At 47.4% G+C, this 57,671-nt stretch carries 54 protein-coding genes (1 of these 54 only partly in view); 48 read left to right on the top strand and 6 right to left on the bottom strand.

From position 1 onward, the window contains the following. The 9 genes in view from KIU71_RS00835 to KIU71_RS00795 are tightly spaced (at most 55 nt apart) and all read left to right on the top strand, a layout consistent with a single transcriptional unit that may run on beyond the window. Positions 1-637 carry the 3' portion of an acyl-CoA reductase gene (locus KIU71_RS00835; protein ID WP_214129207.1) on the top strand. The gene continues 581 nt to the left of window position 1, outside the view, so only the last 637 of its 1,218 coding nucleotides appear in the window; its start codon lies beyond the left edge, outside the window; its stop codon occupies positions 635-637. After that, a complete protein-coding gene (locus tag KIU71_RS00830) occupies positions 621-1,529 on the top strand; it encodes a nucleoside-diphosphate sugar epimerase/dehydratase (RefSeq protein WP_214129206.1) in 909 nt (302 codons plus the stop codon). The genes KIU71_RS00835 and KIU71_RS00830 overlap by 17 nt, the downstream gene beginning before the upstream one ends. 22 nt (positions 1,530-1,551) lie before the next feature. Next, positions 1,552-2,523 (top strand): NAD-dependent epimerase/dehydratase family protein, encoded by a 972-nt coding sequence (locus KIU71_RS00825; protein WP_214129205.1) that lies wholly within the window; start codon positions 1,552-1,554, stop codon positions 2,521-2,523. Next, the gene (locus KIU71_RS00820; RefSeq protein WP_214129204.1) at positions 2,513-3,658 is read left to right on the top strand and encodes a DegT/DnrJ/EryC1/StrS family aminotransferase; all 1,146 of its coding nucleotides are present in this window, start codon (positions 2,513-2,515) and stop codon (positions 3,656-3,658) included. The genes KIU71_RS00825 and KIU71_RS00820 overlap by 11 nt, the downstream gene beginning before the upstream one ends. Beyond that, positions 3,658-5,514, top strand: coding sequence for an asparagine synthase (glutamine-hydrolyzing) (gene asnB, locus KIU71_RS00815; protein ID WP_214129203.1), 1,857 nt, complete (start codon positions 3,658-3,660; stop codon positions 5,512-5,514). Before KIU71_RS00820 ends, asnB begins: the two co-directional genes overlap by 1 nt. Further along, entirely contained in the window at positions 5,507-7,012 is a 1,506-nt protein-coding gene (locus KIU71_RS00810; protein WP_214129202.1) for a hypothetical protein, read from the top strand. Before asnB ends, KIU71_RS00810 begins: the two co-directional genes overlap by 8 nt. 10 nt (positions 7,013-7,022) lie before the next feature. Beyond that, positions 7,023-7,937 carry a methionyl-tRNA formyltransferase gene (locus tag KIU71_RS00805; RefSeq protein ID WP_214129201.1) on the top strand — a complete coding sequence of 305 codons (915 nt, stop codon included), beginning with the start codon at positions 7,023-7,025 and terminating at the stop codon, positions 7,935-7,937. A 55-nt stretch (positions 7,938-7,992) separates the two neighbouring features. Then, the gene (locus KIU71_RS00800) at positions 7,993-8,850 is read left to right on the top strand and encodes a class I SAM-dependent methyltransferase (RefSeq protein WP_214129200.1); all 858 of its coding nucleotides are present in this window, start codon (positions 7,993-7,995) and stop codon (positions 8,848-8,850) included. Next, a complete protein-coding gene (locus KIU71_RS00795) occupies positions 8,851-9,840 on the top strand; it encodes a hypothetical protein (protein WP_214129199.1) in 990 nt (329 codons plus the stop codon). It abuts the gene before it with no gap. Here the strand turns inward: KIU71_RS00795 and KIU71_RS00790 are convergent. The 6 genes from KIU71_RS00790 to KIU71_RS00765 are packed head-to-tail and all read right to left on the bottom strand — an operon-like array spanning position 9,830 to position 16,551. Further along, positions 9,830-10,810, bottom strand: a complete 981-nt coding sequence (locus KIU71_RS00790; protein WP_214129198.1) for a class I SAM-dependent methyltransferase — start codon at positions 10,808-10,810, stop codon at positions 9,830-9,832. The genes KIU71_RS00795 and KIU71_RS00790 overlap by 11 nt on opposite strands. A 29-nt stretch (positions 10,811-10,839) precedes the next feature. Then, a complete protein-coding gene (locus tag KIU71_RS00785; RefSeq protein ID WP_214129197.1) occupies positions 10,840-12,465 on the bottom strand; it encodes a glycosyltransferase in 1,626 nt (541 codons plus the stop codon). Continuing rightward, positions 12,462-13,925, bottom strand: a complete 1,464-nt coding sequence (locus KIU71_RS00780; RefSeq protein ID WP_214129196.1) for a glycosyltransferase — start codon at positions 13,923-13,925, stop codon at positions 12,462-12,464. Before KIU71_RS00780 ends, KIU71_RS00785 begins: the two co-directional genes overlap by 4 nt. Continuing rightward, positions 13,909-15,024 carry a DegT/DnrJ/EryC1/StrS family aminotransferase gene (locus KIU71_RS00775; protein WP_214129195.1) on the bottom strand — a complete coding sequence of 372 codons (1,116 nt, stop codon included), beginning with the start codon at positions 15,022-15,024 and terminating at the stop codon, positions 13,909-13,911. The genes KIU71_RS00780 and KIU71_RS00775 overlap by 17 nt, the downstream gene beginning before the upstream one ends. Before the next feature lie 4 nt (positions 15,025-15,028). After that, positions 15,029-15,607 carry an acyltransferase gene (locus KIU71_RS00770; protein WP_214129194.1) on the bottom strand — a complete coding sequence of 193 codons (579 nt, stop codon included), beginning with the start codon at positions 15,605-15,607 and terminating at the stop codon, positions 15,029-15,031. After that, a complete protein-coding gene (locus KIU71_RS00765; protein ID WP_214129193.1) occupies positions 15,607-16,551 on the bottom strand; it encodes a Gfo/Idh/MocA family oxidoreductase in 945 nt (314 codons plus the stop codon). Before KIU71_RS00765 ends, KIU71_RS00770 begins: the two co-directional genes overlap by 1 nt. A gap of 200 nt (positions 16,552-16,751) precedes the next feature. On the opposite strand from KIU71_RS00765, the gene KIU71_RS00760 reads away from it, so the two are divergent. The 39 genes from KIU71_RS00760 (at position 16,752) to KIU71_RS00570 (ending at position 57,627) form a co-directional block, all read left to right on the top strand. Continuing rightward, a complete protein-coding gene (locus KIU71_RS00760) occupies positions 16,752-17,822 on the top strand; it encodes a Stealth CR1 domain-containing protein (protein WP_214129696.1) in 1,071 nt (356 codons plus the stop codon). A 100-nt stretch (positions 17,823-17,922) separates the two neighbouring features. Next, positions 17,923-18,726: a flagellin N-terminal helical domain-containing protein gene (locus tag KIU71_RS00755; RefSeq protein WP_214129192.1), complete on the top strand. Its 804-nt coding sequence runs from the start codon at positions 17,923-17,925 to the stop codon at positions 18,724-18,726. Positions 18,727-19,038: 312 nt separating this feature from the next. Beyond that, the gene (locus KIU71_RS00750) at positions 19,039-20,490 is read left to right on the top strand and encodes a sigma-54 dependent transcriptional regulator (RefSeq protein WP_214129190.1); all 1,452 of its coding nucleotides are present in this window, start codon (positions 19,039-19,041) and stop codon (positions 20,488-20,490) included. Between the two features lie 159 nt (positions 20,491-20,649). Further along, complete coding sequence (locus tag KIU71_RS00745; protein WP_214129189.1) at positions 20,650-21,819, top strand: sensor histidine kinase; 1,170 nt, start codon at positions 20,650-20,652, stop codon at positions 21,817-21,819. Further along, positions 21,812-23,155: a sigma-54-dependent transcriptional regulator gene (locus tag KIU71_RS00740; RefSeq protein WP_214129187.1), complete on the top strand. Its 1,344-nt coding sequence runs from the start codon at positions 21,812-21,814 to the stop codon at positions 23,153-23,155. Before KIU71_RS00745 ends, KIU71_RS00740 begins: the two co-directional genes overlap by 8 nt. Positions 23,156-23,364: 209 nt before the next feature. Then, positions 23,365-23,691, top strand: coding sequence for a flagellar hook-basal body complex protein FliE (gene fliE, locus KIU71_RS00735; protein ID WP_214129185.1), 327 nt, complete (start codon positions 23,365-23,367; stop codon positions 23,689-23,691). A gap of 11 nt (positions 23,692-23,702) precedes the next feature. Then, positions 23,703-25,397 (top strand): flagellar basal-body MS-ring/collar protein FliF, encoded by a 1,695-nt coding sequence (gene fliF, locus KIU71_RS00730; RefSeq protein ID WP_214129183.1) that lies wholly within the window; start codon positions 23,703-23,705, stop codon positions 25,395-25,397. Between the two features lie 8 nt (positions 25,398-25,405). Beyond that, on the top strand, positions 25,406-26,446 hold the full coding sequence (fliG, locus tag KIU71_RS00725) for a flagellar motor switch protein FliG (protein ID WP_214129182.1): 1,041 nt from the start codon (positions 25,406-25,408) through the stop codon (positions 26,444-26,446). Continuing rightward, positions 26,433-27,212 carry a flagellar assembly protein FliH gene (gene fliH, locus KIU71_RS00720; protein ID WP_214129180.1) on the top strand — a complete coding sequence of 260 codons (780 nt, stop codon included), beginning with the start codon at positions 26,433-26,435 and terminating at the stop codon, positions 27,210-27,212. The genes fliG and fliH overlap by 14 nt, the downstream gene beginning before the upstream one ends. Positions 27,213-27,255: 43 nt before the next feature. Continuing rightward, complete coding sequence (gene fliI / locus KIU71_RS00715; RefSeq protein ID WP_315853234.1) at positions 27,256-28,569, top strand: flagellar protein export ATPase FliI; 1,314 nt, start codon at positions 27,256-27,258, stop codon at positions 28,567-28,569. A 2-nt stretch (positions 28,570-28,571) separates the two neighbouring features. After that, positions 28,572-29,024 carry a flagellar export protein FliJ gene (gene fliJ, locus KIU71_RS00710; protein WP_214129177.1) on the top strand — a complete coding sequence of 151 codons (453 nt, stop codon included), beginning with the start codon at positions 28,572-28,574 and terminating at the stop codon, positions 29,022-29,024. 204 nt (positions 29,025-29,228) lie between these two features. Continuing rightward, complete coding sequence (locus tag KIU71_RS00705) at positions 29,229-30,260, top strand: formylglycine-generating enzyme family protein (protein ID WP_214129176.1); 1,032 nt, start codon at positions 29,229-29,231, stop codon at positions 30,258-30,260. 116 nt (positions 30,261-30,376) lie between these two features. Continuing rightward, positions 30,377-31,327: an aldose epimerase family protein gene (locus KIU71_RS00700; RefSeq protein WP_214129175.1), complete on the top strand. Its 951-nt coding sequence runs from the start codon at positions 30,377-30,379 to the stop codon at positions 31,325-31,327. A 176-nt stretch (positions 31,328-31,503) separates the two neighbouring features. Beyond that, positions 31,504-33,330 (top strand): flagellar hook-length control protein FliK, encoded by a 1,827-nt coding sequence (locus KIU71_RS00695; protein WP_214129174.1) that lies wholly within the window; start codon positions 31,504-31,506, stop codon positions 33,328-33,330. Positions 33,331-33,433: 103 nt separating this feature from the next. After that, on the top strand, positions 33,434-33,958 hold the full coding sequence (gene fliL, locus KIU71_RS00690) for a flagellar basal body-associated protein FliL (RefSeq protein WP_214129173.1): 525 nt from the start codon (positions 33,434-33,436) through the stop codon (positions 33,956-33,958). A gap of 12 nt (positions 33,959-33,970) precedes the next feature. Then, a complete protein-coding gene (fliM, locus tag KIU71_RS00685; RefSeq protein ID WP_214129171.1) occupies positions 33,971-35,029 on the top strand; it encodes a flagellar motor switch protein FliM in 1,059 nt (352 codons plus the stop codon). A 24-nt stretch (positions 35,030-35,053) separates the two neighbouring features. After that, positions 35,054-35,473: a flagellar motor switch protein FliN gene (fliN, locus tag KIU71_RS00680; RefSeq protein ID WP_214129169.1), complete on the top strand. Its 420-nt coding sequence runs from the start codon at positions 35,054-35,056 to the stop codon at positions 35,471-35,473. 148 nt (positions 35,474-35,621) lie between these two features. Further along, on the top strand, positions 35,622-35,936 hold the full coding sequence (fliO, locus tag KIU71_RS17735; RefSeq protein ID WP_315853219.1) for a flagellar biosynthetic protein FliO: 315 nt from the start codon (positions 35,622-35,624) through the stop codon (positions 35,934-35,936). Positions 35,937-35,956: 20 nt separating this feature from the next. After that, positions 35,957-36,706 carry a flagellar type III secretion system pore protein FliP gene (gene fliP / locus KIU71_RS00670; RefSeq protein WP_214129695.1) on the top strand — a complete coding sequence of 250 codons (750 nt, stop codon included), beginning with the start codon at positions 35,957-35,959 and terminating at the stop codon, positions 36,704-36,706. A gap of 9 nt (positions 36,707-36,715) precedes the next feature. Beyond that, entirely contained in the window at positions 36,716-36,985 is a 270-nt protein-coding gene (gene fliQ / locus KIU71_RS00665; protein WP_214129166.1) for a flagellar biosynthesis protein FliQ, read from the top strand. A gap of 5 nt (positions 36,986-36,990) precedes the next feature. Further along, a complete protein-coding gene (gene fliR, locus KIU71_RS00660; RefSeq protein WP_214129165.1) occupies positions 36,991-37,773 on the top strand; it encodes a flagellar biosynthetic protein FliR in 783 nt (260 codons plus the stop codon). A 4-nt stretch (positions 37,774-37,777) separates the two neighbouring features. Beyond that, entirely contained in the window at positions 37,778-38,908 is a 1,131-nt protein-coding gene (flhB, locus tag KIU71_RS00655; RefSeq protein ID WP_214129164.1) for a flagellar biosynthesis protein FlhB, read from the top strand. A 96-nt stretch (positions 38,909-39,004) separates the two neighbouring features. Further along, the gene (flhA, locus tag KIU71_RS00650) at positions 39,005-41,104 is read left to right on the top strand and encodes a flagellar biosynthesis protein FlhA (RefSeq protein WP_214129163.1); all 2,100 of its coding nucleotides are present in this window, start codon (positions 39,005-39,007) and stop codon (positions 41,102-41,104) included. A 26-nt stretch (positions 41,105-41,130) separates the two neighbouring features. Next, on the top strand, positions 41,131-42,486 hold the full coding sequence (gene flhF / locus KIU71_RS00645; protein WP_214129162.1) for a flagellar biosynthesis protein FlhF: 1,356 nt from the start codon (positions 41,131-41,133) through the stop codon (positions 42,484-42,486). After that, positions 42,483-43,349 carry a MinD/ParA family protein gene (locus tag KIU71_RS00640; protein ID WP_214129161.1) on the top strand — a complete coding sequence of 289 codons (867 nt, stop codon included), beginning with the start codon at positions 42,483-42,485 and terminating at the stop codon, positions 43,347-43,349. Before flhF ends, KIU71_RS00640 begins: the two co-directional genes overlap by 4 nt. Beyond that, positions 43,346-44,074 carry an RNA polymerase sigma factor FliA gene (locus tag KIU71_RS00635; protein WP_214129160.1) on the top strand — a complete coding sequence of 243 codons (729 nt, stop codon included), beginning with the start codon at positions 43,346-43,348 and terminating at the stop codon, positions 44,072-44,074. Before KIU71_RS00640 ends, KIU71_RS00635 begins: the two co-directional genes overlap by 4 nt. A gap of 42 nt (positions 44,075-44,116) precedes the next feature. Next, entirely contained in the window at positions 44,117-44,500 is a 384-nt protein-coding gene (gene cheY / locus KIU71_RS00630) for a chemotaxis response regulator CheY (protein WP_100642107.1), read from the top strand. Between the two features lie 109 nt (positions 44,501-44,609). Continuing rightward, entirely contained in the window at positions 44,610-45,356 is a 747-nt protein-coding gene (locus KIU71_RS00625; protein WP_214129159.1) for a protein phosphatase CheZ, read from the top strand. Between the two features lie 12 nt (positions 45,357-45,368). Continuing rightward, complete coding sequence (locus KIU71_RS00620; protein WP_214129158.1) at positions 45,369-47,618, top strand: chemotaxis protein CheA; 2,250 nt, start codon at positions 45,369-45,371, stop codon at positions 47,616-47,618. Positions 47,619-47,679: 61 nt separating this feature from the next. Next, positions 47,680-48,771 (top strand): protein-glutamate methylesterase/protein-glutamine glutaminase, encoded by a 1,092-nt coding sequence (locus KIU71_RS00615; protein ID WP_214129157.1) that lies wholly within the window; start codon positions 47,680-47,682, stop codon positions 48,769-48,771. A 6-nt stretch (positions 48,772-48,777) separates the two neighbouring features. Beyond that, positions 48,778-49,539 (top strand): ParA family protein, encoded by a 762-nt coding sequence (locus KIU71_RS00610; RefSeq protein ID WP_214129156.1) that lies wholly within the window; start codon positions 48,778-48,780, stop codon positions 49,537-49,539. A 10-nt stretch (positions 49,540-49,549) separates the two neighbouring features. Further along, positions 49,550-50,320, top strand: a complete 771-nt coding sequence (locus KIU71_RS00605; protein WP_214129155.1) for a chemotaxis protein CheW — start codon at positions 49,550-49,552, stop codon at positions 50,318-50,320. A 25-nt stretch (positions 50,321-50,345) separates the two neighbouring features. Further along, positions 50,346-50,840: a chemotaxis protein CheW gene (locus KIU71_RS00600; protein ID WP_214129154.1), complete on the top strand. Its 495-nt coding sequence runs from the start codon at positions 50,346-50,348 to the stop codon at positions 50,838-50,840. A gap of 17 nt (positions 50,841-50,857) precedes the next feature. After that, positions 50,858-51,295, top strand: coding sequence for a DUF2802 domain-containing protein (locus KIU71_RS00595; protein WP_214129153.1), 438 nt, complete (start codon positions 50,858-50,860; stop codon positions 51,293-51,295). 76 nt (positions 51,296-51,371) lie between these two features. Then, the gene (locus KIU71_RS00590) at positions 51,372-52,292 is read left to right on the top strand and encodes a hypothetical protein (protein ID WP_214129152.1); all 921 of its coding nucleotides are present in this window, start codon (positions 51,372-51,374) and stop codon (positions 52,290-52,292) included. Between the two features lie 96 nt (positions 52,293-52,388). Then, positions 52,389-53,309, top strand: a complete 921-nt coding sequence (gene metA / locus KIU71_RS00585) for a homoserine O-acetyltransferase MetA (protein WP_214129150.1) — start codon at positions 52,389-52,391, stop codon at positions 53,307-53,309. After that, positions 53,309-54,385, top strand: a complete 1,077-nt coding sequence (locus tag KIU71_RS00580) for a homocysteine S-methyltransferase family protein (protein WP_390881750.1) — start codon at positions 53,309-53,311, stop codon at positions 54,383-54,385. Before metA ends, KIU71_RS00580 begins: the two co-directional genes overlap by 1 nt. A gap of 10 nt (positions 54,386-54,395) precedes the next feature. Next, entirely contained in the window at positions 54,396-57,023 is a 2,628-nt protein-coding gene (gene metH / locus KIU71_RS00575) for a methionine synthase (RefSeq protein WP_214129149.1), read from the top strand. 7 nt (positions 57,024-57,030) lie between these two features. Beyond that, positions 57,031-57,627 carry a DUF938 domain-containing protein gene (locus KIU71_RS00570; RefSeq protein ID WP_214129148.1) on the top strand — a complete coding sequence of 199 codons (597 nt, stop codon included), beginning with the start codon at positions 57,031-57,033 and terminating at the stop codon, positions 57,625-57,627. Positions 57,628-57,671 lie beyond the last annotated feature (44 nt).

Here is a 57,671-nt window from a genome sequence, read left to right as displayed (position 1 = left end):
AGCGCTGCCCAGCAAGCCTCGTTCGAGAGACATCAGTTTCGCCGATCGTTATTCCGCAGCACTTATTCATGCGGACGCAGTCGCTAGCCACGAGCAGCTAGCGGAAGTCGCCGATGCGTTATGGCGCGACACGCAGCCTTATTCCCAGCAAGCGTGTTCCTCACCTAAAGTGATATTTTGGGTTGGCAGTAGCACGAAAATGAACGCGTTTTTTGAGCGGGTTAATACACTGGCAGCAAAGTCTGCTGAGCCTTCTATCACACGCAAGAACGAACAGTTAGTATTGGAGCAATGGTGTTTAGCGACCCGAAATGCTCGTTTGCAAATGAGCAAGGTGATATCGGTTATCTCTTTAGCAGAGTTTGACAGTGGTGTACTTGCAATGCACAACGGGCAACTAACCTATGTTGTTGTGCAAGTTGAGTCGCTGGATGCGCTGGTGAAGTATTGTGATGGTAAACTCCAAACCATTGGTTACGCTGGCATAGAGCAAAGCACGTTAGTTCAGTTTATATCGCAACCGTCGATACAAGGAATAGATAGAGTTGTTCCGCTGGGTAGGGCACTTGATTTTGACGTTATGTGGGATGGATTTGATTTGATGGGGAGTGTGTCTAGACATGTCAGCTTATCCTAAAAAAGAACTGCGCAAAGCGGATGCATTTGTTTTTGGCGCAGGAGTACTAGGAGCACAAGCATACGAAGCCCTTAAGGATCAGTATAATGTGCTTGGATTTGTCGACAATGATTTAGTTAAGCAAGGGAGCACCCTAAAGAATTTGCCCGTTTATCCGCCGACCCAAATCCTTCCGTCAGAAGATGCGTTGGTTTTTATTGCGAGTGAGTTTTACGAACAAATCAGGCGACAATTGATTGATGAACTATCAATCTCTGAGAAACGAGTTAAGCGAATACCTGTCGCTCTGCAGGCAAAAATGAGTTTCGGCGCTGATGCAGAAAAGGTGAAAGTCTCACTATTGCTGCTTAAAACGTGTTGCGACCATTTACGCTCTTTATCAGCCTTTCACCACATTGACGCAGGTACTCTACTTGGCTTGTATCGTGATAAAACCCTTATTCCTTGGGACGATGATCTTGATATCGCGATTGACTCAAGAGATGTTGAAAAAGTTAACAACAGTATCGAAAGACTGTTGGGCGCTTTATCGACTATTTCAGAAACAGAGTGGAGTTGCTCTAGCGCTATCACCAACGCGCCGTTTGGCAATGTTCCATCGGGCGCTGTTCGCAGCTTCAAACTAAATTGTGAAGATTCGCGTAATTTACCTTCCATAGACTTTTTCGTAAAGTATCGCGGCGGTGGCTTCAGCGATTACTGCTTAGCATCAAGAGGGATCAGAATGGCGTCTGCCCACACCACCGATACGGTACTTTTGAAGGTTCTCGATGCTAAATATCCAATCCCTTCGGATACAGACGGTTATCTGCGAGAGCACTATGGTCACTGGGAAGTGCCCAACCCCAACTGGACGCTGCAAGATTTAACCAACTCAACAGTTTTTAAATAGAACCTTTTATAGGAGTTATGATTTGAATTTATCTGGCAAACGTGTAGCTGTGATTGGTGGCGCAGGTTTTATTGGAAGTCATGTGGTAGAAGAGCTGTTAAAAACCGACGTGGCCGAGATTATTATTTACGATAATTTTGCTCGAGGTAAACAAGAATACATCGCGCCGTTTTTGCTAGATCCTCGATGTACTTTGTTTCAAAACGGTGGAGATATCAGAGATACAGATGTTTTAAACGATGCGCTTAAGGGAGTGCACGGCGTATTTTTGCTCGCAGCGATGTGGCTGCTTCATTGTCGAGATTACCCCAGAACCGCTTTCGACGTGAATGTGCAAGGAACGTTCAACGTTCTCGAAGCCTGCGTCAATAATAATGTTGAACGATTGGTGTATTCCTCATCTGCATCTGTGTATGGTGATGCTGTCGAACTTCCCATGAAAGAGACACATCCTTTAAACAACCGTAACTTTTACGGAGCAACAAAAATTGCATGTGAAGCGATGTGTAGAGCTATGTACGATAGGTATGGTCTTAATTACGTTGCTCTCCGATACATGAACGTGTATGGCCCGCATCAGGATCAGACGGCTGCGTACACCGGGGTTATCCCGATTGTCTTAAACAAAATTGATTCACAAGAGCCGCCAAAAGTAAACGGAGATGGTTCGCAATCGTATGATTTTATCGATGTTCGAGACGTTGCGCGTTGCAATGTGTTGGCTATGCAGAGTCAAGCGGCAGATGACTACTATAACGTTGGAACAGGCGTCCAAACATCCATCAGAAATCTGTGCGAAACCCTGTTAATGCTACGAGAGAGTAATTTGCAGGTTCAATATAGCCCATACTCAGAATCAGATAGTCGATCTTTAGTTCAGAATCGAATTGGATGTACTGAAAAGGCATTTCAGGAACTTGGATTCAGAAGTGATATTAGTCTTGAACAAGGTTTGCGACACTTGATTCAATGGAGACGCCTACATGCAAACTAAAATAGATATTGCAGTACCTCATATTGGCGATGCAGAGTGGCAGGCAACTAAAGAGTGCTTTGACTCCGGCTGGTTAACAACTGGGCCGAAAGTCAGTGAGTTTGAACGTCGCTTTGCGGAATATCATCAGGTAAATCGCGCAATTGCAACAACCAGCTGTACGACTGGATTACATCTGATGCTGGAAGGGCTGGGCATAGGGGAAGGTGATGAAGTTATTATACCTGCATTTACTTGGGTTGCGACCGCGAATGTTGTAATGCATTGCGGTGCAACACCCGTTTTCGCTGATGTAGATCCGAGAACTTGTAACATTGATGCTGCACAAGTTGCTTTGAAAATAACCCCCAAAACCAAAGCTGTCATCGTGGTGCACTTGTTCGGACTGTGTGCTGAAATGAACGCAATAAAGAATGTCGTTCCAAAGTCAGTCGCAATTTTGGAAGATGCTGCGTGTGCTTCAGGTGCAAGTTATCATGGCGTTTATGCCGGTGGGCTGGGCGATGCAGCAGCCTTTTCATTTCATCCGCGAAAAGTATTGACTACAGGCGAAGGAGGAATGGTAACCACGAATGACATTGAGCTGGCTGATAAAATGATGTGCTTACGAAATCACGGTGCCTCCATGTCAGAAGAGCAACGACATCTCGGACCGAAGCCCTATATTCTTCCTGAATTCGCACGCATCGGATTTAACTATAGGATGACAGATTTTCAAGGAGCGATAGGTTGCGTGCAAATTTCTAAGCTATCAGATTTGATTGAACAACGATACGAAATCGCTAAGTTATACAAACAGGAATTAGGCAGCGTATCTGGGCTGCAGCTGCCCGTGTTTCCTCTTCACGAAGGCCATTCATGGCAGGCCTTTGTTGTCACGCTTGATCCAAAAGTCGTTTCGATTGCACGAAATGAGCTGATGGAAAAACTCCAAGAGAGAGGAATTTCAACAAGACCAGGAACTCATGCTGTCCACATGTTAACAGCCTATAGAGAACGATTTGGCTTAAAACCAGAAAACTTTCCAAATGCCGCAATGCTAAATGACCAATCATTAGCAATTCCACTGCATAATTTGATGACACTAGATGACGCTAAATACATCGCTAGCGAAATAAAGCGCTTGTTACAATAATGTGTGCAATTGTTGGTGTCATAAACTTTAATAAACAACCCGTTTCTTCGGTAGTCGTGGCGAGAATGCGCGATTCGATGAGTCATCGTGGGCCAGATGATAGTGGTGTTTGGACTGAGAACAACGTCAGTTTCGGCCATCGAAGGCTCACTATATTGGATTTGAGTTCGTCGGGGCATCAACCCATGTCAAGCCATGACGGTCGCTACATTCTGACATACAATGGCGAAGTATATAATTTCCGAGAGTTGAGGGCTGAATTGGAGGGAGTGGGAGTCAAATTTCGCTCCAATTGCGATTCGGAGGTTGTTCTTTACTCGTTAATTCATTGGGGGCACCATGCAGTTAAACGCTTCAATGGTATGTTTGCGTTCTGCTTTTTCGACCGACAAACGGGGGACACTCTGCTCGCCCGAGACCGCTACGGCATCAAGCCACTTTATTTATACTCTGGACGAGGAATATTCAGTTTTAGTTCAGAACAAAGAGCCTTTTTCGAATTACCATCCTTTAAAAAAGTAATAAAAAAGTCATCTCTGAAACAATATTTCACTTTTCAGAACATATTGACAAACGATACGTTGTTAGAGGGAGTGCAAATACTTAAACCCGGCTATTATCTGCAGTTTAATGCAAATGATGAGGTATTTAGGCCGTGTTTTAGTCAGTATTGGGATTTCACTTTTTCAGAAGCTGATGGCTCTTTTTCATCAAAACAAGAGTATGTCGAAGAGACCAATCGATTGTTGGTGCAGGCGGTGAACCGTCAATTAGTCTCCGATGTTGAGTTAGGCAGCTTTCTCAGCGGAGGAATTGATAGTGGCTTGATTGCGGGAATTGCCAGTGAGTCATGTCCCTATTTAAAGACGTTTACATGTGGGTTTGACATGAGTTCCGCTACGGGTCTCGAACAAGCGTTCGATGAGCGAAAAGTTGCGGAGCACTTGTCTTATTTATTTAAGACAGAGCAGTATGAGATGGTCCTGAAAGCCGGTGATATGCAAAGAAGCTTATCCAAGCTTGCTTATCATTTAGAAGAGCCTAGGGTTGGACAATGCTATCCGAACTTATATGCCGCCAAGCTGGCAAGCAAGTTTGTAAAAGTTTGCCTAAGTGGTGTAGGTGGGGACGAAATTTTCGCAGGCTACCCTTGGCGATATCGAACCTTAAAAGGGCTAAAAAATTTCTCAGACTTTGAATCTGCCTATTTTTCACAGTGGGAGCGACTATGTACGGGCGCGTCTGTTGATTCGCTACTTGCACCGATAGCTAATGACACCGCTGATTGTGACTTACGCTCAATATTTTCTAAGGTCTTCGATAGTCAAGGTAGCCAGGATAGTTCTGAGACGGACTTAATTAACCGCGCTTTATACTTTGATGCTAAAACATTTTTGCCCGGTCTGCTGCATGTTGAAGACAAGCTAAGCATGTCGTTTGGGCTAGAAGTAAGAGTTCCTTTTTTAGACAACGATTTAGTTGATTTTGCTATGCATTGTCCACTGCAGCATAAAGTTGACATTAATGCTGCCAAGGTTAACAGGAGCGGAAAGAAAGTACTCCGAGCTTGCGCTGAAAAATACATGCCGAAATCAATAGCGAATGCTAGAAAGCAGGGATTCTCAGCGCCTGATGCCAGTTGGTTCAAAGGCGAAAGTATTCAGTTTGTCAAAAATCAGCTTTTAAACGACAACGCGCCTGTGTTTGAGTTTGTGGATAGAGACGTGGCTCACCGACTTGTCAATGAACATGTCAATGGTGAAAAAAATCATCGCCTGTTGATTTGGTCATTGCTGAATATGAGTGAATATATACATCAGACATTCGATCATAAGCCGAGGGTATCGAATGTTTGAAGTAGCGATCAGCGTATTGGTACTAGTAGCTTATCGAAGCGCAACATTTTTTTATGAAAAGTCGAAAATTAGCGAGCGGTATGGAGATGATCTCGCGCATTTAAGTTTTGTCAAAGAGCTCAAGAGAACGGATGGGCAATCTTCAGATCTTTCGTGGCTATATCCACTAGGGAAATTTGATTATCCTACCGGCTTTCATCGCTTCGTTTACGCGAGCAAGTTATCAATGAATTTCGTAGAACAATACGGAGGACTGATACCGACCATTGTTGACATTATATTTGTAGCCGTCGCCGGATGTGTACTTTTTCTCCTAAATGGACATGTGACACCTTGGATCATAGCACTCCCTTTATGCCGTTTATTCTATGGACATGATGGGCGCTCAATCCATTTTAGTGAGCGCGCATGGGGAATTTTATTTGGCTCGTGTTATCTTCTCTTAAACGTCTATTTGATACAATTCGACGGCAATTTCCTTGCACATGCGATATCAGTCGGCCTATTCATTGTATTCAGTTGCTCATCTAAATTTGCATGGCAGGCAACTTTTCTAGTTTCACTATTGATGGCACTCTTTACAGGAAAGCTCGCTTATCTGAGCTATTTTTTATTGCATTGTATTGGGGCGATTGCTCTTACTAAGGGGTACTCACTGCGGGTGTTAGCTGGATTAATTCGGCACAGTTACTTCTACAAAACATATCTCGCAACACGGCATCCTACCGTAAAAGACCATTACGCCGAACTGGCAGACATTGTAGCCAGAAAAAAGCCGGTATCCACCGTATTTCACAACAGTTTGTGCCGGATTCTCTTGGATAACCCGTTTAATCTGGTTGTTTTATATGCAGCAACACAATCGGACCTGAACATTTGGCTTCAATTTTCTCTGATAGGTTGTGTCTTAACAAGTTTAATCGGCACAAAGTGGCTGGGTTTTTTAGGGGAACCAGAGCGCTATTTAGATTTCTGTATAATACCATCTTTGATTGTCGTCTCCAGTTTTGGTAGTGAGTTGCCAATCGGTCTTGCAGGCCTAATGCTGATCACTTTTATAGTTGTTTTTATTAAACATTTAGGCGAGTTTAGAGAGCGGTGTAGGGTACAGAATAAAAAACAACAGAATGTTGCACTGATCCAAACTTGGTTTTCAAATGTTCGCGATAAAACGATACTTACCATTCCATTTCGTTATGGTATTTATGCTGGGTACGATATGGAGCCCTCTATGAACAATAGGATTCTTACACTCCATACAAATATTGGTGACAATCAACAGACTGAGCGGTACAAACGGCTTCTTGGTCCTCGTTACCCTTTTCCGCACAATAATATTGATGAACTTATCATTGAGTTTTCAATTGACCTCATATTAGTGGATAAAGCGGCTGTCGCGTTTCTCCATAAAGAAATTCCTGATTATTACCAACGTTTTAATCGATTTATCGTAATCGAAGAATCCAAGCAGTTTATGTTAGTCGCTCCAAGATGTTAGGAATTACTTGATGAAGATTGTATTGGTGATAAGCAAACAAATGGGATTTAGTTGCTTAAAGAGTATTTTGAAGCAAAACTCCTCAGCAAGTATACGGGTGATCACTACCGACGATAGGCATGATCCAAGACATCGTTTTGAAGAAATCAATACCTTCTGCAGGGAAAAAGGTTTACAAGTCAACGTACTTTCTGGCAACGAATTAAATCAATTTCTCATTTCGTACCAGCCTGATATTTGTTTCGTTTGCGGGTGGTATCAGTTGATATCAGTGGACGCTATTCATTCATGTCGGTTGGGTGCAATAGGTCTCCATAATTCCTTGCTACCAGCGTATCGAGGAGGAGCTCCGCTCATTTGGAGTATAATCAATAATGAGCCAGTGGTCGGGACCACATTGTTTAAAATAGATCAAGGCGTGGACCAGGGAGACATTATTGAACAATGGCGTATCTCGATTCACAAAGATGAATATCTCAACACAATACAAGAAAGACTCGAGAACGCCGTTGTCAAAACCATTGGTGATGTAGTATTTGATTATCTTGAATCTAATCGCACACCCGCGAAGCAACCTGAAATCGGAGTGAGCTATTGTTCTCAGAGGTGTGCTGAGGATTCAGAAATTGACTGGAATTTGCACTCTGACCAACTTTATAGTTTAAACAGAGCCTTACAGACACCTTATCCGCCATTATTTTTTGACAAGAAAGGTAGTAGGTATTTTATACATCGGCTTCTACCTTCATCAATTCCGTGTTTCGGACAACCGGGCAAGTATATCGCACGGACAGAGCAGGGGATCCTTGTAAAATGTGGTAATGGTCCTGACGCAGTTGTTTTAACTGACGTGCAGCGTCAACATAGTTCAACTAATTTGATCGAGAATTGGCCCTTTATAATTGGAGCCAGACTTTTTGATTAAACCAAAGATGGAATTAGCCGATAACTGGAATTATATGTAGCGTGGTTAGGCAAGTATGTTAACAACATCTAAATCAGTTAATTACAGAAATTTTGGTTTCATACCAAGAAAAAATTTTAAAGAGAATGTTGCGCGATGGTTGTTTGGCGAAGCCAACCTGTTTAAGCGACTGCAAGCGCGAGACATTATGGACTCGCTCGATTTGAAAAGCTCTGACACAGTGCTCGATTTGGGATGTGCGAATGGGTACCTCAGTGTTGAGATGGCCAAGCTAGCAAAGCATGTCACTGCAATTGATGTGAACCCCTACGTTAAAAAGATCCAGACTCCGACTTTTTTGCAAGAAAAGTTAACATTTATCCATGGAAGTGGAGAGCAAATTGATTTGGCTGATGCAAGTTTCGATGTTGTATTAGCTTCGGAAGTGTTGACCATGATTGAAAATCCTAAGAGCTTTCTTGCAGAAATTCATAGGTTGTTAAAACCGGGTGGGCGAGTCGTTTTTGTCAATGGAGTTGGCCGTCCAAATATTAAGGAAATGTACGAGAAAAATCCTGAGTCGATTGAGAAATATAGGGAAAAATACGGTGCAGCGGTTCCTCGCTCATACGATGATTATATCGCTAAGCTAACGTTATCTTTCGGCACAGCGATTCATACTTTATTGTCTGAGGAAGAGTATGAGGCGTTAATTAGTCAAAGTGCGTTTCGGATAGACAGCGTGGTAAATAGTCCTAAAAAAATCGCTGCCGACATTTTGTTTCACGAGCAGTTTGAACGGTTTGTTAAAACAGGCAGTGGTTTGTCGAGCGATTGGTTCGCGCCAAAGTTTTTTTATCTATCCTTTTTATCGCTCTTCTCGCGAGAGCGCAGTAAATCAGGGGCCATTATTACCGCAACTAAGGTCACTTAAGTGTTAGTCAATGATTTGGCGAGTCGTCACCAGATCTGGGTATTTGGACATGGACATGCGGCGAGATTGATTTGGAATTGGGCAGTGGCTCATTTTGGTGAGAGCGTTCAAGGGTTTATCTGTCATCCTCAGGACGCTCTGTCGTCAATTCACTCAAAAGAAGAAACACTTCTGACTTCAAATGACACGGTGCTTATTGCAAGCCAGTTTTTCAGCCAAATCGTAGCCCGACTCAAGGGACATTGCTGTGCCGATCTCTTCGATGTTCGCCATGTGCTTAAGTCACTGATGGAAACCTACCAAAACATTGACTTTGCCCTCATCCGAGACTGTTATCCCCCGTTTTCATTAAAGGTCTATAAACAAACCTTACTGGAAATGCACCAATCCACTGAATTTTGCTCTTATGACGCTGTTACATTAAACACTGTGAAAGCTCGAAGTTTTCATCGATATGATATAGATACAGTTGCATGCTGTGAGAATGTGCAACGATTAACGGATGTCGCATTGTCGATTGGTATAACGCCAGCGATATTTATTAGAACGGATGGTATTGATTATCAACCTGATAGGATGATTGATTTTGTGACTCAATACCGTGAGTTAGGTTGTGATTTCGGGCTTCATACCAGCTGCTACGCATTGTCTGACTCCGTTGCCGCCCTCGAATTTGAACTTTCTGAGTTTATGCGTTGTTTTGGTGCGAGACCTCGAGGTCTAACCGTCCACGGCTTGGGCGACCAGTTCAGTGAGAGGCGCGCTGTAATGGGACGCTATATAGCTGACAATGTCGATCAACTCGACATTGGGTATGCCGACATTCCAAGTCGTTTTCGTCAACATCAATACGTTATTCAAGATTGCCACTTTGACAGTTCGCGTTCAACGCGTCAGTTGAAACACGATTTTCTAGCTGTGCCCGAAATTGCCTCAAATCATATCGATATTCTCTTACTAGTTCATCCATGCTATTGGGCTAAGGACTGATTTTTTTAAATCGGCCTGAAAAACAAGCTTCTTCGGAGTGAAATGTTTCGATTTCCATATTATTTGCGCTTAATAGAGTTAAAATTTCCTGCTCACTGAAGCGCTTCGCATTGCTCGGACTGTACCAATCAAAATTGGTTACTGTTGATGTGTCTTGACCAAGCTCTTCGTTCCAAAAACACTTCGCGAAATTCCAGTAGATAAAACGTTGAATATCTTGTCTTCCCCCTTTGATACCTAAGGCGGGAATATCTGGAACATCAATTTCGACCTCGAGAGCTGAAAGTCTTTTTCCTAGTAAAGTAAGCTGCTCTGACATGGTCCACAGCTGTTCTTCAGTTAAGTTTTTACACTCATGACGAAAGAAGTCATCAAGCAGTTCTCGTGGAAGCGCCTTTTTGGCATAAAAATAACACGCAACTTGGCCGGTTACTGCATTAGCTATCCGCACAAGTTCGCTAAATGTCTTTTCCGGATCTTCTGTGTGCATAATAACTTGATCACAATTTACGTAATCGACCATACCATCAACTATGCCAGTTTGAGCAATATCACCTTTGATAAAATATAGGTTGTCGACGGCACAATATCTTTGAGCTGCCTGGACTGCAGCATCAGAATAATCAATGCCGATTACCAACGCGTCGGGTGCCAGCATTGCGAACCAAGCTGCTTTGTAACCTAGGCCACAGCCAGCATCAACAATAACGTCGCATGTTTGTAGAAAAGCTTGAAGCTCTTTAACACTAGGGAAACCGTACAGTTGTAAATACCAGTCTTTTTGGAAGCTATACAATTTGTCAGTGTCTTTCTGTTCGTCAAAGGCCTTCCACTTTGTAGAAAAGACTTTATTCGTTTGGCGTTGGTTGTCATCCGGCTTGGTCTCCGATACCGTAATTTGGTTACCAGCTACCGTTACCGGGTGCGAGAATAGTTTCTCGATTTCGGACTTGGTATTGATTCTGCTCATGCTTTATTTCCCATCTCTTTAAAATAGGGTTACCAGTTGATGAACGACATCAATTGCTCAGCGCCATAGTGATTGCTGACAAAATTCTGTCCCTCGGTCTGCCGAATCTTCTTCTGAGTGTCTGGCGAAGCCATCAGGGCATCGAGAGCCCCAGCCATTTTCTCTAATTGACCGGCATGAAACATAAAATCATGATAGCAATCAGCAAGGGCATCAACGGAACTTCCTGCGTTTGTACACACTATCTGACATCTATTGATTTGTGCTTCTAAAAGTACGTTGGGTACCCCCTCGACTTTAGCAGTATGAAGTAAGATATCGGCTTGTCTCATTAGACATTGCACATGTAATTGTGCTCCTAACAGGATGACGAAGTCCGTCAGGTTCAGCTCTGAGATCAGCGAACTAATTTCCTGCCGCATTGAACCATCGCCTATCAGGAAAGCAATAAAGTCTTTTCGGCGCTTTCTTAGTCGCGCAATGACCGATACAAAGTCTTCTGGTGCTTTCTCTCTTTCAAGGCGCATCACACCTATAATTATTTGCGTGTTGTCCTGGCAGGAGAATTTTGCACGTAATTCAATGTTGGAGCGCGCGTCTTCATTATTGATAATATTGTTAAGCAGGCCCACTTTTTCTTCGGATAAATTCAGCCATCTTAGATAACTTTCTCGGCCACTTTGTGAATTTGCTACCAACTTAACATTGTCTAGAGAGCTGAAATACTGATATGCGGCTGAAACAGTACTCAGTGGAAAAACAAAACGTGCACTAGGATTATAACTGAGAAGACCTTGTGGAGCGCTCGACCGCAACGATAGGATCGCGCAAACAGAGGGGATTCGCGCTGCGGCCAGCCCAGCAATCATGTTCGCATCATCCAAAAGCGAAAAAACTTTTGAAACCGAATGGCTCAACAGGTATTCAACTAGAGCGTTGTAATAGTGAAAACCAGACACACTTAAATGTAACCCGAGAAAGCAATCTGAATTTTCGAGAGGACGCGATGTATCGATTCTTCGTGGAGAACTCAGAGGAGGGAGGCAATGGTAATCTAATCCTTCTAGGGCTAGCTTCTCCATAAATTGAGCGTCGTTATTGCTATGGCAAGTAAGACTTACCATTGTGATAGAGTAGCCGTTTCTCGATAAAACTCTCGCAATCGCAATAGATTGAATTTCTGAGCCACCCGTGGCAAATCGCGGTACGAGCAAAATAGCGTTATGTTTATCCTTGGCTGTACTATCCAGCGCAGCAAGGAAGTTAAAAGAAGCTATCGTGGATTCTTGCCATAGACCTAGCCGTAAGATCTCCTTAAACTCCTCGATGCCGAGAATTGAGGTGAAACCCAGCTTTGTAGCATCTGCGGATATTGAATGGCCGTGAGCTCTTTCATCGGCACAAATGACTATTGACGTTGTCACCGGATCCAAATGACCCAATGTGTTCGAATCCAAAATGGTGACGTCTTTCCAATATGAGAACCTGCATTCGGGAGCTCGATCGCAAACCACAACATCAATATCTATTGACTTGCAAATGTTATAAAGATAAAACGCGGCTCCAGTAGAACCCCACAACACAAATGCGTGCTCAGATAAATTTACGTGTGAATTCCTGTCGTTATTTGCTGCACGCCTAACCGAACTTGTCATGATTTTAGACCTATCAACCGTATTACTTTTTGTAAGGTCACCTTATTGTCATCCAGCAACCGAGATTTCGACGATGCCACTTTCCATTTCATCTGCTCATTGGGCGAAGTTGCCATTTTATACATTCCGTTAAACAGTCCTTCAACGGAGCTGCTCACAAGCATTCCCGTTCTTCCGTCTTCTAGGATCTCTTGGCTTCCCCCGTTTGTCGTTGCAATTACGGGAATCTGAGCCAATAAAGCTTCGCCAATTGCAAGTGGGTGTCCCTCGGTCAACGATGACGACACAAAACAGTCTATGGGCTCTCTCCCATCAAATGGCGATGGGACAAATCCCGGCAACGCGGAGTACTGTTCGATACCTTCGCGTCTAATTTGAGCTTCTAAGTTTGCTCTTTCTTCTCCTTCTCCCCAGATAATTAAACGAGCACTCACACCACTTTGAATTAGACGACTGAATGCTGAAATAAGTCGGTCGTAGCCTTTGATAACGTTTAATCTTCCGACACTCGCAAAAGTAAAAAAGGTTTCGTCTTTCTTTATGGATTGATTGACTGTTGGCGTGCAAATTAAATTAGGGATGGTATGACAAGCCTGATTCGATAGTTCATAGAGTGACTTAAAACCAGCTAAACTATCGTAAGATACAAATACAAGAGCGTCCATCTGAGAATATGCGGATTTTTCCTCGGTGGAATCCCAGAAACAATAGTTTAATGTCCAATGATTTTCCGCGAGATTAGTGTGGCACCACGCTATCTTTTTTTTGCTAGCACTTGATGCAACAATCTTTGTGGCCCAGCCTTCAATATATGCAATATCGACATCAAAAGTTCGATTTCCAAACCAATGATTTATTTGACTAGGCGTTGCATGGCGTAGTGCTAGCCGCAACACATTTTGATTTTCAACATAATCACTCAGCGAAAGAACAGTCACATTCTCAGGAATAAATTGGCGATACTCATTTGCACTAAATATACTCATTAGCGACACTGATACTGGTTGAGTCGCCAACGAACTGAGCAAAGTGATCAGCGACTTTTCAGCGCCCCCTTTGCCTAGTGAGTTAATCACCATTCTGACCGACAACGCTTCATTAGGTAGGAAATCCCCCTTTACCATTTGCAGATTGGAGGTAATTACTGCCTGCGAAACAATATTTTTTGCGATATCGATCACATCATTCAGTTCGTCGAGCGTTCTTATCTTATCATTTGGGACGCTAAGGCTTGTGAGGCGTTTTCTGATTTCTGCTGTATAGCTGCTCAGTATGAGAATGAAATCAAAGTCAAAAGACAGAATTGATTCGGGAGTATGGACGCTGTAGCCGTCTAACTCTTGCCGTCTCGGCATTGATTCTACCAGCGCGACCACTCGATATTGGCATCTGATGAGTTCTATGAAATCTGCGTATAAGCTACCTGTACCAAAGACGATAACTCTATCGGCAGCATTCATTTAACGTCTCAATAATTAATCCTTTGTCATCGTCGGTCAGATATGGATGAACAGGGATGCTAAAAACCTTTTTGCTCATGTTGTGAGCCGTTGGTGTTTTATGACCTCGACAACCAATCATGCCTTTCTGTTCGTTGATAGGAACCGGGTAGTAAATGGCAAAGGGAATATTTTTTCGCTGAAGAGCCTGAGTTATTTCAGATCTGGATACATTACGGTTCCACAGCGTAAATTGTGCCCATGAGCTAAAAAAACCATCCGGTAGCGTCGGTGTTACATAAGACTTGTCGAGGTTGTCAGAGTACAAAGAGGCATTTTCTGAACGAGTCAAACACTCATCATCAAAAATTGTCAACTTTTCAAGTAAAACTGCAGCTTGGATGGTGTCCAATCGACTGTTCATGCCAATTCTGACGTTTTCGTATTTATGATTTCCCATCCCATGTGATCGAATAGAGCGGCACATTTCTGCGATGCGATCATTGTCGGTAAAAATAGCTCCACCATCGCCATAGCATCCAAGTGGTTTAGCCGGGAAAAAACTCGTTGTCGCTATTTCACCGAAGGTTCCTGCTCTAGCATCCCCTATTCGGCCTCCAAAACCTTGTGCAGCATCCTCAACCAAAGGAATATTGTACTGATGACAAATTTTCTGCAATGCGACGTGGTCCGCAGGCAGGCCGAATAGATCCACGCTGATCACGGCACTTATCTTACCTTGCCCACTCTCTACAATGTGTTTAATAGCATTAGATAGACTTGTTGGGCACATATTAAAAGTGCGCTCATCAATGTCCACAAAATAAGGGGTTGCGTTTACCAGGCGGATTACTTCCGCGGTCGCGAAAAATGAAAACGCAGTTGTGATTACAATATCATGAGCTTTTACATCAAGTGCCATGAGTGAAATGTGTAAAGCATCTGTGCCATTTGCACAGGTGATCACATGTTTTGTACCTACATAATCTGCGAGACGTGACTCCAGATGAAAAACTTCCTCGCCCATTATGTAGTTGCCTTGGTCAAGCACACTTAATATGCGCTTATTCAATGCGGGTTGTAACCTGTTTTGTTGCGCTTTTAAATCGATCAGTTGCATTTACTCAACCTAATTTAGTCACGAGCCCGTGTTCGAGGATATAACGAGTATTTGACTGACGACATTCTGCAATGGATTGACTTCCATCGGCCGCGAACGTTAGTCGCTGTCCATGCTCGCTCATCCAGCCAATCTGCTTGGCTGGAACACCAACAACAAGGGCGTAGTCTGGAATACTTTCACGAACAACGCTACCCGCACCGACAAAGGCGTGCGCCCCAATCGTTATGCCACAAACAATCGTGCAATTTGCGCCAAGAGTCGCTCCCTGTTTCACCAACGTCCTACGGTATTCATTTTTTCGTGGAATTGCGGAGCGCGGATTGTAAACGTTAGTAAATACCATCGATGGGCCGCAGAACACATCATTCTCAAGCTCGACACCTTCATAAATCGAAACGTTGTTTTGGATTTTAACGTTGTCTCCAATGACAACTCGCGATGCAATGAAAACATTTTGTCCTATCGAGCACTTTCGACCAACGGTAGCACCTGAGCAAACATGTACCCAGTGCCACACTCGCGTGTCATCACCAATATTTGCTCCCTCATCAATGATTGCGCTGGGGTGAATTGCTGACATTATGAAACGTGATGTAAAAAAGGATGGCCTAAATTGCCAATCTGGGAGGGCTTCATCATCCGGATGCCGGAAACAGTTTCGATCGCCGTAACGTTGTCTTCAAGACCAAAGCCATTTCCTGCCAAAACAGCTTCATAACTTTTTGTGTGCAGATCAGTAAAGCCGTCGCTAAATTCAATTTCTTTGTTGTCCACGGTAATACTGCGAAAAGTTCGTTGTCCCTTGAGTTTGGCCGCTGAAGGGAGTTGTTCGAAATCAGTCGAGAGAAACCAGCGCACACGCGCTCGTTCGTATTCGAGGAAGCCTGATGCTGTCTGATGAGTTGAATGAAAAAGCCGATTGTCTTGCAGGTCTCCAAACAGAAAGTGAAGCATATCAAAAAAATGAACGCCGATATTCGTTGCGACACCACCTGACTTTTTATCGTCTCCTTTCCAAGAAGCGGAGTACCACTTGCCACGTGACGTAATGTAGGTCAAGTCTACATCGCTTTTCCGACTCAGCGGTCGCTGGGCGATCTCTGACTTTAAACGAATAATCGATGGGTGAAGACGTAGTTGAAGAATGGTATTGATACGACGATCGTAGTCTCGCTCAAATTCACGTAAGGCATCGATATTCCAAGGGTTTAACACCAGTGGTTTTTCGCATATCGCGTTAGCACCAGAGCGAAGGGCAAAGCGGATATGAGAGTCATGAAGGTAGTTGGGGGAGCAGATTGATATGAAATCTATTTTTCGCTCACTTCGTGCCTGCTTGTCAATATGGCGATCAAAACGCTCGAATTCCGTGAAAAAGTGACAATTAGGAAAGAAGCTATCAATGATACCGACTGAGTCATTGGGATCAAGTGCAGCAATTAACTCATTGCCTGTTTCCTTTATCGCCCTCATATGGCGCGGCGCTATGTACCCAGCAGCACCCATCAGCCCAAACGTTTTCATAGTCTTGCCATCTCAATTGCTACATAATTAATTATCGGCGATAAATATTATCACTTTAATCGTTGAGGAAGCATGGCAAAGAGTTAATCTCATTGCAATTAACTTACTCATCACGAATTAAGTATACAAATAGGAAATGAATTGACCTTGTACTCTATATCAAGTTAGGTTGATGAGATGTTGGTTTAATTGAAAATGACATGAGTCGCAGTGTGGACCATCCAATCGATTTCGTCATTACTTGGGTTGATGGAAACGACCCTGCATGGCTGAATGAGCAAAAAAAATATCAAGCCGAAAACCTTGAAATGAACGGCCCTGAGAGATTTAGAGACTGGGAGAATCTGCAGTATCTTTTTAGAGCATTTGAGTATTTTACTCCATGGGTAAACAAGGTTCACTTTGTAACGTGGGGGCATGTACCAGACTGGTTAAACAAAACTCATCCCAAACTCAATATAGTTCGTCACGAGGATTTCCTCGATCCCAACGACCTGCCTGTTTTTAATATCAATGCGATTGAAATAAACCTGCATAGAATAATCGGTCTAAGCGAGCGTTTCGTATTCTTTAACGATGACACTTTTTTGTTAAAAGCATTAACCCCAAGTGTATTTTTTAAGCATGGACTTCCGGTGAATGCGATGATTTCCAATATAATGCATCAGGGAGCCATCGCTCCCATCGTCTTAAATGATATAGAGTTAATCAATAAACATTTTAATCGTCATAAGGGGCAGAGGCTGACAAAACGAGGAATCGCAAGAAAGCATTTCTGGAAATGGTTTTATCCGGGTTACGGTTTTCGTCTCCTCGACACATTGTTTCTCATGTACTGGAAAACATTTAGCGGGTTTGTGACCTACCATCAACCTCAACCGTTTTTAAAACGTATTTTTCAAGATGTGTGGAATAACGAAGAGGAACTGCTCAGACGCGTTTCAGCATCAAAATTTCGCTCTAATACAGATGTCAATCAATACCTATTTCGATACTGGCAATTTGTTACGGGTAATTTCACACCTGACACTTTTACAAACGCGTTTAAAAGAAGGAAGTATGTTGAGCTACGTAGCGTCGACGATGTTGTCCAAGCCTGTGCGGACATCATAGATGGTGATTACCAAATGTATTGTCTAAACGATTCTATGTCGAAAGGGCGTTTTACAGATAGAAGCCTGTCAGACATCGAAATAGATAAATGCAAAAAACTCCTAATTCATGCTCTAGACAAAAAGCTGCCTCGAAAATCATCCTTCGAATGTGACTGATAACAAATGTCCCTTACGCTTATGGGATAGGTAAAGTTGGTGTGTCTGCTTACTTTTCACTCAATCAATGTTATACTCTAACAAGGTATGAGGAGGCACTATGATTAATTTTAACAGTGATTCAAGTTCTGCGTCGTTGCTCCAGCAGGTGCAGCAGCGCCAAGATACGTTGTTTGAGCGTTTAGCGTCTGGCCGACGTGTAAATAGTGCGGCAGACGATTCAGCCGCACAACAAATCATTGATCGCCTAACATCTCAGGTGGAAGGTAATCGCCAGTCGATCACTAACGCGTTCGACGGAATCTCTTTGGCTCAAGTGGCTGAAAGTGGCCTTGAAGGCATTAATAATGACGCACAGCGCATCCGTGAGCTAACCCTTCAGGCGGGCAATGGTGCGTTAAATGATGCTGATAGACAGGCATTACAATCTGAAATAACGCAGCTGCAAGACAATATCACCCAGACTATCGAGCAAACTAATTTTGCTGGGCGCCCGTTGCTGAACGCGGAATCAAGTATTGATTTTCAAGTTGGAGCTAATGCGGGTCAGCAGATTTCGGTGGGTACGCGTGATATACAGTCTGACCTTGAAAGTTTGCTAACCGCTGATGTGACGACCCCAGAAGGTGCTCAGGAAGCACTGATTGCAGCGGATGAGTCTTTACAGTTACTAGGTGGTGCACGTTCAGATTTAGGAGCAACTCAAAATCAGTTTGAAAGTGCTGCACGAAACTTGTCACAATCAGATGTGAACGCATCAGCGGCGAGAAGCCGGATCCAAGACACGGATTTTGCGCAAGCGACGTCTGACAGCGCAGCGGCCGGCGTACTTGCACAGTCAAACTTGACTGTTCAGGCACAGGCTAATCAGCAGCAAGGTCAAGTGTTGGCGTTACTCAGCTAACCAGCTATTAAATTGGCTGAAAAAGCAGCTTAGACAGCATGTACTTTTTTTAATTGCTTCTGGTTGCAACCTTTGAAGAAAGCCCTACGGGAAACGGTAGGGCTTTTTTGTTATTAGGCTATGCCCCAGAATGGGTCGCCTCGTGGAGGCGTTTCCATACAACGTGTGTGAGTGTATAAAATTTGAGCGCAGTGCACTGTGAATTGCAAACTATGCTGTAGTAGGGATGGAATCTAGTTGCGTTAAAAATCCCTGCGGTTACAATCATATGAGCAGCATATTCGAATAATAAATCATGCGCTTGAGGAATAAATGAACCAAATACTGATTGTCAGTGACAACCCGTCAGTAAAGCAAACGTTGCAAACTGTGCTTCAGTTTTTGGGTGAAACCTTCACAGAGTTGACCTATACGGCGCTGGCCGATCACATGAGATCTGCGAGTGAGAGTTTTACGGTGTTAATTGATTTAGACACCTCATTTTCAGTTTCAGATTTAATTAAACAGCATCCTCATACGCCTTTTATTGGCATTGGCGCGCGAGCTGGTGAATCGCCCAGTACAAAAAATTTAGTCTCGCAACTGTCGTTGCCCATCACTTATCCGTTTCTGACGCAAGCGCTATATCGCGCTCAGGAGTATCTCAAACGCCACCCCAGCAACGTCAAAACGGTGCAGAGTAAAACTCGGCTATTTCGTAGCTTGGTCGGCAAAAGCGAACAAATCCAAAGCGTTCGTCGACTGGTAGAGCAAGTCGCGCCAACGGATGCTAACGTGCTCGTGTTAGGTGAATCTGGCACGGGCAAGGAAGTGATTGCACGCAATATTCATTTTTTATCCGCGCGCAAAGACAATGAGTTTATCCCCATCAACTGTGGTGCTATTCCGGGCGAGCTGCTTGAAAGCGAGCTTTTTGGCCACGAAAAAGGGGCATTTACCGGCGCGGTAGGCAGTCGCAAAGGGCGTTTTGAACTCGCGGAAGGCGGTACAATTTTTCTGGATGAAATTGGTGACATGCCACTGCAAATGCAGGTTAAACTACTCCGTGTTCTTCAGGAAAGAACGTTCGAGCGAGTGGGGGGCACTAAGCCTATCGCCTGTAATGTCAGAGTCGTAGCTGCTACGCATCGCGACTTGGAAAAAATGATCGAGCAGGATAAGTTCAGGGAAGATCTGTACTACCGGTTGAATGTGTTCCCGATCGAGAGCCCAGCGTTACGCGATCGAAAAGAAGACATTCCGTTGCTGCTGCAAGAGCTGGTAACACGTATACAGGACGAAAATGAAGCCTATGTTCGTTTTACTGAGCAGGCCATTCACTCTCTGATGGAGCATCCGTGGGCCGGAAATGTGCGTGAGTTGAGCAACTTAGTTGAGCGATTAACTATTCTCTACCCTCATCAGCTCATTGATGTGCATGAGTTACCCCAGAAGTATCAGCATGGTGATGCCGAACGGTATGAACCAGACTACCCAGAAGAGGTGCTTGAGCGACAAGCGTTTAATGAATTGTTTGCGGCCGCGGCGGAAGACGAAGAGCCGGTCTACGACAATGCCTTACCTCAAGCAGGAGATACCTCGTTGCCCGATGAAGGTGTAAATCTTAAAGAATACCTGTCTGAGTTAGAAATTAATCTGGTCCTGCAGGCTCTTGAGCAATCTGATTGGGTGGTCGCCCGTGCCGCCGACAAACTTGGAATGCGGCGTACTACTTTAGTCGAAAAAATGCGTAAATACAGCATTCAAAGAGAAGAAGTTCGTTAATCTCTGCCTCAGCGCGGTAGTGCGCACTCGTCAATTCATTGACTACACCCATCATAGTCGCTAGCTTAAATTATTGAAAATAAAAGAATAATAGTTGGCACGCCACCTGCTAATTACTTGTCAATCAAACCATTGTCTGGTTTTTGACACGAGGTAGTAATGGCATTCGACAGTTCCGCACCAACCTATGATACGGACGCGCCGCTGGGGCAGGGTGAAAGTTTTATTGCAGACAAATACTTCACTGCGCCCAGTGAGTCATATTCGGCACTTAAACGTCAGTCACTCCGCCTAGAGCGCCTTCTGCAGGTGATGCCAGCGGGTGTCATCGTCATTGACGGTAAGGGCGTTGTACGCCAGGCGAACACGTTAGCGAAGGAGTTGCTGGGTGAGCCGTTGGAAAAGCAAATCTGGCGGCATATCATCAGTCGCTCTTTCAGGCCGCGTGCGGATGATGGTCACGAGGTGTCATTGCACGATGGGCGTCGCGTAAAACTGTCCATCACCCCGTTGATTGACGAGCCGGGGCAGCTTATCGTTATCACGGACTTGACGGAGACACGTGAGCTTCAAGCGCGAGTAAGCCATATGCAGCGCCTATCTTCGCTTGGCAAAATGGTTGCCTCACTGGCTCATCAAATTCGCACCCCGCTCTCTGCGGCAATGCTTTATGCGTCTAATTTAACCAGTTCGCGAGTCGACCCAGCAACACGCGACAAATTCACGCACCGCATCGTCAATCGGCTGCGCGATTTAGAATCTCAGGTCAACGATATGTTGTTGTTTGCCAAAAGTGGCGACGAGCAAGTAGTGAGTGCTGTGCGGTTGGGCTCATTGCTCAGTGCGGTGCAACAGGGCAGCGATGCGCTTTTGCAGCAGTCGGGTGTAGAACTCATCTCAAACATTGATGAAGCTGCCGACAGTGCCTGCATATTGGCAAATGAAAGTGCTCTTAATGGTGCATTGGTAAACCTTATTCATAACGCGGTTCAGGTAACCTCTCGGGGTGGCTCGCTGTACCTGACAGCCTCACAGCACGCGGACAACGTAGTCATTCGTATTCGCGACACAGGCCCTGGCATCGCCGTTGAACACCAAAATAAAGTATTTGAGCCGTTTTTTACCACTAAAACCAACGGTACAGGGCTAGGGTTGGCAGTGGTTCAGTCGGCCGTTAATGCGCATAAAGGCACGGTAAGCGTTGCCAATCACCCGCAAGGTGGGGCTGAGTTTGTGATTAGTTTACCACTGCATGTTTCTCAAACAGAGCGTATGCAGCAAGAAACCACGCCTTTAATGAATAACGTCACGGAGTTTCCTGATGAGTAATACCACACTTTTGATCGTTGAAGATGACGCCGGGTTACGAGAGGCGCTTACCGACACACTAGAGCTAGCTGGCTATACCGTTGTTGAAGCGGAAAATGCTGAGTCAGCATTGGTCTGTTTACATCAGCAAGCTGTCGATTTAGTCGTTAGTGACATTCAGATGGGCGATATGTCAGGGCTATCACTGTTGCGCAGCATCAAAACACGTTATCCGAATATTCCGGTGTTACTGATGACCGCGTTCGCCACCATCAATGATGCAGTGCAAGCGATGCGCGATGGTGCTACCGATTATCTGTCTAAGCCGTTTGCTCCTCAGGTACTCTTGAATTTGGTCGGGCGCTACGCACCTGCTCAGAAAGTAATATCTCGTACACCTGTGGTTGGCGATGCAAGTAGTAAAGCGTTGCTAGAGCTATCAGCAAAAGTGGCTAAAACCGACGCTACTGTGATGGTACTGGGGCCGTCTGGCTCCGGTAAAGAAGTCATTTCCCGTTATATCCATGATCTATCCCCGCGTGCAGAGCAGCCTTTTGTGGCGATCAATTGCGCAGCCATTCCTGAGAACATGTTAGAGGCCACGTTGTTCGGCTATGAGAAAGGCGCATTCACGGGTGCTATTCAGGCTTGCCCCGGTAAATTCGAGCAAGCTCAGAAAGGCACGCTTCTACTGGACGAAATTACTGAAATGGACATGTCTCTGCAAGCTAAGCTATTGCGTGTCTTGCAAGAGAAAGAGGTTGAACGTCTTGGTTCGCGTAAGACCGTTGCATTGGATGTACGCGTGATCGCTACCAGCAACAGGGATCTGCGTTTAGCAGTAGAGCAGGGTAAATTCAGAGAAGATCTGTATTACCGACTCAACGTATTTCCAATCACATGGCAACCCTTACATGCACGTCCGGGTGATATCGTGCCCTTGGCAGAGCATTTGATCAATCGTCACGCCAATGCACAGAATATCAGTTCGCCAAAGCTAACCGCAGCAGCCAGAAGCAAACTGTTGAACCATGCATGGCCAGGAAATGTTCGTGAACTTGAGAATGTAATACAACGCGCGCTTATCCTCGCACAATCACACCACATCGACGCCGGTGATTTAATGATTGAGTTCAATGATAGTGCTGCGCCGGTTACTCATATGGAATCAGTTGAAGAAGATGCCAGTTTGTTAGGATCAGAGCTACGTCAGCAAGAGCACCAAATCATTTTAGATACGCTGATTTCTTGCAACGGAAAACGCAAAGCGGTCGCCGAAAAGTTGGGTATTAGCCCGCGTACGTTGCGCTACAAACTAGCCCGCATGCGTGAAGACGGGATCAACGTGCCAGCCTGATTTAATCCTTAAGGTTGCGCCATAAAACCCCAAGCTCGTTCGCGACTTGGGGTTTTTTACAGTCAAAAAGTTGGCACCGCGTATCGTTGTGCAGGGGGATCACTAAATACTGTTTTATCTTGTTGATTTAAAACAATAAATATTGTTGGCACTTGAATTGCTGAGCAAACAAAGAGTTCCCATGCAGTATAGAATTAAAGGCACATGTGATGGATATTAAAGGCAATTCACTCTATCAAGAAATGCAGGCCATGGCCGGGCAAATTCGACCCAATATTGAGCAGGCACCGCGACTCGATATCAACCCCAGTAGTGAAAATTTCGCCGACATGCTATCGGCCGCAGTGAACAATGTGAACAGCATGCAAAAAACCTCGCGTGAGTCTCAGCAAGCGTTTGAAATGGGCGCGCCTGATCTGAGCCTTGCTGACGTGATGGTCGCCAAAGAGAAAGCCGGCATTGCTTTTGAAGCGACTGTTCAAGTGCGCAATAAAGTGCTTGAAGCCTACAAACAAATCATGAATATGCCAGTATAAGGTGACAACACGTGGCTGAAGCAACCAGTACTGAGCTCGCCGTTTCTGACGGTATGTCAGGTGATAATGAAATAGAGCAAAAATCGGGTTTTATGGACGCACTCGGCTCCGCCGATATGATGCGTCAATTAATGCTCGTTGTTGCGCTTGTTATTTGTATTGCGATTGCGGTGTTTATCGTCATTTGGGCTCAAGAGCCAGATTATCGCCCCCTTGCCAAGATGCAAACCCAGGAGCTCATTGAAACGCTCGACTATTTTGATGCCAATCAAATCGATTACCGCTTGGAAGGCAACACCGTTTACGTGCGAGAAAACCAGATCCAAGACATTCGTTTAGGCATGGCGCGGCAGGGCATTTCGAATGAAACCTCGCAGGGCACTGAGATCATCATGCAGGACATGGGTTTTGGTGTCAGTCAGCGTGTTGAAATGGAGCGTTTAAAGCATGCCCGTGAACAGCAAATTGCACGAACCATTGAAGATATTGCAGCCATCAATAAAGCGCGTGTACTGCTGGCGATGCCCAAAGAAAATGTATTTGCGCGCCGAGAGAAGAAAGCCAGCGCCACGGTAGTATTGACAGCAAAACGCGGGCAAGTGATTTCAGGCGAAGAAGTGGATGCTGTGGTGGATATTGTCGCTTCCGCCGTACAAGGCATGGAGCCTAACCGCGTTACGGTGACCGACAGCAATGGCCGCTTGCTCAACTCTGGCTCGCAAGATGCCGCCAGCTCGCGTGCTCGGAAAGAGTACGAAATGGAGAAGCAGCGTGAAAGTGCCTATCTGGAAAAAATTGATTCAATCCTGATCCCTGTTTTGGGGCTGGGCAACTACACGGCTCAGGCCGACGTAACGATGGATTTTACCGCGGTTGAACAGACTCAACGCAGTTACAATCCCGATCTTCCTGCTGTACGCAGCGAAATGATTGTTGAAGAAAACAGTGTCGGTGGAGTGGTTGCCGGTATTCCTGGGGCACTCACCAATCAGCCTCCGTTGGATGCAGCGATCCCCGAACAAGCTGTGGGTGGGGCAGTGGCACCGGCGGTGCCCGGTCGAAACTCAAAAGAGCAAACGCGGAATTACGAATTAGACACGACTATTAGTCATACTAAGCAGCAAACGGGTGTTATCCGACGCCTCAGCGTGTCAGTTGCGGTCGATTACAAGTCGGTCACCGGTGAAGATGGTAGTGTGACCTCTGAGCCGATGGCACAAGCTGAGCTACTGAATATCCGGCGTTTGCTGCAAGGTGGTATTGGTTTTGATGTCACGCGTGGCGACAGCCTTGAAGTCGTGAGCATGCCATTTAGTCGCATGGATATTGGCGTGGCTGAAGAGGTGCCAATCTGGGAACAACCTCAGTTTATGCCTATACTGAAGCTCGTAGTAGGCGCATTAGTGATTATCGTTCTGATACTCGCCGTGGTTCGCCCCATGTTGCGCAAGTTGATTTACCCGGATGATTCGCTTGAGTCGGATGGGTTTGATTCCGATGAAGCTTTGGATTTGGGTGACGAAACCATCAGTATGCTATCGCAGGAGTTTGATGAGGGTCAGGTTGGATTTGCGCCAGATGGCTCACTGATGCTGCCTGATTTGCACAAAGATGAAGACGTACTGAAAGCGGTGCGGGCGCTGGTTGCCAATGAGCCTGAGTTGTCTGCTCAGGTGGTCAAAGGCTGGCTAATGCAGGACGAGTAGAGACGATTATGGCAGAAGAATTAGCAACCCAAAGCGACAGTGGATACGATGTCGCTAAGCTGGAAGGGGTAGACAAAGCGGCCATTTTATTGCTGAGCCTTTCAGAAGAAGACGCTGCACAAATATTGAAGCATCTGGAGCCCAAACAGGTTCAGAAGCTGGGTTCTGCCATGGCAAAAATTGATGACATGACGCAGACTAAGATCACTGCGGTACATAAGCATTTCATCGAAGAAATTCAAAACTACAGTACCATTGGTTTCCAAAGTCAGGACTTTGTGAAGCGTGCGCTAACGGCCGCATTGGGTGAAGACAAAGCCGCTAACTTGATTGATCAGATCATGATGGGTTCAGGCGCGAAAGGTTTGGATTCGCTCAAGTGGATGGATTCAAAGCAGGTTGCCAGTATCATTCGCAACGAACACCCACAGATCCAAACCATTGTTATGTCGTATTTGGAGCCGGAGCAATCGGCAGAGATACTCTCGCAATTTCCTGAGAAAGTGCGTCTTGATTTGCTGATGCGGGTGGCGAATCTTGAAGAAGTGCAACCCGCGGCACTGCAGGAGCTTAACGAAATTATGGAGAAACAATTTGCCGGTCAAGCTGGCGCGCAAGCGGCTAAAATGGGCGGCTTGAAGTCGGCGGCAGATATCATGAACTACCTTGATACCAATATCGAGGGTCAATTGATGGATGCCATCCGTGAGCAAGATGAAGAAATGAGCCAGCAAATCCAAGATTTGATGTTTGTGTTTGATAACTTAGTTGATGTTGACGATCGCGGCATTCAAGCGATCCTGCGTGAAGTCCAGCAGGAGGCGTTGCTTAAGGCCATCAAGGGTGCTGATGAAGAGCTTAAAAATAAAATCACTAAAAACATGTCTAAACGCGCTGCAGAAATGCTTCTGGACGATCTGGAAGCACTCGGGCCGGTGCGAGTCAGTGAAGTGGAAACTGCACAGAAGGAAATTCTGTCCGTGGCACGTCGACTTGCCGATTCAGGTGAAATAATGCTGGGTGGCGGCGGTGGCGATGAGTTCCTATAGCCCGAAAAAGGTGGATAGCAAAGATGCCAAACCGTGGGACCTGCCTTACGTAGAATCTGAAGACGATATCGACGAAGAAGAAACCAACGCGCTGAATAAACGTTCAGAGTGGCGCTATGAGCCCCCTGAACCAGAAGAAGAAATACTCCCGCCCACCGCTGAAGAGATTGAAGCGATCCGGCAAGCTGCCTTCGATGAAGGGTTCAACAACGGACACCAAGAAGGCCTTACTCAGGGAACTGAAGAGGGGCAGGCGAAAGGGTATGAGCTAGGCCATGCTGAGGGCCTTGCGCAGGGTAAAGAAGAGGGACTCGCGCAAGGGCAGTCTGAGGTTCAGGCGTTAGCTGAACAGTGGCAGGTGCTGGTTGATTCACTGCAATCGCCACTGGCTAAACGCGATGAACAGGTACAGGAAGAGTTATTGCAATTGGCAGTGGCGCTGGCGAAATCAGTGATTCAGGTTGAAGTGAAAACTAACCACGGTGTCATTGAAGAAGCGTTTCGACAAGCGTTGTCGGCGTTACCCAGCAGTGAGCAAACCGTTACGATTAAATTGCACCCTGATGATATTGCGGTTATCAAACGGGTCTATGATGATGCACATATTCAGCAACAGGGGTGGCAATTCCAGCCGTCTCCTGAGCTATCGCCAGGCGGTTGCGATGTGTCTACCAGTAATAATGCGGTAGACTACTCAATCGAGCGGCGCTGCAAAGACGTTATCGATACATTCTTGCTTCAGCAGGGCTTGAGTCGTGACGGATAACGCCAGCGTTGCGTCACAATCTACGCAGGCATTCGCACAGCGTATACAGAAACTTAAATCTCAGGTACCGCAAACCGCGCCCATTGCTTCCGGTAAACTAGTTCGTGGTATCGGTTTAACGTTAGAAGCGGTTGGATGCCAGATGCCCGTGGGAAGCCAATGCCTGGTGCAAACCATCGATGGTCAAATTGAGGCGGAAGTGGTTGGTTTTGCGGGTGATATTACTTATCTCATGCCGACGCAGGCGGTTAAAGGGATTGTACCCGGTTCGCGTGTGCAGCCACTGTCGCGAGAATCCGGTTTAGCAGTCGGTTTAGGCTTGCTGGGTCGGGTGGTTGACGCCAATGCTCAGCCGTTAGACGGATTGGGTGCTATCGAAACGTCTACACGAGTCGCAACCACAAAGCCGCCAATAAACCCACTCAGCCGTCGGCCCATATCCAGCCCGTTGGATGTAGGAGTGCGCGCCATCAATAGCATGATTACGGTGGGTGTCGGTCAGCGCATGGGTTTGTTTGCCGGCAGTGGGGTCGGTAAAAGTGTTCTACTGGGCATGATGACGCGAGGCACCACAGCCGATGTGGTCGTGGTTGGATTAGTGGGCGAGCGCGGGCGTGAAGTGAAAGAGTTTATTCACGACATATTGACCGAAGAAGAACGTCAGCGCGCTGTTGTGGTGGCCGCTCCGGCTGATACATCACCGTTGATGCGCCTTAAGGGCTGTGAAACAGCAGTGGCCATAGCTGAATACTTTCGGGATCAGGGTATGAACGTATTGCTGCTGATAGATTCTCTGACTCGCTACGCAATGGCGCAGCGTGAAATCGCACTCGCGGTGGGTGAACCGCCAGCCACTAAAGGCTATCCGCCGTCGGTTTTTGCGCGTTTGCCAGCGCTGGTAGAGCGTGCAGGCAACGGTTCAGACAATCAAGGCGCTATTACAGCGTTTTACACCGTATTGACCGAAGGGGACGATTTGCAGGATCCGATTGCTGACGCTGCCCGTGCGATCCTGGATGGGCACATTGTATTGTCGCGGTCATTGGCCGACAGTGGCCACTATCCTGCTATTGACGTGCCTGCGTCGGTTAGCCGAGTGATGCCTCAAGTCGTCAGTGATGAGCATTTGGATTCGATGCGTAAAATCCGTCAGGTGTATTCCTTGTATCAGCAGAATCGGGATTTGATTGCTATTGGAGCCTATAACCGTGGCGCGGATCCGCGCATCGATCTCGCCATTCAAGCTGAACCCGCTATAAATGCCTTCTTTCAACAGGGTATGACGCAGGTAATTCCTTACGATGAAAGCTTGTCGTCGATGGCCTCACTCGCGAATGGTCTGAAAGGGGCGTCATAATTATGTCGACGCAGCAGTTAGAACGTGTAGCACAGTGGGAACAAGATAAAGAAGACCGCTGCGCGCAAGATTTCCATCAGGCGCAGCAGTATCTGCAACAGCAGCGTCAACGCCTTGAGAATTTAGAGCTTTATCGCCGTGAGTACCTGGGTAATATTCAGCAACAAGGTCAAGCCGGTTTTGGCGCGCGCAGCTATACACAGTACCTCACCTTTGTCGGGCAGCTCGACAGTGCCTGTCAGCAACAAAACCAAGTGATAAGCCAAGCAATATTAGTGGCCGAGCAACGCAAGAAAGCGTGGTTGGCTCAGCAAAGAAAACGTAAAGCGGTCGAACACCTCATTCAGAAAAAACGTACTGCTGCGCTCGCTAAAGCCGAGCGGCACGAACAGGCGCTACTGGATGAATTTGCATTACAGAGCTTTTTACGCAAGCGTCATGCGGAGCAGCGATAATACCACGTCAGCGTGATAAGTTAGCAACCGACTGGCTGGTGGCGCGTTGCGCCAAGAACATAGGCTCTGCTGGCGAGATTGTGCGTTTATGTCCAGTGGATTTGATTCCTGATATAGTGGCTGCAATCGAGCAGGAATACGCGTCTGCCATGGGTCTTAAAGCGGATATTTATCAGTGTTCAGTCAGTCAGGGTTTATCTTATTATGCGTAAGAGCGTCATCATTCCCATCAGTGCAGCGTTAATCGTGGGGTTAGCCGTCGTTGTAGCCCGAACAACGGTTTTCGACGGGCAATACTCAAGTGATGTATTAGGGTGCGACCCTGCATCAGGTATGGTTCTCATTGATGCGGGGCGTTTCGTGATGGGGGCCGGTGCCGAATATCCAGAGGAGACTCCGGCGAAGACGGTATCTGTCAATTCGTTCTACATTAGCCGTCATGAAGTGACCAATGCCGAGTTTGCTGAGTTTGTTGAGGCCACCGGATACAAAACGGTGGCTGAGCGTAAACCCGATCCGCACGATTACCCAGATATGCCTGCGCATTTGCTCCAACCGGGATCGGCCGTGTTTGTTAAGTTATCTGAAGCTGTGGGGGCCGGTACTTTTGCCAATTGGTGGCATTTTACGCCGGGAGCGTATTGGAAAGCACCTACTGGCCCGGGCAGTTCAATTGAAGGCAAAGCGCACTACCCAGTGGTCCATATCGCGTTTGAAGATGCCACTCGTTATGCACAGTGGAAAGGGCACCGATTACCGACCGAGGCTGAATTTGAGTATGTTAGCCGCGGTGGATTAAACGGCGCCAAATATGCTTCTGGTAACTCACTGACTTACCAAGGTGAGCATATCGCAAACACTTGGCAAGGCTTGTTTCCATTTAATGATACCGCCGAGGATGGTTTTGAAGGGCTGGCACCGGTTGGCTGCTACCCGCAAAACCTTTATGGCGTCTACGATATGATTGGCAATGTCTGGGAGTGGACACAAAGCACCTACTATCCCCGTCACTACAGCCCGCATGAAATACCTGAGGGTATGCCCGAGACCGGATTTGATCAAAATCAGCCAAATGTACCTGTGGGTGTTATCAAAGGCGGCTCGTTTTTGTGTGCAGATGATTTCTGCATGCGTTACCGCCCCGCGGCACGGCATGCACAGGATACGCACATGGGAACCAGTCATATCGGTTTTAGAACGGTGGCAGACGTGAGCCCTGAACGTTTCAGTGAATGACCTATTTCGATTGCTGGATGGCCTCGTGTATGCTCAATGCCCACGCAGGGCAAAAATCGGCGGACGCTCATAGCAATGACAACGTGCCTGAAAAGGAATAGGAAAAGGAATAGTCTATGCGCATTCACACATTAACGTCACCGGTAATGAGCGTATCAATCAGTGATTTCGGTGCCAGGATCGTCAACTGGAATGTGAATGTTAACGGTCAGGATCGACCGATTGTTTTGGGCTATGCCAATACGCCACAATATGCGCAAGACCCCTACTATCTTGGTGCGGTGGCTGGCCCCTATGCAAACCGCATAGAGCAAGGTCACGTCAGCATTAAAGGTGAGCAAGCTATACGATTAACGCAGAACGATGGTCGTCATCATCTACACGGTGGTAACGAGGCGTTTGACCAACAGGTGTGGACAGTGGCAAGTGCTGATGCAGAGCATATTACCTTTCAGCTTGTTAAAGCGGATGGTTGGAACGGTTATCCGGGCCCCTGTGACTATTCAGTAACGTACCGATTGCAACATAACCAACTCCACTTAGTCATGCGGGTGAATGCGCAAAAAATCACTATCGCCGGACCAACAGGTCATAGTTACTTTAATCTCAATGGCGTAGATTCCAATTTTTCCGGGCTCGCTCAATGGCTACATACCAACGCAACTCATCATCAGTTACTGAACGCTGAGAGTCTACCGAGTGGTGATAAATACACCATTGAAAATCTCGGCTTGGCTGCGGGGCGGTGTGTTTATCTCGCTGATATTGAGGGGGCCGAATCGCTTGATGCGAACGTTGTGTTTAGCGGAGAGTCTCAGGTGTCTACACTGTGGAGCAAAGCTAAAGATTTAAGTCTCACGGTGACCTCTACTTACCCGGCAGCACAACTCTACAGTGGCAAGTACTTGGACAAACCGTTTACGGTTAATCAAGGCGTATGTATTGAACCACACTTCGGTGCGATTTCAGAGGCCAGCGGCCCCCATTTTAATGCGATTGTAACTCCCGGCCATGAGCAAACCAACGCTATTACTTACACGATCTCAACAGAGACATTCGCCCCGTAAGCGGCGCTGTGTGTCGGCTACTCAGGCGAATAAACACGAGTCACACGGCAGTCAAAAGACGTTGTTGCTCATCTTGGAACAGACTTTGCAAAACCTCTATACAGATTAATGTCAGAAACAGGATGACATCTCAATAACCTATTAAATCAATAGGTTAACGAGAGGAGGATGCGCGAATGATGCAACAAATTGCCCCCCTGCAAACAGATATTGCCGCAAAACCCACTAGCGATGCTTCCCTGGGTTTTGACAAACAGTGGCTTGGCAGTGGCACGTCTTCTGAGCAGCGCTCGGGCAATGCCGCTCAGTTTGAGCAGGCGTTGCGGCAGGAGAGGAAGTCTGAGCCTCGTGCTGAAACCAGTTCGTTCAAATCTAATCAGGCGCCAAGAGAGTCGGCTAACCGCGAGCACGATAATACTCAGCCTCAGGCAAAGCTTAAAGAAAGTTCCCAGCCGCCTTCGGACGTGATTGAAAAGCCAGTCCTTGATAAAGCAGACCAAGCCGTTGAAAACACTGATGCGGAAGACTGGGTTTCGCTGGTCGAACAAATAAAAAATGCGATGGCTAACGAGAAGCGCGAGCAAAGCTACGACGGTGAAATCGCCAACAAGCTTGAGAATACCACTGATATTTCATTAAAGACCGTGGATATCACAGAACTTATGCTGACCAATAAGAATGTGAGCGACATCGTTGATGGCGAACAGACGGCGAAATTCTCTGCGATCGCCGAACTCGTGGCGCAGATGCATAAGCTATCGACGACTGACTCAGGCGATCGTAGCGGCGGCGAAGGCGAATTGGGTCAGACGATGGGAACGAGCGATTTGACCGAGTTAGGTGATGGAGAAAGCGAGGCGGTTGTAGAGCTTGTCGCTTTATTATTGGCCCAAGCCCGGCAAGATAGTGCGAGCAGTGATGAAGCTCCTGAGCTAAGCCAGCAGGTGTTACAAGCTGCAGACCAGACCGAGACCTCAAAACTCACCGAGCTGGAAGCCTTGTTGGGGGATAAGCCGGTTGTGATTGAAAAGCCGGTCGCAGACAGCGCAATTGACCCAGCACTCATAGCAGGTACAACGATAAACGCTGGTGCACCTAAAACTGAAGCTCAGCTAAAAGTGAAGGTGAACCCATCAGAAACCGCTGCAGTGAATGCCTTGAGTCAGTTGGAGGCGGGCCCGATAGATGACATTGCAAATGCAACGCTTAAGCAGTTGCTCAGCACTGCGGCAGAACCCGCCTCTGCCAGTCAGCAAAAATCTTTTATCGGCGCGTTGCAAGCCGGGCTTGCCGAGTACAAACAGCAACTCAGTGAAGGAAGAGAGCCCGGGATCAGCATTAAATCGCTGGTGACGGACGCGTTAGTGACTGCCGATATGCCCGTACCGCAGTCCGGTATAAATCAAGTGTCGGTTGCACTGACTCAGGCACTTGCACTGGCTGATGGGGTGACGACTGCGATGCGCGACAATGCCGCGTTACTGACCAATACGGCGCAGACCGCCCATGTTGATATCGCCACGACTGATATTGGCAATCAGCTGGAAACGTCAAAAACAAGTCACACCCAGACCATGCTCGACAAACCTGTGAATATTCTGAAACCTGACGGACAGAACCAGTTTGCTGAGAAGATCCGTTGGATGGTGAATGCCAGAAACAGTTTTGCCGAAATACGTCTTGATCCACCCGACTTAGGCAGCGTGAAGGTCAAAGTCAGCATGTCGGGCGAGGCCGCGACCGTTAATTTTGTGGTGCAATCGCCACAAGCGCGCGATGCACTTGATCAGGCTGCGCCTCGCTTGAGAGATATGTTGGCGCAGCAGGGGATTGAGCTGGGCCAATCTTCTGTGGAGCAAGATAACCCGCAGCAGCAAGGCGAACAGCAAGAAGGACATTTTGCACAAGGTCAACAGGATGATGGACTGGAAGAAATTGCCTCTGAGGTCATCGAGCAGCGAGCCACGGGTGGCACCCCAGGTGGTATCGACTATTATGCATAAGGGCTCATCGTTTTTGCGTGGGTGTGAAATAGTCTAAATGACCGATTGAGATTTTGCCCAACGATACTGATAATAGCCTTACTGCGGATAAACTGAGAATGTCATGGCTGAAGAAGAATTAAAGATTGAAGAAGGTGGTAAAAAAGGCAAGCTGATGATCATCATCATCGCCGCTGTAGTGATTATTGCCGGTGGTGCCGCTGCGTTCTTTTTCTTGGGCGGAAGTGATGATGACATGGCGGATGTGCAGGCGGTCGAAGGGCAGGCAGGCGCAGCGCCTAGTGCCTCTACTGGCAGCGCAAAGTCTGGCACGGCCCTCTATGTGGCGATGCCGCGTCCTTTTGTGCTCAACGTACCGGGCGCCGGACGTGACCGGTTAGTCGAAATCAAAGTTCAGTTGATGGTGCGCGGCAGTGATAGCGAAGAATTGGCGAAATCGCACATCCCGCTGATTGAGGGAACCTTGCTACAGGTCTTCAGTAGTAGTAATGCCGATGATCTAGTCACAGAAGCGGGGAAAATTGCATTGCGTGAGCAATCGTTACGCGATGTGCAAGCTAAAATGCAGGAAATAGCCGGGGCTGATGTGGTTGAAGAAGTCCTGTTTACCGGCTTCGTAATGCAGTAATTAGGAACTGATGTGAGCGATTTACTATCTCAAGACGAAATCGACGCGCTCCTGCATGGAGTGGATGATGTCGAAGAAGAGGACGTCGACGACGGCGAAGTCGACACGTCTGCGCTCGAATACGATTTCTCCTCGCAGGATCGGATCGTGCGGGGGCGCATGCCCACACTTGAGATCGTGAACGAGCGATTTGCGCGGCACATGCGTGTGAGCTTGTTCAATATGATGCGCCGCTCTGCCGAAGTGTCGATCAACGGCATACAAATGATTAAATTCGGCGAGTACATACATACGCTATTTGTTCCAACCAGCCTTAACATGGTGCGTTTCCGTCCGCTTAAAGGGACAGGCCTGATCACCATGGAAGCGAGACTGGTGTTTATTCTGGTTGACAACTTTTTTGGTGGTGACGGCCGTTACCATGCCAAAATCGAGGGGCGGGAGTTTACACCGACGGAGCGACGCATCATTCAAATGCTGTTAAAGCTCATCTTTGAAGATTACAAAGAGGCGTGGGCACCCGTCATGGACGTGTCATTCGAATATCTGGATTCTGAAGTGAACCCAGCCATGGCGAATATCGTTAGCCCAACGGAAGTGGTGGTGATCAGCTCTTTCCATATTGAACTTGACGGTGGTGGTGGTGATTTTCACGTTTCACTGCCTTACTCCATGCTGGAACCGATTAGAGAGTTACTCGATGCGGGTGTGCAGAGCGACAAAGAAGATACTGATTTCCGTTGGAGCAAAGCACTGCGCGATGAAATCATGGACGTCAATGTGGAACTCAGCACACATATGCTGGATTTTGATATGCCGCTGCGCGAAATGATGGAGCTGAAAGCCGGCGACATTATTCCGATAGAAATGCCTAACCATATCACCGTTTTGATTGAAGATTTGCCCACCTTCAGGGCTAAGCTGGGTCGATCACGAGACAACCTCGCGCTGAAGATAATTGAAAAGATAGACCGTCCGACCTCTGTTAAGTCAGAACTACAGCTTCTGACACGAGGTGGCCGTGTCATTGATAATGACGCTGAGTTATCAGTGTTGGAAGAAGATTTATAATGCCATTACCAAGAGGATATAGCCATGAGTGAAGAAGACGGTATGGACGATTGGGCCGCAGCGATGGCGGAGCAGGCCGACTCGGAAGAAAACGAAGACGGTAGCGGCGAAACCGATGGCGATGATGTGCATGTTGCTGAGCTGGATGAGCTGGACGACGATGCGCCGATTACACAAGCTGAAAAGAAGAAGCTGGATACCATTCTTGATATTCCCGTGACTATTTCGATGGAAGTCGGAAGAAGCCAAATAAGTATTCGCAACTTACTCCAATTGAACCAGGGCTCTGTGGTTGAATTAGATCGGGTTGCGGGTGAGCCATTAGATGTTTTAGTGAATGGCACGTTGATTGCTCATGGAGAGGTAGTAGTCGTCAACGATAAATTTGGTATTCGGTTAACGGATGTTATTAGTCAAATCGAGAGAATCAAAAAGCTCAGGTAGCTTTACCCTAAAAAGCGCAACTAAATCATTTGGTTGCGCATTATTTTTCCTTCTTTGTACAAGTTTTCAAACGGTCCTCGCGGCCGATAGTCAAACAAACTCTATTACAAACCCAACGTCGATAGCGTCAATTTTTCTATCACTGCTGGTGGTCATTGGGATTATTTTTGCGCTTGCTTATGTGATGCGCCGGTTTAATGTCACCCAAGCCGGTAGTGGGCAGATGAAAATTGTTGCCAGCATGATGGCTGGCACAAAAGAACGCGTGGTTGTGGTCGAAGTAGGGAGCGAACAATTTCTGCTTGGCGTTACGGCGCACAATATTAATCATCTGGCCACGCTGAGCGAGCCGCTCAAGAAAAGCGAAGCCGTGAATACGGGTGAACAGTTCAAAGACAAGTTAATCCAGGCGATGGCGGGTAAGCTGCGTGGCGACAAGCCGGCTGAGGTCACCACGCCATGACGATAACACGCTGCTGTTCAATGATGCTGTGTTGCGTGCTAATCATCAGCGGTTTGCTTTACAGCGACGTGGCATTGGCACAACAAGGTATTTCGGCCGTTACGGTGACCACCACCGAAGACGGGGCGCAGGAATACTCCATGACGCTGCAAGCGCTGTTCATCATGACGGCGCTGAGTCTGATACCCGCTTTTATTATGATGATGACATCGTTTACACGGATCATCGTGGTGTTGTCTATTTTGCGTCAGGCCATCGGCCTGCAACAATCGCCATCCAACCAAATTCTTATTGGCGTGAGTCTGTTTTTGAGCATGTTCATCATGGCGCCGGTGTTTGAGGAAATCAATGAGACGGCACTACAGCCGTATTTAAATGAAGAAATGACGTCGATTGAAGCTGTTAATCAGGCAAAATTGCCGATGCGAGAATTTATGCTGTCGCAAACCCGCGTGAAAGACCTGGAAACCTTCGTGCGGATCGGCGGGATGGAAGATCAGTTTGACGATCCTTCAGAAGTACCGATGACGGTTTTGGTGCCAGCATTTGTCACGAGCGAACTCAAAACCGCCTTTCAAATAGGTTTTATGTTGTTTATTCCGTTTTTGATTCTAGACCTTGTTGTCGCGTCAATCTTGATGGCAATGGGGATGATGATGTTGTCGCCGATGATTGTGTCGCTGCCGTTCAAACTGATGTTGTTTGTTTTGGTTGATGGCTGGAATTTAATCTTCGGTACTCTCGCCACCAGCTTTGGTATGGGCGTGTAGGAGAAATTTATGGGTCCAGAAGCATTTGTGGAAATTCTTCGAGAGTCCATGTTTATCGTTATTTTATTGGTCTCTGCGGTCATTGTACCGAGCTTGATTGTGGGGTTGATTGTGGCGGTATTCCAAGCGGCGACTTCAATTAATGAGCAAACCATGAGCTTCCTGCCACGCCTGCTGGTTACCTTGCTGGCATTGAGTTGGGGGGGAAATTGGTTGGTGCAGAAAGTGATGGATTTCACGTTCAGTATGATTGAACGCATTCCGCAGGTGGTCGGCTAACCGACATGGTGATAGCGGAAGCCACTATCCTTCAGTTCTTGGCCGATTTTTTACTGCCATTCATGCGTATCTCTGGCATGTTTGCGGCAATGGTAGGGTTGAGCGCTAAATCCATTCCAACACCGGTTAAAGCGTTGTACGCCGTTCTGTTTACCTTCGTGATCATGCCTGTTGTGCCAAAATCACCGGTGGAACAGATTGTTGATGTGGGCACATTTATCCTGATGATCCAACAACTGGTGATCGGTATTGCGATTGGATTTTTATCCATGATGGTATTGAACACTTTCGTGGTCGCAGGGCAAATTGTGGCGATGCAAACAGGCTTGGGGTTTGCGTCCATTGTCGATCCAATCAATGGTATTAATGTACCGGCGGTGGGTCAGTTCTACTTAATTTTAGCGACGCTATTGTTTTGGACATTTGACGGTCACTTGGCGATGATTCAGATGATTACGATGAGCTTTCAGGCTTATCCGATTGGAGCAGGCTGGTGGGCTCCTGAGCAGTTTCAAGCCATTGCTTTATGGGCAGGGTGGATGTTTACGGCAGCTGTTACCATCACATTAGCCCCGATCGTGTCCTTGCTGATTGTCAATCTGTCGTTTGGTGTGATGACTAAAGCCGCCCCTCAATTGAACATTTTTAGCATTGGCTTCTCCATTGCTCAAATTATGGGGCTGATAATAATTTGGATAACCCTGGCCAACTTTGCCGACCACTTTCAAGAACAGTGGGAACGCGCCGAGTTAATGATGTGCCAACTGCTGAGAATTTGCGGAGTGTAACGCGATGGCAGATAACGATTCGGCGGAAAAAACCGAAGAACCCACGTCCAAAAAGAAACAGGACGCCCGCAATAAAGGGCAGTTAGCGCGATCTCGCGAGTTATCAACGGCGTTGGTGTTGATCGCAAGCGCTGTGTCTTTTCTGTTGATGGGCTCCTATATCGCCTCAGCCGTGTTCTCCGTCATGCAGCGCACATTCACCTTATCTCGCGATGAAACCTTCGACACCAATCATATGTTCCAGGCATGGGGCGCGGCATTTGAGCAAATCAGTACGCCGGTGTTGTTTTACATGGTTATTGCTATGGTGGCGGGTATTTACGGCTCAATCGCCATGGGGGGATTCAATTTTACGTGGCAGTCGGCGGCGCCTAAAGCCAGTAAAATTAACCCGTTAAATGGCTTCAAACGCATGTTCGGTATCGAAGGTATCGTGGAACTGCTCAAAGCCATTGCGAAGTTCTTTGTCATTGGTGGCACGGCGTACCTTGCCTTAAATATCTTTATGGATGAAGCCTTGCATTTGGATCAAGAGCTTTACCCGCTGAGCCTGTTTCACGCGCTGGATATGATTGAGTGGGCTTTTCTGATGATGTGCTGCGCGATGATACCGATTGTTTTGATTGATGTGCCTTATCAGTCATACAAACATAACAAAGAAATGAAAATGACTAAGCAGGAAGTCAAGGATGAGCGTAAGAATGCGGAAGGTGATCCGCAGGTCAAAGGCCGCATTCGTCGATTACAATATCAGGCTGCGGCAAACCGGATGATGCAAGAAGTGCCCAAGGCAGACGTTGTTGTCACCAACCCAACACACTTTTCAGTGGCCTTGAAATACGATGAAGACGGTCAGCGCGCGCCGGTGGTGGTTGCCAAGGGAGCCGACGAATTAGCGATGCATATTCGTAAAATTGCGACTGCGCACGACGTACCGCTCATTCCTTCGCCAATGCTAACGCGTGCCATATTTTATTCGACCGAACCTGATCAGGAAATACCGCATAAACTCTTTATGGCGGTGGCTCAAGTGCTTGCCTATGTTTATAAACTTAAGGCCTATCGTTCTGGTAAAGGCAAGCGGCCGAAACCGCTGAAGAGAGATTTACCTATCCCACCTGAGTACCGTCGATAGGCTCAGCCTGGCTCAATCTGGCACGGTAGTTGATATACCCATTGATATCGCGCGAGCGGCGTCAAAATTCCGTTGTTGCAGGAGTCTCGGAAAAGCATGGAACTATCAGCCTACTGGCAAAGATTTGATAGGAATCAAGTTAAAAAATTGGGTGCAGGACTCGGTGCACCGATTGTCGTTCTGGCAATCATGGGCATGGTTATTCTACCCATGCCGCCATTTCTGCTCGATGTCTTGTTCAGTTTTAATATCGCACTTTCGCTGGTCATTATTCTGGTCTCTGTATTCACCAAGAAACCGGTCGATTTTGGTATTTTCCCGTTGGTACTTCTTATTGCAACCGTGTTGCGACTAGCGCTGAATGTCGCGTCCACCCGTGTTGTACTGCTGTACGGACACGAAGGCGGCGACGCCGCAGGAAAGGTGATTCAGGCGTTTGGTGAAGTGGTCATTGGCGGTAACTTTGCTGTAGGTGTGGTGGTGTTTGCTATCTTACTGATCATCAACTTTAAGGTGGTTACCGCGGGTGCCGGGCGTATTTCAGAAGTCAGTGCGCGATTCACTTTGGATGCCATGCCGGGCAAACAAATGGCGATTGATGCGGATCTGAACGCCGGTTACATTGATCAGGAGCAGGCACGCCAACGCCGGGAAGAAATCACTTCTGAAGCCGATTTTTACGGGTCGATGGATGGTGCTTCAAAATTCGTCAAAGGTGACGCCATTGCCGGTCTGTTTATCATGCTGATCAATATTGTCGGCGGCTTATTTATTGGTCTTATTCAGCATGATCTTTCGTTTGGTAATGCGCTTGAAGTGTATACCATTTTGACCATTGGGGATGGTCTGGTTGCTCAAATTCCTTCGCTATTACTATCCATTGCTACGGCCATTATTGTTACCCGCGAGAATGATTCGCAAGAGATGGGCCAAGAGCTCGACAAACAAGTTGCGAATCCAAAAGCGTTGTTTATTGCATCGGGTATTTTGTTTGTGATGGGTATTGTGCCTGGCATGCCACATATCGCTTTTCTTGGTTTCAGTGCGCTATTGGGCGGCTTTGGTTATATTCGAACTCAGGCGTTGAAAAAACAGGCAGAGCAACCCTCCGCTACTGAGTTAGCACCGAGTGAAACATCGCAACCCGCCGAAGTGAGAGAGTTGGGCTGGGATGATGTGCAACAGGTTGACACCATTGGATTGGAAGTCGGCTACCGCCTTATTCCGTTAGTTGACAAAGCTCAGGGCGGCGAGCTACTTACGCGTATTAAAGGCGTCAGAAAGAAACTGTCACAAGAGCTGGGCTTTTTGATCCCACCTGTTCATATTCGCGACAACCTCGACTTAAACCCGACGACTTATTCCATTTCGATGCTTGGGGTAACAGTTGGAGATGCCGATATCAATCATGACAGCGAACTCGCGATTAATCCTGGTCAGGTTTTCGGTAAACTGGACGGGAAGGCGACCAAAGATCCGGCGTTTGGTCTGGATGCCGTATGGATTAAACCCAGTCAGCGTGAACATGCGCAGACGCTAGGCTACACCGTAGTAGACACCGCCACTGTTGTTGCAACTCACCTAAGCCAGCTGTTAACGACCAATGCTTATCAGCTACTGGGACACGAAGAAACGCAGCAATTGTTAGACATGCTGGCGAAAAATAATCCTAAATTGATCGAAGGTTTAATCCCCGACATTTTATCGCTCAGCACAGTCGTTAAAGTGCTACGAACGTTGTTGTATGAAGGCGTTCCCATCCGCGATATGCGCACCATCGTGCAAACGTTGTCTGAATATGGGCCGAAGAGTCAAGATCCTGACGTATTGGTTTCCGCAGTGCGCATCGCGTTGAAACGTTTAATTATTCAAGAAATTAACAGCGGTGGAAAAGAGTTGCCTGTGATCACACTGGCCCCTGAACTTGAGCAGATGCTGCACAAGTCACTGCAGGCTGGTGGCGAGGACGGCGCAGGGATTGAACCGGGCCTGGCAGACCGCATTCAGCAATCTTTGAGCGAAGCCTCTCAAAAGCAAGAGTTAGCTGGTGAGCCGTCGGTCTTGCTGACGTCGGGCATGTTACGCCCCGTGCTGTCCCGTTTCCTTAAAAATGCAGTGGTTGGCCTTCACGTATTGGCCTACCAAGAAATTCCCGATGATAAACAGATTAGAATTGTTAGCGCGATTGGCCAGTAACGTGCGTATAACTTGGAGATTGAACCATGAAAATTAGACGCTTTTTCGGTAAAGATATGCGCGAAGCCTTAGGGCAAGTTAAAGATGAGCTGGGCAGCGACGCTGTGATCATGTCAACCCGAAAGCGCGATGGTGGGATTGAACTTGTTGCGGCCTATGATAAAGAGCCCGTCGTCAAAGCGGCTGTTGCTAAGCCTTCGACTAGCTCACCTGTGCGCAAGAAAGCCGTTCCGACATTAAGCGAAATCATTGGTGATGATGGACCGGACAGCTTGCGTGCGTTGTTGGACAAACAGCGCGAAGCCCAGGAGCAGCATCAACCTCGACCAGACGAGCCGGCGTTAGCGCCTGCGCCTGCTAAAGCAGAGCACAGTCGCGCGGGTCGCACACGCGCGTATGAAACGCCGGAGCCTGACATGTTATCGGCCGACCAGAGCGAACGCGAGGTGCCATTTTCTTCACAATTAAACGATATGCGCGCCGAACTTGCGTCGCTGCGCAATGTGTTATCCTTTCAAGTAGCAGGTCTCACGCAGCAGCAGTATCAAGTCAAAAACCCATTGCACAGTTATCTATTAGAACAACTTTTTGAAATGGGAATCGATAAAGCACTGGCACAGCAGTTAGTGAATTATTTGCCTTCAGAGGCCGATGAACGTCAGGCATGGTTAATGTTACTCAAGCTCATTGCTAATCGATTGCGGATTGAAGGTCAGAACCTATTAGCGCAATCAGGGGTTGTTGCCCTCGTGGGACCAACAGGCACGGGCAAGACGACTACGGTGGCTAAATTGGCCGCACGTTATGCGCAAAAATATGGCGCAGAGCACGTTGCCATGGTCACCATTGATACCTATCGTATTGCCGCGTTTGAACAACTGGCGACGTACGGGAAGATTATTGGCTGCACCGTCAAAAAAGCGCAAAGCGGGGAAGAGCTGGCTGATACACTGCACCAGTTGCGCCACAAGCGAATGATCCTGATTGATACCGCCGGTTTTTCACAACGAGACGCTCGCCTGATCGGGCAGTTAAATCAATTTCAGCACAACCGTAATGTTGCAGTAAAATACTATTTAGTGGCTCAGGCTAGTGCGCAATACGCCACCTTGAATGGGGCGATTTCAGCGTACGGAAAAATACCCTTGAGCGGTTGCATTCTCACCAAATTGGATGAGTGTTACTCATTGGGAGAGGCCTTAAGCGTGGCGATTAATCATAACCTGCCATTGAGCTTTGTGACTGACGGTCAAAAAGTTCCCGAGGATATTGCCTCCGCGAACGCAAAAAATCTTATTTCTCTTGCAGCAAGGCTTTATAAAAAGTACAAGTTGCACCATACTAGCAAAACAGTAGCGTCAGATTCAGCACGAGCAGTATGATTGAAGATCAGGCTAGCGGCTTACGAAAAATGAAACAGTCACGTTTAATTAAAGTCATTGCGGTGACGGGCGGTAAAGGCGGTGTGGGTAAAACCAACATCACGCTGAATACTGCTATCGCTATGGCTAAGCAGGGGCAACGGGTTTTGGTGCTCGATGCAGACCTTGGCTTGGCCAATGTGGATGTCATGTTGGGGTTACGGGTAGATAAAAACCTGTCTCATGTGTTATCCGGAGAATGTACTTTAGATGAAGTGTTGGTGACGGGGCCGCACGGCATCAAAATAGCGCCAGCAACCTCTGGTTCGCAATCCATGACAGAGCTTTCGCCCACCCAGCATGCTGGGCTCATTCGGGCATTCAGCGAGTTGCAAAGCCCGATCGATGTGCTTATCGTCGATACCGCAGCCGGCATTTCAGACATGGTGCTGAGTTTTTCTCGTGCCGCGCAAGACATCATGGTGGTTGTATGTGATGAACCGACATCGTTAACGGATGCCTATGCGTTGATCAAGCTTCTCAATCGTGAACACGGTGTATTTAAATTTAAAATTGTCGCCAACATGGTGCGCAATGCCCGTGAAGGGCAGGAATTATTTAGCAAGTTGTCTAAAGTGACCGGTCGCTTTCTTGATGTCGCCTTGGAGCTCGTCGCGACCGTTCCCTTCGATGAAAACATTCGCAAAGCGGTGCGTAAGCAACAGCCTATCGTAGACGCGTTTCCTGCATCGCCAGCGTCGACCGCCATTACAGAGTTAGCTAAAACGGCAAGCCATTGGCCGATACCCAATCAGCCGGGCGGGCATTTAGAGTTTTTCCTTGAACAGTTGCTTACCCGCAAGGCGGTAGGTGATAACGGGTGAATAGTAAGGTGGCAGCATACCAGCAAGCAGTCGATATGAACGCCATCGTTGAGCGCCACGCGTCGCTGGTGAAACGGATTGCGCACCATTTGATGGCCAGATTGCCTGCTAGCGTTATTGTCGATGATTTAATCCAGGCCGGTATGATCGGTTTATTAGAGGCCGCGAAAAATTTCGATGGCTCAAAAGGTGCCAGTTTTGAAACGTTTGCTGGCATCCGCATTCGCGGTTCCATGCTGGATGAAATTCGCAAAGGCGACTGGACACCGCGTTCAGTGCATAAAAATAGTCGCACAATCACCGAAGCGATTAATCAGGTCGAACGGGAAACGGGGCGGGATGCGCGTGATATAGATATCGCGGCGAAGCTCGATGTATCGCTGGATCAGTATCACCAGATGCTAAATGAGGTAAATGCGGGTAAACTCGTTGCCATCGAAGATTTGGGTGTGTCAGAAGATGTTATCGGTGATGAACAAACCAAGGGATCTGACACGCCATTTCAAGATTTAATGCAAGGCTCGTTTCAGAAAGCGCTGGCGCAGGCGATAACCACTTTACCGGAGCGCGAAGCAATTGTATTGTCGCTCTATTATGACGAAGAACTGAATTTGCGAGAAATTGGTGAAGTGCTTGAGGTCAGTGAATCTCGTGTTAGTCAGATCCACAGCCAAGCCATGCTTAAGTTAAAATCTCGCATGCAGTCATGGCAAATGACTGAATAGTAATAATAACAACAATTGATATGTTCCTCAGTGGAGGCTGTTTTGGATAAAAATATGAAAATTCTCGTTGTTGATGATTTTTCAACGATGAGACGCATCATAAAAAATCTGCTTAAAGACTTGGGTTTCACCAATATTCAGGAAGCAGATGATGGTAGTACTGCATTGCCAATGCTGCAGCAGGGCGACTTTGACTTTGTGGTCACTGACTGGAATATGCCAGGTATGCAGGGCATCGACCTCTTAAGAGCGATCCGCTCCGACGATGGTCTTAAGCACTTACCCGTTTTGATGGTCACCGCTGAAGCCAAGAAAGAGCAAATCGTCGCGGCTGCCCAAGCAGGCGTGAATGGCTACGTGGTTAAGCCTTTTACCGCAGCGACGCTGAAAGAAAAACTAGAAAAGATTTTCGAACGCTTAGGGTAATCCGTACAGTCAGTGATCGCTATCTGCTCCCCACCTAGCACTGCGGGATATGAGCAGAATAACAATGAGCGAACTGACGTGGTCGAGTGACTGACAAAGGGGACACTGGATGAGTGATACTTCCAACGTGCCAATATCGCTAGAAGAAGCAAAACAGCTTGTCGAATATTTAGAGGCGGGCGATAACGAGTCTGCAAAAGCGCTCCTTGAAGTAGCATCAATGAAGGAGTCTATTGAACTGTTTGCGGAGGTCGGCAAACTAACCCGTCAATTGCATGATTCGTTAAATAGCTTTCAGATTGATGAACGTATCAAAGGGCTTGCGAGTGACGAAATTCCTGATGCGCAATCTCGTCTTTTGTATGTGATTGAAGAAACAGAAAAAGCGGCCAACACCACCATGGACGCCGTTGAATCCAGCATGCCTCTCGCCGAGTCGCTCAATGAGCGGATCGCAAAAATACTTCCCGAGTGGAAGAAGCTGATGACGCGCCAAATTGAGGTGGGTGAGTTTAAAGCCCTCTGTTTGGAGCTAGATAAGTTATTAGAAGATGCATCAGCGGATTCTGCAAAGTTAAATTCATTACTGACTGAAGTGTTGATGGCGCAGGGGTATCAGGACTTGACGGGTCAGGTGATCCGCCGCGTCATAGAGCTTGTCAAGGAGGTTGAAGACAGCTTGGTGCATATGCTCACGGCATTTGGCGATAGAGATACATCGCATAAAGCTCAAAAAATCGAGAAAAAGACCGATACAGTGACTGCAGAGGGTCCAATCATCGATGCTGATCAACGAGATGATGTGGTAAGCGGGCAAGATGATGTCGATGACCTGCTGTCTAGCTTAGGGTTTTAGGAGAGCATATTAATGGCGTTCGATGTAGACGAGGAAATATTGCAGGACTTCTTAGTGGAAGCTGGGGAGATACTGGAGCAATTACAAGAACAACTCGTTGATCTGGAAAATAATCCGGAAGATGCGGATCTACTCAACGCTATTTTTCGCGGGTATCATACCGTTAAAGGCGGCGCGGGCTTCTTATCGTTAACTGAGTTGGTTGATATATGCCATGGCGCTGAAAACGTGTTCGACGTCATGCGTAATGGTCAGCGTTCTCTTACCCCCGAACTCATGGACGTCATTCTTCAGGCAACCGATGTTGTCGTAGAAATGTTTGACCGCGTCAAAGCCAGAGAGCCACTTGAACCCGCCTCACCTGAATTGATTGATATTCTACACAAACTCAGCAAACCCGAAACGCCCGATGAAAATATCTTTGACGCCGTTGAGTCAGAGAGTGTCGACACGGTTGCGGATGATCCTGCAGAAGAGATTGAATTTGCCGTTGAAGAAACCGTAGACGCGCCAGCCGAAACGCCGGCAGCCTCAACAGAGGGCGACATCGACGAAATTACTGACGATGAGTTTGAAGCGTTGCTCGATGAATTGCACGGTGATGGTGGTGGCCCAACCGCAGCAAAAGCACCTGAAAAAGCAGCGCCAAAGGCGACGCAAGCGCCAGCCCAAGGCGATGACGATATCAGCGACGATGAGTTTGAAGCGTTATTGGATCAGTTGCACGGCAAAGGCCAGTTTGCCGCTGCCAAAGAAGAAAAGCCAGCGGAGCCTACCAGCAAGCCGGCAGCGTCAAGTGCGGAAAGCGATGAAATTACCGACGACGAATTTGAGTCGTTACTGGATCAACTGCATGGCCAGGGGCAAGGACCTGCGGCGAAAGCACCGCAAAAATCAGAGCCACCTAAACCGCCTGTCGATAAGTCACCCGCCAAGCCAGCCGACAAGCCTGCAGCCGCAGCGAAAGCGCCGGCCGCTAAATCGGAACCAGCGAAACCCGCAGCAGCACCAGCTAAAGCCGAGGCGAAACCGGCAACGCCAGTTAAGAAGGAAGATAAAAAAGCCTCTCCTGCGCCTCCCCAGGCTGAGACTACCGTTCGCGTAGACACTAAACGACTTGACCAAATCATGAACATGGTGGGTGAGCTGGTGTTGGTGCGCAACCGTTTGCTGAGCTTAGGTATTGACGTGAACGATGAGAGCATGACTAAAGCGATTGCTAATCTCGATGTCGTTACCGGCGATTTGCAGGGCGCTGTGATGAAAACGCGCATGCAACCTATCAAGAAGGTCTTTGGACGTTTCCCGCGGGTTGTACGTGACCTGGCGCGTACGTTGAAAAAAGAAATTACGCTTGAACTTGAGGGCGAAGAAACTGACTTAGACAAAAATCTGGTTGAGGCGCTGGCGGATCCGTTAGTGCATTTGGTGAGAAACTCAGTCGATCATGGGATTGAAATGCCGGGTGATCGCCAAGCGGCCGGTAAACCGAGAATGGGAACCGTGAAATTGTCGGCGTCACAGGAAGGTGACCATATCTTGTTGACCATTGAAGACGATGGTAAGGGAATGGATCCCGAAAAGCTTAAGGAGATTGCCATTAGTCGAGGCGTACTCGATGCTGATGCGGCAGCCCGCATGTCAGACGTTGAAGCCTTCAATCTCATTTTTGCGCCAGGTTTCTCGACCAAGACCGAAATCAGTGAAGTGTCAGGCCGTGGTGTCGGCATGGACGTGGTTAAAACCAAAATTAACCAGTTGAACGGTTCTGTCAGTATTGATTCTCAGATGGGGCGTGGAACGCGCTTAGATATTAAAGTGCCTCTGACACTCGCCATATTGCCTACGTTGATGATTATTGTTGGAAAACAAACTTTCGCGCTACCACTCGGGGCGGTTAACGAAATCATCAATATGGATATTACGAAGACCAATACCGTGGATAGTCAGTTGACCATGATCGTGCGCTCGAAAGCCATCCCCTTGTTTTATTTGGGTGAATGGTTGCAACGCAACGACAAGCAACCTGTGCAAAAAGACAAGGGCCATGTTGTCGTCGTTCAAATTGGTACCCAGCAGATCGGTTTCGTGGTTGACGCGCTTATCGGCCAAGAGGAGGTTGTGATTAAACCACTGGATGCGCTGTTACAGGGCACCCCAGGCATGGCCGGTGCAACCATTACCTCTGACGGCGGCATCGCGTTGATACTGGATGTTCCGGGGTTGCTTAAGCGTTATGCGCGCAAAGCGCTGAAAAAATAGTATAGCCTCGCGGCGCAGCGCATGGCGATCAGCCATGCGTGTCATTGGATGGTAGGCATACATGTCATTTAAAGTGTTAGTGGTCGACGATTCATCGTTTTATCGTCGCCGAGTCAAAGAAATTCTTAATCAAGACCCTCTGCTCGAGGTTGTAGCAGAGGCGAGCAACGGTGAAATGGCGTTGTCTCGCATTGCTAGCCACAGGCCCGATGTTGTCACCATGGACGTTGAAATGCCGATTATGGATGGCATTACTGCGGTTCGCCGCATCATGTCGGCGCATCCTGTGCCCATTCTTATGTTTTCGTCATTAACACACGATGGTGCGAAGGCCACATTAGAAGCGTTGGATGCGGGGGCGCTGGATTTTCTGCCTAAGAATTTTGAGGACATCGCTAAAAACCGGCAAGAAGCCACCCTGGTGTTGCGTAATAAAGTACGCGCCATTGCAGTACGCAAAACGGCGCAGAAGCCCACTCAGAAATTTTTCCGGTCATCCTCTGTACTGACTGGGCGTAAACCCACCGAAACAGACACAGTGGTGGAAACGGCACCTACGTATGCCAGTGGAAAGCGCTATAAATTACTTGCCATTGGTGCCTCAACGGGCGGCCCTGTCGCGTTGCAGAAAGTGCTGCAGCCCATCCCGGCTTCGTATCCATACCCCATTGTGATTGTGCAGCACATGCCAGGCACATTTACTGAAGCCTTCGCAGAACGACTCAATAGCCTGTGTGCCATTCAGGTAAAAGAAGCACAAACGGGCGATGTGCTAAAGCCAGGGCATGCCTATGTTGCACCCGGCGGTAAACAAATGCGTGTCGACGGAACATCCAACAATGCGCGACTGACTATATTAGACACGGTAGCCGGGCCTGAGCAAATGTATAAACCGTCGGTTGATGTTACCTTCAGTAGTATTGCCAAAGTGTATATGGGCGATGTGCTGGGTATTATCTTAACGGGCATGGGCGCTGATGGCCGTGATGGCTGTAGTGAGTTAAAACAGCGCGGCTCAGTGGTATGGGCGCAGGATGAAAAGAGTAGTGTGGTTTACGGTATGCCTCAGGCCGTAACCGTCGCGAAAATAGCTCAGCGAAGCCTACCTTTAGATTCAATTGCATCCAGCATTCTGACTGAAATGAAAGGGTAGAACGCGATGCATATCTGGACTATTGCCAATCAAAAAGGGGGCGTGGGTAAAACAACCACAACGGTCTCGCTAGGCGGTATTCTGGCACAGCAAAACAAACGTGTGTTATTGATTGACACCGATCCTCATGCGTCACTGAGCTACTATTTTGGTATCGATTCAGAAGAATTAACTAAAAGCACCTACGATATTTTTGTTTCACCAATGGCGTCCCGCAGTGAACTGTTGCTTGATTGTCTTTGTCCTACCAAGCTTGATACCTTATTTGTGTTACCGGCGACGATGAATTTAGCCACATTAGATCGTAAACTAGGTGCTCAAAGTGGCATGGGCCTGGTGTTAACAAAAGCACTAAAAGCAGTGGAGAACGAATTTGATTATGTGTTGATTGACTGCCCACCCGTGTTAGGTGTATTGATGGTGAATGCCTTGGCGGCATGCAATAAGATTCTCGTGCCGGTGCAAACTGAGTTTTTAGCGTTGAAGGGGTTGGATCGCATGATGCACACGCTGGAAATCATGAGTAAATCGCTGAACAAGCAGTTCGATGCATTGATTGTGCCTACCATGTTTGATAAACGAGTGAATGCCGCGCTGGATGCCTATAAGAGTCTGCGCAGCGACTATGGAGACAAAACATGGAAAAGTACTATTCCAGTTGATACACGTTTTCGCGAGGCCAGCCAGGCACAAACACCCATATCGCTTTTTGCCCCGCGCTCACGAGGCGCCTATGCATACACAAAATTGTTAACGTCGTTGAGGTAGTTTTCAGGCTATGTCGAGAAGTAAAAGTTTCGCTAAAGAAGAAGTCATGCAGGAGTATCTGGACGATTTGCTGGTCGATACTGCAGACCCCTTAGCGGCCACGGAACGCGTTGCAAAGCTGCTTGAAAAGGCTACGGTGGTTGAACAGGCTGTTGATGTGCCCGTGCAAAAGTCTCCTGTTGAGCCTGCGCCACCACTTCGCGAACCTCAAGTATCGCCTGCCATTGAAAAGCATCGCTCGCTCGACGAGATTAAAGATGCTGTGGCCGAGGCCGAAACAGAGTTAAGTGATGCGACGGGGAGTCAACCGCAGTCATTATTGGCTGATCGCGTTTCGGGAAGGTTTCAGGCTTTGTTTTTTGAAGTTGCTGGCTTAACCATGGCGGTTCCACTGATTGACTTGGGAGGCATACACCAGATTGATAAGATTGGCCCGCTTTTCGGCAAACCCGATTGGTTTATGGGCGTGATGTTGCATCGCGATGAAAAAATCAATGTTGTGAATTCGGCGAAATGGGTCATGCCGGAAAAATACACGCAAAAGCTGGAAGAAAAGCTACACTATCAGTACATTATCATGTTAGCTGATAGCCCATGGGGCTTCGCGAGTGATAAACTAATCAATACTGTTGAACTGAACAAAAGCGATGTAAAGTGGCGTCAGTCAGACGGTAAGCGACCGTGGTTAGCTGGTATGGTAAAAGAACGTATGTGTGCTTTAATTGACGTTTATCAACTGACTTCGTTGTTAAATGCTGGGTTAAACAGTAATCAAAAATAGTACCGTCTCTGTTGGGAGCAAGTGGATGAGTGAAAAAATTACGAACAGCAACACTGTAGTCGACAGCAACGACGAGGTTTTACAGTGGGTCACCTATCGTTTGGGTGAAGAAACCTACGGTATCAACGTCATGCAGGTGCAGGAAGTGTTACGCCACACGGAAATCGCTCCGGTTCCCGGTGCGCCTGATTACGTACTCGGTATTATCAATCTGCGCGGTAATGTTGTTACCGTGATTGATACGCGGGCACGGTTTGGGCTGCCGCCTACGGAAATTACAGACAATACCCGCATCGTGATCATTGAATCAGACGAACAAGTGGTCGGGATTTTAGTCGATAGTGTTGCAGAGGTTGTTTACCTGCGTTCATCAGAAATTGACAGTGCGCCAAATGTTGGAACAGAAGAAAGCGCGAAGTTTATTCAGGGTGTCAGTAATCGCGATGGCGAGCTGCTAATTCTGGTTGATCTCAATAAGCTATTGTCTGATGAAGAGTGGGATGAGATCACCAATATTTAAATGGTGTTTTACGCTTGTTGGCTGAATGGTTGGTTTATATAGCATTGGCAGTCAGTGTGTTAGCGCTATTGCTGATATCAGGGTTGGCTTTGCGACTGCGAAGCCGTCAGCATGCATTGGCAGAAGCCCTCAACGACCTTGATCATCGCCTCAGTGAGCATGTGCGAAACGCAACGCAAACTCATGACACGTTGTTACGCCAGCTACGCCAACAGCGACTGGAGCAGTCTGAAGTGCACCAACATATCAATCATCAGATCGATTCACTGACCAACCAGTACCAAGCTATCGAGCAATCGGTGCGCGATATCCAGCTACACGACCCTGAGATAAAACTGTATCAGCAAGCCAAACAAATGGTGGCTGCTGGTGCATCGGTTGATGAGGTGGTTGAAACCTGTGGCATTCCCAGAGCCGAAGCGGAATTATTGCGCTCATTGCAAACCGCGCGTTAAGCATAGGGTAAAATCACCGGAATGGATTGCCTTATTTACGGCTCAATAACAAGGATGCCTATCAAGTGAACAAGCAGTGACTACAACGAAGCAAGCCATTCTCTTTCTAGCCGTTTTTTTCGCCTTTGTCGCTATCAGTTTTCAGCTGTATCAGTTTTGGCTACTCAAAGAAACTCAGTTTATTGAGCTGGACGAACAGCTGGATGAAATATCCGGCATTGAGTTTGATAAGCGTGGCAACTTATGGGCAATCAACGACGGGGGCGACAAACCGCGCCTCTATCAGATTGACTCAGACGGCAAAGTGTCGCGGACGATTGACATCGAGAATGCCAAAAACTGGGACTGGGAAGACATGACCCAGAACGATTTTGGTCACTTTTTTATCGGGGACTTCGGTAACAACAGCAAAGATAGAGAATGGATGACGATTTATAAAATCGAGAATCCGATCGATATCAAGAGTGCGTCAACTCGCGCAGAAGTGATCAAGTTTACTTACCCCGACTTTGACGATCAGGATAGCAGCGACCATTTTGCTGACGCTCACTATGACATTGAAGCCTTTGTTTATTTCAAGCGAAGACTGTATCTGTTTACTAAGAACCGAAGTTTACCCTTTGATGGCAAAACGCGGCTCTATCGTATTGGCGACCATGCGGCTAATTTCAAAGCCGAGTTCATTGGTGAGTTCTCCAGTTGCTCTACCTTACGAGAATTGTGTTGGATCACGTCTGCAGCCTTAAGTCCCGATCGATCTAAACTGGTGTTACTGGGCTCTGATCGGTTGTGGTTGTTTGAAGATTGGGAAGGAGATAATTTTTTTTCAGGGCAGATTTATCAGATCGACCTTGGCTTAGTCACGCAAAAGGAAGCGGTCACATTCAAAAATGACACGACGGTGATTTTTACCGATGAGATATTCAATGGGATTGGCGGTAACGGCTATGAAATTAATCTCAATTCGGCGACAAGAAAGCGCTTCACTGTGAACTAATGATTACGTCTAAACGTTTAGCCGTCTAGACGTAAATGTTGACAAATTCGTCGGTTAAGGCACACTGCTCGTAAATTAACTCACGAAGAGCGCACTATGCCTATCCGGATCCCAAGCGACCTGCCAGCCCAAGATATCCTGCAACGCGAGAATATCTTTGCTATGGATGACAAACGCGCTGCGGAGCAGGATATCCGTCCGCTCGAAGTGGGCATACTCAACTTAATGCCAAATAAGATTGAAACCGAAGTTCAGTTGCTGCGCTTGTTGTCCAATACACCGCTTCAAATCAACGTCGATCTGATCCGTATTGATTCTCAGGTATCGCGCAATACACCCGAACAACATATGCAATCCTTCTATCACCAGTTTGATGACGTTGCCCACAAACGCTACGATGGCTTAATAGTTACGGGGGCACCGTTGGCCCATTTGGATTATCAGGATGTGAAGTACTGGGACCGTATGACGCGCGTAATGGATTGGGCAAAACGCCACGTGCAGTCTACCTTGTTTCTCTGTTGGGCAGCGCACGCCGCGATGTTCCACTACTTCGGACTACAACGGACACTCAGACAAGATAAGCTTTGTGGGGTGTATTCTCACGATGTCTTGCAACCCACCAATGAGCTGGTACGCGGTTTCGATCCGGTGTTTTTCGCACCTCACTCACGTTTTGGTGAAATTGACTCAGCGGATTATGAGGCCATTGATGGACTTCACGTGCTCGCCAAGTCGCCTCAGGCAGGCGCATATGCCATCGCCTCTGACGACAAGCGCATGGTGTTTGTGACCGGCCATCCGGAATATGATGAGGATACTTTACAACAGGAGTTTCTGCGCGATCAGGAAGCCGGGTTGGAGCCACGCATTCCGGATAATTATTTTCTGAATGACGATCCCAGCAATGTGCTGATGATCCAATGGCGCAGTCATGGTAATTTGTTGTTTACCAATTGGCTCAATTACTTTGTGTATCAAACCACGCCCTACAATCTTGACGATCTGCGTGCTTAATGAATAAGGCATTTATCAATACCATGACACAATCGTTTATTTCACTGACTGAGAGCGCTCAGCAGCGCATCTTAATCTTAGATGGTGCAATGGGTACCATGATCCAGCGGTATTCACTGAGCGAGCAAGATTATCGGGGTGACGCGTTTAAAGAGTGGCATTGTGACGTGAAAGGCAACAACGATTTGCTCGCCATTACTCAGCCTGACATCATCGCTGCCATTCATGCCGAGTATTTCGCGGCGGGCGCAGACATTATCGAAACCAATACATTTAATGCCACAACGATCGCAATGGCTGACTATGATATGCAAACGATCGCTAAGGAGATTAATCTCGTTGCAGCGCAATTGGCGCGTAAAGTGGCTGACGAATTTACCGCAAAGACACCCGATAAACCGCGCTATGTGGCTGGCGTTTTAGGCCCGACAAACCGCACTGCATCAATTTCGCCGGACGTGAACGATCCAGCGAAGCGGAATGTGACTTTTGATCAGCTCGTCGAGGCCTATGTCGAATCCACGGAAGCTTTGCTGGAGGGCGGCGTTGATCTTATCTTGATTGAAACCGTGTTCGATACCCTAAATGCAAAGGCCGCAGCCTTTGCGGTTCAACAGGTGTTTGACGCGCGCGGTGACGAAGTTCCGGTGATGATATCAGGTACCATTACTGATGCCTCAGGACGAACCCTGTCGGGTCAAACCGCAGAAGCGTTCTATTACTCCTTGCGACACATAAAGCCGTTCTCATTCGGATTAAATTGTGCGCTAGGGCCAGATTTGCTGCGTCAGTACGTCGCGGAAATTGCCCAGATAAGTGAATGTCTCGTTTCGGCTCACCCCAATGCAGGCTTGCCCAATGAGTTTGGCGAGTATGATATGGAACCTGACGAGATGGCAGCTCACATTGCCGAATGGGCTTCATCCGGGTTGGTTAATATTGTCGGTGGATGTTGCGGAAGTACACCCGAGCACATTCGCGCCATCGCTGACGTCGTGCAGGGTGTTACGCCACGGGCTTTGCCAACCATAGACGTAAAAATGCGTCTCTCCGGTCTCGAACCCTTCGTCCACTAGGAAGCTGTTAATGTCAGAGCAATTCTCAACCTTTATCAACATTGGTGAACGTACAAATGTGACCGGTTCAGCGGTATTTAAACGGCTTATTCTTAACGGCGATTTTGAAGCCGCCCTCGACGTAGCGCGTCAGCAAGTAGACAACGGCGCGCAAATTATCGACATCAACATGGATGAAGCGATGCTCGACTCCGAAGCTGCGATGGTGCAGTTTTTGAATCTTATTGCATCAGAGCCCGATATATCTCGCGTGCCGATTATGATCGATTCGTCAAAGTGGTCTGTGATTGAAGCCGGTCTTAAGTGCATTCAGGGAAAGGCCATTGTCAATTCAATCAGTCTTAAAGAGGGTGAAGAGCCGTTTATTCATCAGGCGAAGCTACTTAAGGCTTACGGTGCGGCGACAGTCGTTATGGCCTTTGATGAAGTTGGGCAAGCCGATACAGAAGATCGAAAAGTAGAAATCTGCACACGCAGTTATGAGATTTTGACCAAGGTCGTTGGGTTTCCGCCAGAAGACATCATTTTTGACCCCAATATTTTCGCGGTTGCCACGGGTATTGAGGAACACAATAATTACGCGGTGGACTTTATTGAAGCCACGCGGCGCATACGGCAAACGCTGCCTCACGTGCATGTTTCCGGTGGTTTATCTAATATTTCGTTTTCATTTCGCGGCAATAACCCGGTGCGCGAGGCAATGCATTCTGTGTTTTTGTATTACGCCATTCGAGCGGGGATGGATATGGGGATCGTCAACGCTGGGCAACTGGAAGTTTACGATGAAATCCCGTTGGAGTTACGTGATGCAGTAGAAGATGTCATTCTCAATCGTAAAGATGATGCCACTGACCGGCTGCTTGAACTTGCGCCCAAATATCAGGGCGGCGGCAAAGTGGCCGCAGCGGAAGATCTCTCATGGCGCGAATGGGATGTGAAACAACGCCTAGAGCATTCGCTGGTTAAAGGGTTAACAGATTACATTATCGAAGATACCGAAGAAGCCCGCCTTGCGGCCGAGCGACCACTGCACGTGATTGAAGGGCCGTTAATGGACGGTATGAACGTGGTCGGCGATTTATTTGGTGAAGGGAAGATGTTTTTGCCGCAGGTGGTTAAATCGGCACGTGTAATGAAAAAAGCCGTGGCACACCTACAGCCCTTTATTGAAGCTGAGAAAGATGGCGTTAAATCCAGCAACGGCAAGATCCTCATGGCCACCGTGAAAGGTGATGTTCATGATATTGGTAAGAATATTGTCGGCGTGGTGTTGCAGTGTAACAATTTTGAGGTGATCGACATGGGGGTAATGGTGCCCTGCGCTAAAATTCTGGAAGAAGCTAAAGCGCAAAATGTCGACATGATTGGTTTGTCAGGTCTCATAACTCCCTCATTAGACGAAATGGTTTATGTTGCCAAAGAAATGCAGCGTCTTGGGTTTACTATTCCGGTGCTTATTGGTGGAGCGACGACATCCAAAGCACACACGGCAGTTAAAATAGAGCAGCATTATGACGGTCCCGTTGTGTACGTTCCCAACGCCAGTCGGGCAGTTGGTGTTTGCCAGAAATTGATAAGTGATGAGTTTCGCCCGGCCTATGTTGCACAATTGGCCAAAGAGTATGATGTTGTGCGTGATCAGCACAGCCGAAAGAAGCCCCGTACTCGCCCCGTATCTTTGGCGCAGGCACGCGAGAATCACGTCACAATTGACTGGTCAGCCTACCAGCCGCCGAAACCCCAGCAGCTTGGCGTTCAGAGTGTGTCGGCCAGCATTGAATTACTGCGTCAATATATTGATTGGACACCGTTTTTTATGACGTGGTCACTGGCCGGCAAATATCCACGCATTCTCAACGATGAAGTGGTGGGCGAAGAAGCTAAAAAGTTATTCGCAGATGCCAATGCCATGTTGGATGAGCTGGCAAGCCAACAAACGTTGACACCAGCCGGTGTGGTGGGCTTGTTCCCGGCGAATACACAGGGTGACGATATCCTGATTTATACTGATGACTCGCGCCAAAAGGTGCGACTGACCGCCCACCACTTGCGTCAGCAAACCGAAAAAAAGGGTAAACCCAATTATTGCCTCAGCGACTACATTGCACCTCAAAGCAGCGATAAGGCAGATTATATCGGCGCTTTTGCTGTGACCGCCGGCGTTGAGGAAGATGCGCTGTCTGATGCGTTTAAGCACGCAGGCGACGATTACAATGCTATTATGGTGAAAGCCGTCTCGGACAGACTGGCTGAGGCATTTGCAGAGTATTTGCACGAAAAAGTGCGAACTGAACTATGGGGCTTTGCGCCTGACGAGCAACTGGATAACGACGCCCTTATTGCTGAGAAGTATCAGGGCATTCGACCTGCCCCCGGCTACGCAGCGTGTCCTGAACACACCGAAAAGCAACCCATCTGGGATCTACTGGAGGTTGAAAAACACACCGGCATGCAACTGACTGAGAGTTACGCAATGTGGCCAGGAGCTTCTGTGTCTGGCTGGTATTTTTCTCATCCTGAATCACGCTATTTTGCCGTGGCCAAAATCCAACCTGATCAGGTTGAGGACTACGCCGCTCGTAAAGGGTGGAGTGTCGATGAAGCTGAGAAATGGCTGATGCCGAATTTAAGTGATTGAGCCGGTCATGACTAAACCCTTTAGCCAAGCGTGTGAGAACAATAAACAGTTTATTGCTGACGTTTTACAGAGCGAGTTTAATGCAGCAACCCGTGTATTAGAAATTGGCTCCGGCACGGGGCAGCACGCGGTGCATTTAGCCAAACATCTTCCCCACCTCGCGTGGCAAACATCTGATCAACCCCAATATCATCAAGGGATTAATCTTTGGATTGACGAATATCCCTGGCCTAATCTTAAACGCCCGATTGCTTTTCAGGTTGGCAAGGACGACTGGCCGAAAGGTCAATTTGACGCTGTGTTTAGCGCAAATACCGCACACATTATGCAGCGTAGTGAAGTCCAGCTTATGATGCAGCTCATCCAACAACATTTACCGGCCAACGGGGTATTCTGTCAGTACGGGCCATTTACTGAAAATGGCAAATTTAACAGTCAAAGTAACGCAGATTTTCATCGGCATTTAGTGGCCGAAGGGTATGGCGGTTACCGTGACATCACTGAATTGCAACAATGGGGCAAATTATTGACATTGATTGATAGGATAACAATGCCAGCAAATAATCTGTTACTTATTTGGAAAAAGCAAAAGACGCAGGAATAAAGGTAATTTCCTGATTTTTTAGGTTGCGATTGTTTCCCCTCCGC

The sequence above is a fragment of the Alteromonas oceanisediminis genome (assembly GCF_018474025.1).
In the GTDB taxonomy this organism is placed as follows: Bacteria; Pseudomonadota; Gammaproteobacteria; order Enterobacterales; family Alteromonadaceae; genus Alteromonas_E; species Alteromonas_E oceanisediminis.
This window is presented reverse-complemented; position numbering and strand designations above follow the sequence as displayed.

Excerpts from the sequence above, each read along its gene's own strand:
- metH (WP_214129149.1), top strand. The coding sequence starts at position 54,396 with ATGTCAGAGCAATTCTCAACCTTTATCAACATTGGTGAACGTACAAAT.
- KIU71_RS00805 (WP_214129201.1), top strand. The coding sequence starts at position 7,023 with ATGAAGATTGTATTGGTGATAAGCAAACAAATGGGATTTAGTTGCTTA.
- KIU71_RS00610 (WP_214129156.1), top strand. The coding sequence starts at position 48,778 with ATGCATATCTGGACTATTGCCAATCAAAAAGGGGGCGTGGGTAAAACA.
- KIU71_RS00615 (WP_214129157.1), top strand. The coding sequence starts at position 47,680 with ATGTCATTTAAAGTGTTAGTGGTCGACGATTCATCGTTTTATCGTCGC.
- fliE (WP_214129185.1), top strand. The coding sequence starts at position 23,365 with ATGGATATTAAAGGCAATTCACTCTATCAAGAAATGCAGGCCATGGCC.
- fliP (WP_214129695.1), top strand. The coding sequence starts at position 35,957 with ATGATGCTGTGTTGCGTGCTAATCATCAGCGGTTTGCTTTACAGCGAC.
- KIU71_RS00740 (WP_214129187.1), top strand. The coding sequence starts at position 21,812 with ATGAGTAATACCACACTTTTGATCGTTGAAGATGACGCCGGGTTACGA.
- fliN (WP_214129169.1), top strand. The coding sequence starts at position 35,054 with ATGAGTGAAGAAGACGGTATGGACGATTGGGCCGCAGCGATGGCGGAG.
- fliJ (WP_214129177.1), top strand. The coding sequence starts at position 28,572 with ATGTCGACGCAGCAGTTAGAACGTGTAGCACAGTGGGAACAAGATAAA.
- flhF (WP_214129162.1), top strand. The coding sequence starts at position 41,131 with ATGAAAATTAGACGCTTTTTCGGTAAAGATATGCGCGAAGCCTTAGGG.
- KIU71_RS00625 (WP_214129159.1), top strand. The coding sequence starts at position 44,610 with ATGAGTGATACTTCCAACGTGCCAATATCGCTAGAAGAAGCAAAACAG.
- fliR (WP_214129165.1), top strand. The coding sequence starts at position 36,991 with ATGGTGATAGCGGAAGCCACTATCCTTCAGTTCTTGGCCGATTTTTTA.
- fliG (WP_214129182.1), top strand. The coding sequence starts at position 25,406 with ATGGCAGAAGAATTAGCAACCCAAAGCGACAGTGGATACGATGTCGCT.
- KIU71_RS00605 (WP_214129155.1), top strand. The coding sequence starts at position 49,550 with ATGTCGAGAAGTAAAAGTTTCGCTAAAGAAGAAGTCATGCAGGAGTAT.
- fliH (WP_214129180.1), top strand. The coding sequence starts at position 26,433 with ATGAGTTCCTATAGCCCGAAAAAGGTGGATAGCAAAGATGCCAAACCG.
- metA (WP_214129150.1), top strand. The coding sequence starts at position 52,389 with ATGCCTATCCGGATCCCAAGCGACCTGCCAGCCCAAGATATCCTGCAA.
- KIU71_RS00830 (WP_214129206.1), top strand. The coding sequence starts at position 621 with ATGTCAGCTTATCCTAAAAAAGAACTGCGCAAAGCGGATGCATTTGTT.
- KIU71_RS00640 (WP_214129161.1), top strand. The coding sequence starts at position 42,483 with ATGATTGAAGATCAGGCTAGCGGCTTACGAAAAATGAAACAGTCACGT.
- fliL (WP_214129173.1), top strand. The coding sequence starts at position 33,434 with ATGGCTGAAGAAGAATTAAAGATTGAAGAAGGTGGTAAAAAAGGCAAG.
- KIU71_RS00785 (WP_214129197.1), bottom strand. The coding sequence starts at position 12,465 with ATGACAAGTTCGGTTAGGCGTGCAGCAAATAACGACAGGAATTCACAC.
- KIU71_RS00700 (WP_214129175.1), top strand. The coding sequence starts at position 30,377 with ATGCGCATTCACACATTAACGTCACCGGTAATGAGCGTATCAATCAGT.
- KIU71_RS00800 (WP_214129200.1), top strand. The coding sequence starts at position 7,993 with ATGTTAACAACATCTAAATCAGTTAATTACAGAAATTTTGGTTTCATA.
- KIU71_RS00745 (WP_214129189.1), top strand. The coding sequence starts at position 20,650 with ATGGCATTCGACAGTTCCGCACCAACCTATGATACGGACGCGCCGCTG.
- fliQ (WP_214129166.1), top strand. The coding sequence starts at position 36,716 with ATGGGTCCAGAAGCATTTGTGGAAATTCTTCGAGAGTCCATGTTTATC.
- KIU71_RS00790 (WP_214129198.1), bottom strand. The coding sequence starts at position 10,810 with ATGAGCAGAATCAATACCAAGTCCGAAATCGAGAAACTATTCTCGCAC.
- KIU71_RS00695 (WP_214129174.1), top strand. The coding sequence starts at position 31,504 with ATGATGCAACAAATTGCCCCCCTGCAAACAGATATTGCCGCAAAACCC.
- KIU71_RS00780 (WP_214129196.1), bottom strand. The coding sequence starts at position 13,925 with ATGAATGCTGCCGATAGAGTTATCGTCTTTGGTACAGGTAGCTTATAC.
- asnB (WP_214129203.1), top strand. The coding sequence starts at position 3,658 with ATGTGTGCAATTGTTGGTGTCATAAACTTTAATAAACAACCCGTTTCT.
- flhA (WP_214129163.1), top strand. The coding sequence starts at position 39,005 with ATGGAACTATCAGCCTACTGGCAAAGATTTGATAGGAATCAAGTTAAA.
- KIU71_RS00570 (WP_214129148.1), top strand. The coding sequence starts at position 57,031 with ATGACTAAACCCTTTAGCCAAGCGTGTGAGAACAATAAACAGTTTATT.
- KIU71_RS00760 (WP_214129696.1), top strand. The coding sequence starts at position 16,752 with ATGAGTCGCAGTGTGGACCATCCAATCGATTTCGTCATTACTTGGGTT.
- KIU71_RS00755 (WP_214129192.1), top strand. The coding sequence starts at position 17,923 with ATGATTAATTTTAACAGTGATTCAAGTTCTGCGTCGTTGCTCCAGCAG.
- KIU71_RS00810 (WP_214129202.1), top strand. The coding sequence starts at position 5,507 with ATGTTTGAAGTAGCGATCAGCGTATTGGTACTAGTAGCTTATCGAAGC.
- KIU71_RS00705 (WP_214129176.1), top strand. The coding sequence starts at position 29,229 with ATGCGTAAGAGCGTCATCATTCCCATCAGTGCAGCGTTAATCGTGGGG.
- KIU71_RS00580 (WP_390881750.1), top strand. The coding sequence starts at position 53,309 with ATGAATAAGGCATTTATCAATACCATGACACAATCGTTTATTTCACTG.
- KIU71_RS00600 (WP_214129154.1), top strand. The coding sequence starts at position 50,346 with ATGAGTGAAAAAATTACGAACAGCAACACTGTAGTCGACAGCAACGAC.
- flhB (WP_214129164.1), top strand. The coding sequence starts at position 37,778 with ATGGCAGATAACGATTCGGCGGAAAAAACCGAAGAACCCACGTCCAAA.
- KIU71_RS00765 (WP_214129193.1), bottom strand. The coding sequence starts at position 16,551 with ATGAAAACGTTTGGGCTGATGGGTGCTGCTGGGTACATAGCGCCGCGC.
- KIU71_RS00620 (WP_214129158.1), top strand. The coding sequence starts at position 45,369 with ATGGCGTTCGATGTAGACGAGGAAATATTGCAGGACTTCTTAGTGGAA.
- KIU71_RS00750 (WP_214129190.1), top strand. The coding sequence starts at position 19,039 with ATGAACCAAATACTGATTGTCAGTGACAACCCGTCAGTAAAGCAAACG.
- KIU71_RS00820 (WP_214129204.1), top strand. The coding sequence starts at position 2,513 with ATGCAAACTAAAATAGATATTGCAGTACCTCATATTGGCGATGCAGAG.
- KIU71_RS00775 (WP_214129195.1), bottom strand. The coding sequence starts at position 15,024 with ATGCAACTGATCGATTTAAAAGCGCAACAAAACAGGTTACAACCCGCA.
- KIU71_RS00770 (WP_214129194.1), bottom strand. The coding sequence starts at position 15,607 with ATGTCAGCAATTCACCCCAGCGCAATCATTGATGAGGGAGCAAATATT.